Origin of the sequence: Sphingomonas sp. R647, assembly GCF_020177055.1 — a bacterium.
Lineage (GTDB): Bacteria > Pseudomonadota > Alphaproteobacteria > Sphingomonadales > Sphingomonadaceae > Sphingomonas.
Genome location: NZ_JAIQXT010000005.1, coordinates 439,715 through 497,108, shown reverse-complemented (window position 1 = coordinate 497,108; position 57,394 = coordinate 439,715). Strand labels below are relative to the sequence as shown.

At 65.8% G+C, this 57,394-nt stretch carries 48 protein-coding genes and 1 tRNA gene (2 of these 49 cut by a window edge); 28 read left to right on the top strand and 21 right to left on the bottom strand.

The features are described from left to right. The 6 genes from K9B35_RS15390 to K9B35_RS15365 form a co-directional block, all read left to right on the top strand. A protein-coding gene (locus K9B35_RS15390) for an MFS transporter (RefSeq protein WP_224922864.1) crosses the window boundary here: on the top strand, positions 1 to 623 show its 3' portion. The gene continues 901 nt to the left of window position 1, outside the view; only the last 623 of its 1,524 coding nucleotides appear in the window; its start codon lies beyond the left edge, outside the window; it ends in the stop codon at positions 621 to 623. Between the two features lie 216 nt (positions 624 to 839). Further along, a complete protein-coding gene (locus tag K9B35_RS15385) occupies positions 840 to 2,042 on the top strand; it encodes an acyl-CoA dehydrogenase family protein (RefSeq protein WP_224922863.1) in 1,203 nt (400 codons plus the stop codon). A 99-nt stretch (positions 2,043 to 2,141) separates the two neighbouring features. Next, positions 2,142 to 3,212, top strand: coding sequence for an acyl-CoA dehydrogenase family protein (locus K9B35_RS15380; RefSeq protein WP_224922862.1), 1,071 nt, complete (start codon positions 2,142 to 2,144; stop codon positions 3,210 to 3,212). A 419-nt stretch (positions 3,213 to 3,631) separates the two neighbouring features. Next, positions 3,632 to 6,613 (top strand): TonB-dependent receptor domain-containing protein, encoded by a 2,982-nt coding sequence (locus tag K9B35_RS15375; protein WP_224922861.1) that lies wholly within the window; start codon positions 3,632 to 3,634, stop codon positions 6,611 to 6,613. 111 nt (positions 6,614 to 6,724) lie between these two features. Next, positions 6,725 to 8,035 carry a spinster family MFS transporter gene (locus tag K9B35_RS15370; protein ID WP_224922860.1) on the top strand — a complete coding sequence of 437 codons (1,311 nt, stop codon included), beginning with the start codon at positions 6,725 to 6,727 and terminating at the stop codon, positions 8,033 to 8,035. 115 nt (positions 8,036 to 8,150) lie between these two features. Then, positions 8,151 to 9,269: a tetratricopeptide repeat protein gene (locus K9B35_RS15365; protein WP_224922859.1), complete on the top strand. Its 1,119-nt coding sequence runs from the start codon at positions 8,151 to 8,153 to the stop codon at positions 9,267 to 9,269. A gap of 13 nt (positions 9,270 to 9,282) precedes the next feature. On the opposite strand, the gene K9B35_RS15360 is transcribed toward K9B35_RS15365, so the two are convergent. Beyond that, positions 9,283 to 10,527, bottom strand: a complete 1,245-nt coding sequence (locus K9B35_RS15360; RefSeq protein WP_224922858.1) for a TetR/AcrR family transcriptional regulator — start codon at positions 10,525 to 10,527, stop codon at positions 9,283 to 9,285. Between the two features lie 256 nt (positions 10,528 to 10,783). Here K9B35_RS15360 and K9B35_RS15355 point away from each other — a divergent pair, with 256 nt between their 5' ends. The 5 genes from K9B35_RS15355 to K9B35_RS15335 all read left to right on the top strand — a co-directional run bounded on the left by K9B35_RS15355 (position 10,784) and on the right by K9B35_RS15335 (position 16,025). Next, the gene (locus K9B35_RS15355) at positions 10,784 to 12,067 is read left to right on the top strand and encodes an acyl-CoA dehydrogenase family protein (protein ID WP_224922857.1); all 1,284 of its coding nucleotides are present in this window, start codon (positions 10,784 to 10,786) and stop codon (positions 12,065 to 12,067) included. Positions 12,068 to 12,203: 136 nt separating this feature from the next. Further along, the gene (locus K9B35_RS15350; protein WP_224922856.1) at positions 12,204 to 13,289 is read left to right on the top strand and encodes a Zn-dependent alcohol dehydrogenase; all 1,086 of its coding nucleotides are present in this window, start codon (positions 12,204 to 12,206) and stop codon (positions 13,287 to 13,289) included. After that, positions 13,286 to 14,347, top strand: a complete 1,062-nt coding sequence (locus K9B35_RS15345) for a phosphotransferase family protein (protein ID WP_224922855.1) — start codon at positions 13,286 to 13,288, stop codon at positions 14,345 to 14,347. The genes K9B35_RS15350 and K9B35_RS15345 overlap by 4 nt, the downstream gene beginning before the upstream one ends. 113 nt (positions 14,348 to 14,460) lie before the next feature. Next, positions 14,461 to 15,225 (top strand): SDR family NAD(P)-dependent oxidoreductase, encoded by a 765-nt coding sequence (locus K9B35_RS15340; RefSeq protein ID WP_224922854.1) that lies wholly within the window; start codon positions 14,461 to 14,463, stop codon positions 15,223 to 15,225. Next, on the top strand, positions 15,225 to 16,025 hold the full coding sequence (locus K9B35_RS15335) for an SDR family NAD(P)-dependent oxidoreductase (protein ID WP_224922853.1): 801 nt from the start codon (positions 15,225 to 15,227) through the stop codon (positions 16,023 to 16,025). The genes K9B35_RS15340 and K9B35_RS15335 overlap by 1 nt, the downstream gene beginning before the upstream one ends. A 50-nt stretch (positions 16,026 to 16,075) precedes the next feature. On the opposite strand, the gene K9B35_RS15330 is transcribed toward K9B35_RS15335, so the two are convergent. After that, positions 16,076 to 16,534 (bottom strand): hypothetical protein, encoded by a 459-nt coding sequence (locus K9B35_RS15330; RefSeq protein ID WP_224922852.1) that lies wholly within the window; start codon positions 16,532 to 16,534, stop codon positions 16,076 to 16,078. 355 nt (positions 16,535 to 16,889) lie between these two features. Between K9B35_RS15330 and K9B35_RS15325 the strand changes: the two genes are divergently transcribed. Together K9B35_RS15325 and K9B35_RS15320 are read left to right on the top strand one after the other, a co-directional pair. After that, positions 16,890 to 17,822, top strand: coding sequence for a TonB family protein (locus tag K9B35_RS15325; RefSeq protein ID WP_224922851.1), 933 nt, complete (start codon positions 16,890 to 16,892; stop codon positions 17,820 to 17,822). Between the two features lie 75 nt (positions 17,823 to 17,897). After that, positions 17,898 to 18,605: a TonB-dependent receptor gene (locus K9B35_RS15320; protein ID WP_224922850.1), complete on the top strand. Its 708-nt coding sequence runs from the start codon at positions 17,898 to 17,900 to the stop codon at positions 18,603 to 18,605. A 54-nt stretch (positions 18,606 to 18,659) separates the two neighbouring features. On the opposite strand, the gene K9B35_RS15315 is transcribed toward K9B35_RS15320, so the two are convergent. From K9B35_RS15315 to K9B35_RS15285, 7 genes are all read right to left on the bottom strand, one after another. Next, the gene (locus K9B35_RS15315) at positions 18,660 to 19,544 is read right to left on the bottom strand and encodes an acyl-CoA thioesterase (protein WP_224922849.1); all 885 of its coding nucleotides are present in this window, start codon (positions 19,542 to 19,544) and stop codon (positions 18,660 to 18,662) included. A gap of 131 nt (positions 19,545 to 19,675) precedes the next feature. Continuing rightward, on the bottom strand, positions 19,676 to 20,803 hold the full coding sequence (locus tag K9B35_RS15310; protein ID WP_224922848.1) for an acyl-CoA dehydrogenase family protein: 1,128 nt from the start codon (positions 20,801 to 20,803) through the stop codon (positions 19,676 to 19,678). Between the two features lie 128 nt (positions 20,804 to 20,931). Further along, a complete protein-coding gene (locus K9B35_RS15305; protein WP_224922847.1) occupies positions 20,932 to 22,116 on the bottom strand; it encodes an acyl-CoA dehydrogenase family protein in 1,185 nt (394 codons plus the stop codon). Further along, positions 22,113 to 23,432 (bottom strand): amidase family protein, encoded by a 1,320-nt coding sequence (locus K9B35_RS15300; protein WP_224922846.1) that lies wholly within the window; start codon positions 23,430 to 23,432, stop codon positions 22,113 to 22,115. The genes K9B35_RS15305 and K9B35_RS15300 overlap by 4 nt, the downstream gene beginning before the upstream one ends. Continuing rightward, positions 23,429 to 23,860: a VOC family protein gene (locus K9B35_RS15295; RefSeq protein ID WP_224922845.1), complete on the bottom strand. Its 432-nt coding sequence runs from the start codon at positions 23,858 to 23,860 to the stop codon at positions 23,429 to 23,431. The genes K9B35_RS15300 and K9B35_RS15295 overlap by 4 nt, the downstream gene beginning before the upstream one ends. Then, a complete protein-coding gene (locus tag K9B35_RS15290) occupies positions 23,853 to 25,880 on the bottom strand; it encodes a 3-hydroxyacyl-CoA dehydrogenase NAD-binding domain-containing protein (RefSeq protein WP_224922844.1) in 2,028 nt (675 codons plus the stop codon). The genes K9B35_RS15295 and K9B35_RS15290 overlap by 8 nt, the downstream gene beginning before the upstream one ends. 28 nt (positions 25,881 to 25,908) lie before the next feature. After that, a complete protein-coding gene (locus K9B35_RS15285) occupies positions 25,909 to 27,138 on the bottom strand; it encodes a serine hydrolase domain-containing protein (protein WP_224922843.1) in 1,230 nt (409 codons plus the stop codon). A 197-nt stretch (positions 27,139 to 27,335) separates the two neighbouring features. Between K9B35_RS15285 and K9B35_RS15280 the strand changes: the two genes are divergently transcribed. Further along, positions 27,336 to 29,039, top strand: coding sequence for a class I adenylate-forming enzyme family protein (locus K9B35_RS15280; RefSeq protein ID WP_224922899.1), 1,704 nt, complete (start codon positions 27,336 to 27,338; stop codon positions 29,037 to 29,039). A gap of 164 nt (positions 29,040 to 29,203) precedes the next feature. After that, the gene (locus K9B35_RS15275) at positions 29,204 to 29,512 is read left to right on the top strand and encodes a GIY-YIG nuclease family protein (RefSeq protein ID WP_224922842.1); all 309 of its coding nucleotides are present in this window, start codon (positions 29,204 to 29,206) and stop codon (positions 29,510 to 29,512) included. A 197-nt stretch (positions 29,513 to 29,709) separates the two neighbouring features. On the opposite strand, the gene K9B35_RS15270 is transcribed toward K9B35_RS15275, so the two are convergent. Beyond that, positions 29,710 to 31,746 (bottom strand): M13 family metallopeptidase, encoded by a 2,037-nt coding sequence (locus K9B35_RS15270; protein WP_224922841.1) that lies wholly within the window; start codon positions 31,744 to 31,746, stop codon positions 29,710 to 29,712. A gap of 185 nt (positions 31,747 to 31,931) precedes the next feature. Next, the gene (gene glpK / locus K9B35_RS15265; protein WP_224922840.1) at positions 31,932 to 33,392 is read right to left on the bottom strand and encodes a glycerol kinase GlpK; all 1,461 of its coding nucleotides are present in this window, start codon (positions 33,390 to 33,392) and stop codon (positions 31,932 to 31,934) included. A 149-nt stretch (positions 33,393 to 33,541) separates the two neighbouring features. On the opposite strand from glpK, the gene K9B35_RS15260 reads away from it, so the two are divergent. Together K9B35_RS15260 and K9B35_RS15255 are read left to right on the top strand one after the other, a co-directional pair. Further along, on the top strand, positions 33,542 to 34,723 hold the full coding sequence (locus tag K9B35_RS15260) for an AI-2E family transporter (protein ID WP_224922898.1): 1,182 nt from the start codon (positions 33,542 to 33,544) through the stop codon (positions 34,721 to 34,723). Positions 34,724 to 34,767: 44 nt separating this feature from the next. Further along, positions 34,768 to 34,844 (top strand) — tRNA-Asp (locus K9B35_RS15255). A gap of 26 nt (positions 34,845 to 34,870) precedes the next feature. Here the strand turns inward: K9B35_RS15255 and K9B35_RS15250 are convergent. Further along, positions 34,871 to 35,353: an Lrp/AsnC family transcriptional regulator gene (locus K9B35_RS15250; protein WP_224922839.1), complete on the bottom strand. Its 483-nt coding sequence runs from the start codon at positions 35,351 to 35,353 to the stop codon at positions 34,871 to 34,873. A 117-nt stretch (positions 35,354 to 35,470) separates the two neighbouring features. Here K9B35_RS15250 and K9B35_RS15245 point away from each other — a divergent pair, with 117 nt between their 5' ends. The 4 genes from K9B35_RS15245 (at position 35,471) to K9B35_RS15230 (ending at position 38,389) form a co-directional block, all read left to right on the top strand. Beyond that, a complete protein-coding gene (locus K9B35_RS15245; protein ID WP_224922838.1) occupies positions 35,471 to 36,586 on the top strand; it encodes a S41 family peptidase in 1,116 nt (371 codons plus the stop codon). 102 nt (positions 36,587 to 36,688) lie between these two features. Further along, positions 36,689 to 36,928, top strand: a complete 240-nt coding sequence (locus K9B35_RS15240) for a DUF2312 domain-containing protein (RefSeq protein WP_224922837.1) — start codon at positions 36,689 to 36,691, stop codon at positions 36,926 to 36,928. A 178-nt stretch (positions 36,929 to 37,106) separates the two neighbouring features. Continuing rightward, positions 37,107 to 37,433 carry a heavy metal-binding domain-containing protein gene (locus K9B35_RS15235; protein ID WP_224922836.1) on the top strand — a complete coding sequence of 109 codons (327 nt, stop codon included), beginning with the start codon at positions 37,107 to 37,109 and terminating at the stop codon, positions 37,431 to 37,433. 212 nt (positions 37,434 to 37,645) lie between these two features. Next, positions 37,646 to 38,389: a YebC/PmpR family DNA-binding transcriptional regulator gene (locus K9B35_RS15230; RefSeq protein ID WP_224922835.1), complete on the top strand. Its 744-nt coding sequence runs from the start codon at positions 37,646 to 37,648 to the stop codon at positions 38,387 to 38,389. Positions 38,390 to 38,433: 44 nt separating this feature from the next. On the opposite strand, the gene K9B35_RS15225 is transcribed toward K9B35_RS15230, so the two are convergent. Then, on the bottom strand, positions 38,434 to 38,949 hold the full coding sequence (locus K9B35_RS15225; RefSeq protein WP_224922834.1) for a hemerythrin domain-containing protein: 516 nt from the start codon (positions 38,947 to 38,949) through the stop codon (positions 38,434 to 38,436). 159 nt (positions 38,950 to 39,108) lie between these two features. Here K9B35_RS15225 and ruvC point away from each other — a divergent pair, with 159 nt between their 5' ends. Continuing rightward, positions 39,109 to 39,606, top strand: a complete 498-nt coding sequence (gene ruvC / locus K9B35_RS15220; protein ID WP_224922833.1) for a crossover junction endodeoxyribonuclease RuvC — start codon at positions 39,109 to 39,111, stop codon at positions 39,604 to 39,606. Between the two features lie 31 nt (positions 39,607 to 39,637). On the opposite strand, the gene K9B35_RS15215 is transcribed toward ruvC, so the two are convergent. Continuing rightward, complete coding sequence (locus K9B35_RS15215; protein WP_224922832.1) at positions 39,638 to 40,045, bottom strand: hypothetical protein; 408 nt, start codon at positions 40,043 to 40,045, stop codon at positions 39,638 to 39,640. A 110-nt stretch (positions 40,046 to 40,155) separates the two neighbouring features. On the opposite strand from K9B35_RS15215, the gene ruvA reads away from it, so the two are divergent. From ruvA to ruvB, 4 genes are all read left to right on the top strand, one after another. Continuing rightward, positions 40,156 to 40,755: a Holliday junction branch migration protein RuvA gene (gene ruvA / locus K9B35_RS15210; protein WP_224922831.1), complete on the top strand. Its 600-nt coding sequence runs from the start codon at positions 40,156 to 40,158 to the stop codon at positions 40,753 to 40,755. Further along, positions 40,752 to 41,207: a hypothetical protein gene (locus K9B35_RS15205; protein WP_224922830.1), complete on the top strand. Its 456-nt coding sequence runs from the start codon at positions 40,752 to 40,754 to the stop codon at positions 41,205 to 41,207. Before ruvA ends, K9B35_RS15205 begins: the two co-directional genes overlap by 4 nt. Before the next feature lie 301 nt (positions 41,208 to 41,508). Next, entirely contained in the window at positions 41,509 to 42,750 is a 1,242-nt protein-coding gene (locus K9B35_RS15200; protein ID WP_224922829.1) for an endo-1,4-beta-xylanase, read from the top strand. Between the two features lie 523 nt (positions 42,751 to 43,273). Continuing rightward, positions 43,274 to 44,302, top strand: a complete 1,029-nt coding sequence (gene ruvB / locus K9B35_RS15195) for a Holliday junction branch migration DNA helicase RuvB (protein ID WP_224922828.1) — start codon at positions 43,274 to 43,276, stop codon at positions 44,300 to 44,302. A gap of 64 nt (positions 44,303 to 44,366) precedes the next feature. Here the strand turns inward: ruvB and K9B35_RS15190 are convergent, their stop codons facing one another. From K9B35_RS15190 to K9B35_RS15175, 4 genes are all read right to left on the bottom strand, one after another. Then, the gene (locus tag K9B35_RS15190) at positions 44,367 to 47,096 is read right to left on the bottom strand and encodes a TonB-dependent receptor (protein ID WP_224922827.1); all 2,730 of its coding nucleotides are present in this window, start codon (positions 47,094 to 47,096) and stop codon (positions 44,367 to 44,369) included. 215 nt (positions 47,097 to 47,311) lie between these two features. Continuing rightward, positions 47,312 to 47,740 carry a DUF805 domain-containing protein gene (locus K9B35_RS15185; RefSeq protein ID WP_224922826.1) on the bottom strand — a complete coding sequence of 143 codons (429 nt, stop codon included), beginning with the start codon at positions 47,738 to 47,740 and terminating at the stop codon, positions 47,312 to 47,314. 58 nt (positions 47,741 to 47,798) lie between these two features. Continuing rightward, positions 47,799 to 49,139: an ABC1 kinase family protein gene (locus K9B35_RS15180; RefSeq protein WP_224922825.1), complete on the bottom strand. Its 1,341-nt coding sequence runs from the start codon at positions 49,137 to 49,139 to the stop codon at positions 47,799 to 47,801. Between the two features lie 70 nt (positions 49,140 to 49,209). Next, positions 49,210 to 49,794, bottom strand: a complete 585-nt coding sequence (locus K9B35_RS15175) for a PAS domain-containing protein (protein WP_224922824.1) — start codon at positions 49,792 to 49,794, stop codon at positions 49,210 to 49,212. Between the two features lie 106 nt (positions 49,795 to 49,900). Here K9B35_RS15175 and folE point away from each other — a divergent pair, with 106 nt between their 5' ends. Further along, positions 49,901 to 50,512: a GTP cyclohydrolase I FolE gene (gene folE / locus K9B35_RS15170; RefSeq protein WP_224922823.1), complete on the top strand. Its 612-nt coding sequence runs from the start codon at positions 49,901 to 49,903 to the stop codon at positions 50,510 to 50,512. After that, positions 50,509 to 51,480, top strand: a complete 972-nt coding sequence (locus K9B35_RS15165; RefSeq protein ID WP_224922822.1) for an NAD(P)/FAD-dependent oxidoreductase — start codon at positions 50,509 to 50,511, stop codon at positions 51,478 to 51,480. The genes folE and K9B35_RS15165 overlap by 4 nt, the downstream gene beginning before the upstream one ends. A 23-nt stretch (positions 51,481 to 51,503) precedes the next feature. Here K9B35_RS15165 and K9B35_RS15160 read toward each other — a convergent pair whose 3' ends face one another. The 3 genes from K9B35_RS15160 to typA all read right to left on the bottom strand — a co-directional run. Further along, positions 51,504 to 52,382: an OmpA family protein gene (locus tag K9B35_RS15160; RefSeq protein ID WP_224922821.1), complete on the bottom strand. Its 879-nt coding sequence runs from the start codon at positions 52,380 to 52,382 to the stop codon at positions 51,504 to 51,506. 197 nt (positions 52,383 to 52,579) lie between these two features. Continuing rightward, positions 52,580 to 55,708 carry an autotransporter outer membrane beta-barrel domain-containing protein gene (locus K9B35_RS15155; RefSeq protein WP_224922820.1) on the bottom strand — a complete coding sequence of 1,043 codons (3,129 nt, stop codon included), beginning with the start codon at positions 55,706 to 55,708 and terminating at the stop codon, positions 52,580 to 52,582. A gap of 344 nt (positions 55,709 to 56,052) precedes the next feature. Then, positions 56,053 to 57,394, bottom strand: the 3' portion of a protein-coding gene (gene typA / locus K9B35_RS15150; RefSeq protein WP_224922819.1) for a translational GTPase TypA. The gene runs 494 nt beyond the window's last position; only the last 1,342 of its 1,836 coding nucleotides appear in the window; its start codon lies off the right edge, out of view; the stop codon is at positions 56,053 to 56,055.

Genomic DNA, 57,394 nt, shown 5'->3' with positions numbered 1-57,394 from the left:
CGATCGACAGCCTTGTCGCCGCCACCATCGCCGCGCCGCTCGCGCCGATCATGTCGGCATGGATCGGCAAGCGGGCGAGCTCGATGGTCTTCGCCGTGTTCGGCGTCGCGATCGGCCTGTCACCGCTGCTGCTGTCCTATCTTGGCTGGTTCTTCGTGCCGGGCGACGCGCTGCTGGTGCCGACCCTGTTCGCGATCGGCGCGCTGTATGGCGCGATGGTCGCGATCTCGCTGATCAACACCAGCTCGATGCTCGCCGATGTGGTCGAGGACAGCGCGGTGACGACCGGGCGGCATGAGGCGGGGATGTTCTTCGCCGCCTCCAGCTTCATGCAGCAATGCTCGACCGCGATCGGCATCTTCCTCGCCGGGCGCCTGCTGGTCTGGTCCGACTTCCCGGCCAAGCCCGTGCCGGGGCAAGTCACGGACGAGGCGATCCGCAGCCTCGTCATCCACTACATCCCCTGTTCGATCGGGCTATGGACGCTCGGCGCGCTGATCCTGTTCTTCTACCCGATCACCCGCGCCAAGCACGAAGCCAATGTCGCCGCCCTGCGCGCGCGGGAGGCGGAAGCACGGTCGCTGGAGATGGACAATTCGGCGCTGCTCGGCCCGGTCCGTTGATCCGGGGGATTGACGCGCGCAAAGCCATACCGCAAATTCAAATTGAACGTCGTGGGAGTCGCTTTGACGGTGCATGCAAACGGCCCAAAGCCGATAGGCTGAGAATGGTCGAAAGCGAACATGTCGAGGAAATTCGCGCAAAGTGACCAAAAGCGAACATGTCGTGGAAGAATGCGCTGTGGATCCACAGGCGGCCGTGAATTTTGAGGAGAGAACATGTCTGTAATGGAGGATGTAAGGGTCGATCTCGACACCTTCCGCGCCGAAGTCCGCGACTGGCTCGCGGCCAACTTCCCGGCCTCGCTCAAGGGCAAGGACAATAGCATGTCCGCGGTCGAGGGGCCGACCAACGAGACCGCCGAACAGGCCGCCTGGCGCAAGGCGATGGGCGAAAAGGGTTGGGGCGTCCCGACCTGGCCCGCCGAATATGGCGGCGGCGGCCTCAGCCGCGCACAGGCCAAGGTGCTGGCCGAGGAAATGGGCCGCGCCGGGGCGTGGAATCCGATTGGCGGCATGGGCGTGATGATGTTCGGCCCGACGCTGCTGGAATATGGCAATGAGGCGCAGAAGAAGGAGCATATCCCGGCGATCGCGCGCGGCGAAGTGCGCTGGTGCCAGGGCTATTCGGAACCGAACGCTGGCTCCGACCTCGCCAACCTCCAGACCTTTGCCGAGGACAAGGGCGACCATTACATCGTCAACGGCCAGAAGACCTGGACCAGCGGCGGGCAGTGGGCGCACAAATGCTTTGCCATCGTCCGCACCGACAAGACCCAGAAGCAGGGCGGCATCACCTTCCTGCTGATCGACATGGATTCGCCCGGCGTCGAGGTGAAGCCGATCCAGATGATCAGCGGCATGTCGCCCTTCTGCGAGACCTTCTTCACCAATGTGAAGGTGCCCAAGGAAAACCGCGTCGGTGAGGAGGGGCAGGGCTGGACGATCGGCAAGCGCCTGCTTCAGCATGAGCGCACCAATTTGTCGGGCGGCGGCTCTGCCTTCCGCATGTCCGGGCCTTCGCTCGCCGACATTGCCAAGAAATATGTCGGCATCGATGCCGAGGGGCGCATCGCCAACCCCGATCTGCGCGCCCGCATCGCCAAGTTCGAGATGGACTGGCGCGCCTTCCTGCTCACCGCGATGCGCGTGCAGGCGGAGAGCAAGGGCGGCGGCGTGTCCGAAGTGTCGTCGATCCTCAAGACCGTCGGCACCAAGCTCGGTCAGGAACGCGCCGAATTGATGATCGAGATTCAGGGGATGGAAGGGCTCGGCTGGGAAGGCGATGGCTTTACCGAGGCGCAGATCCATGGCGTGCGCGCGTGGCTCTTCGGCAAGGCGACGACCATCTATGGCGGCTCGACCGAAATCCAGAACAACGTGATCGCCAAGCGCATCCTGGGGATGCTGGATCATCAATAAGCCGCGTCGCCCCGGCGCAGGCCGGGGCCGCCCCGTGGCGGGGCGTGGCGCAACATTCTAGCGGCCCCGGCCTTCGCCGGGGCGACGAGGACGAAGACTATGGCCGTTCTGACCGAAGAACAGACGATGCTGCGCGACATGGCGCGCGACTGGGCGGGTAATGAGAGCCCGGTCACGGCGTGGCGCAAGATCCGCAATGCCAATGAGGCGACGGGATACGACCCCGCCGCCTATGCGACGATGGCCGAAATGGGCTGGACCGGGGTGATTATCCCGGAGGCGCAGGGCGGCAGCGATTTCGGCTGGCTGAGCCTTGGCCTCGTGATCGAGGAACTGGGCAAGACGCTTGCCGCCAGCCCGATTGCCGCATCTGCGGCGGCTGCATCCGCCATCCTGCTGGGCGGCAGCGATGCACAGAAGGACAAGTATCTCCCGCGCATCGCCAGCGGGGAACTGGTCGCGACGCTCGCAGTCGATGAAGGGCCGCGGCATGATCCATCGGCGATCGCGGCCTCGGTCGAGGGCGGCAAGCTCAGCGGTACCAAGGCGTTCGTCGCCGAGGGTGACAGCGCCGGGCTGTTTGTGGTCGCCGCCGCCGATGGCCTGTATCTGGTCGAGGCGGGGGAGGGCGTGACCGTCGATCGCCGCCACCTCGTCGATTTCCGCAGTCATGCGCAGGTAACGTTCGACGGCGCGGCTGCGGACAAGCTCGCATCGGGCGGTGCCGACCTGCTCGACGCGGTGCTCGATCGCGCCGCCGTGCTCGCCGCCGCCGAGATGCTCGGCATGGCGGGTCAGGCGTTCGACACCACGCTCGCCTACCTCAAACAGCGCGTGCAGTTCGGGCAGATCCTCGCGACCTTCCAGGCGCTGCAGCACCGCATGGCCAATCTGTTCAGCGAGATCGAGCAGATGCGCTCGGCGGTCGAGGCGGGGCTTGCCGCGATCGACCGGGGCGGCGATGTGCGTCAGGCGGCATCGCTGGCCAAGGGCAAGGCGAACGAGATCGGCCATCTGATGAGCCGCGAGCTGATCCAGCTGCATGGCGGCATCGGCATGACCGACGAATATGATGCGGGATTTTATCTCAAGCGCATGCGCGTGCTTGAGCAGATGTGGGGCAATACTGCCTATCACCGCGACCGGTTCGCGCGGCTGAGCGGGTTCTAAGGTCGCGGCGTAATCCTCTCCCGCCAGGGGAGGTGTCGCCGCAGGCGACGGAGGGGGAGGGCGGCTGCGTCTTTTCGCCTATCGCCGCGGTGCTTCCTCCCCCTCCGTCACGCTTCGCGTGCCACCTCCCCCTGGCGGGGGAGGATTAAAAGATGCCGATCAAGCTCGGGGGCGCTTCCGCAATTGACGGCAGCGCCCCTTTTCGCATCTGCGGTATAAAATCGATCGTTTAGAAGATCCGTTCAACATACCCGCGCGTATTTTGCTGGTACTGAATGCAGCGTGCTTTTCCTGATACACCACCGGATAAGTGGCGTTTCGCAACGCTTTTCTCGCCTTGACCCGAAGTCCGGAACTCGTTCTATTCGAGTTTACGGTATGGAACCGCACAGCGTTCCGGCCGAACGGGAGTGGGATCTATGAAGAAGCAGCTTTTGGCGGCGTGCGGACTTTCGGCGCTCGTCCTCGGCGGAACAGCGCCGGCCTTCGCGCAGGACAGCGGCGAGGAATCCGAAATCGTCATCACCGGATCGCTGATCGCCGGCACCCCTGAAGATGCGGCGCTGCCGGTCGATGTGATCGGCGCCGAGGAGCTTGCCAAGCAGGGCAATCCATCGGTGCTGGATCTGGTCAAGGCGCTGCCGAGTTCGAGCGCGTCGCTGGGCGATGCCAATCAGTTCGACAGCCGCTCGCAGGGGGCCGAGGGCATTGCGACGGTGAACCTGCGCGGGCTCAGCCCGCAGCGCACGCTGGTGCTGCTCAATTCGAAGCGGCTTGCGACCTCGGGCAATGGCGTCCCGTCGGTCGACATCAACCTGTTGCCCCAGGCCGCGATCAGCCGGGTCGAGGTGCTCAAGGACGGCGCGGCCGCGACCTATGGCTCCGAGGCGATTGCAGGCGTGGTCAATTTCATCACACGCACCAATCAGCGCGGCTTCCAGGGGTCGGGCAGCTGGCGCTTCATCGACGGGTCGGACGGCGATGTCGATGTGTCCCTCAGCTTTGGTCATGTTGGCGAGAATTTCCGCGTGCTGGTCGCGGGCGGCTATCAGCAGCGCGGCCAGCTCATGGCAAAGGAGCGCGACTGGGCCATCCGCCCCTATGCCGAAAACCCGCAGGGCGGCTGGACCGGCGGCGGCAACCCGGCGAACTTCCTGTTCCTTGGCGCGACCGGGGCGCCGGTCACCGGCATCGCGGCGGACAGCGCCTGCGCCCCGCTCGGCGGCTTCGTCGGGGCCGATGCGCGCTGCTACAACCAATATTCGACCTATGACAATCTGGTCGAAAAGGAGACGCGCGGGCAGGCGTTCATCGATTTCGAATGGGATGTGGGTGAGAAGACCACGTTCCAGGTGACGGCGCTGTTGGGGCGCACGACGGTCCCGAACTATTTGTCCTCACCTTCCTATCTGCTGACCCAGCCGCCTTCGGGCGTGGCGATTGCCGGGACGCCGTTCGCCCCCTTCGCCGCCTTGCTCAACAGCGGCTTTTTCGTGCCGAGCGCGAACCCGGGGCTCGTTGCCTATCGGGCGGCGAATACGACCCCGGCGGGGGCTGGTGTGCTGTTTCCGACCCTGTTGTTCCGCCCATTCCTGCTGGGCGGCAACCCGTCGACGCTGGACAATGACTTTGCTCCGGGATCGGCGACCGGTCTGCGCAAGAGCGAGTCGACCCGCTTCACCGCCGAACTACGCGGCGAGCTCACCGATGGGCTGAACTATAACCTCAATGCCACCTACCACAGCTATTACCGTTACATTGACGGCTATGATTCGTTCGGTGATCGGGTGCAGCGCGCGTTGCTGGGCTTTGGCGGGCCCAATTGCTCGGGCACGACGCCGGGTGCCAATGGCTGTCTGTGGCTCAACCCGTTCGGCAACGCCGTCAGCGTCAACCCGGCGACCGGCCAGACCAACCCGGTCGCCAATGGTCCGAGCAACTCGGCTGAGCTGACCGACTGGTTCTTTGTCCGGTCGAATACCAAGGTGAACACCGACCTGCTCGTGTTTGAAGGCTCTTTGAGCGGCGGGACCGGATTCAATCTGCCGGGCGGAGAGGTCCAGTTCGGCGTGGGCGCGCAATATCGCGATATGTCGATCACCGGTCGCTATGGTGCCAACAACAATCTGGCCGCCAATCCCTGTCGCGAATCCCCGCTCAACGGCAACACCAATGCTGCCGCCTGTTCGGGTGGGCGGGCGGCCGCGGGCGCCATCGGCTTCCTTGGGACCAATCTCGACTATGACCTTCAGGGCGATGTGTGGGCGGTGTATGGCGAGGTGCAGCTGCCGGTGCTCGACACGCTGAACCTTCAGGTTGCCGCGCGGTTCGAGGATTATGGCGGGGCCACCGGATCGACCTTTGACCCGCAGATCCGTGCGCGGTGGCAGGTGACCGACTGGCTGGCGGTGCGTGGCGGCTTTGGCACCACCTTCCGCGCGCCGACGCTGAACCAGCTGGCGCCGGGATCGATTACCGCGCTCCAGATCATCGACACGACCTTCCGCCCGATCGATGTGGCGGGCAATCCGAACCTGGTGCCCGAAAGCTCGAAGAACTACGGCGCGGGCATCCTGTTCAATGCCGGCGGCTTCAGCGCCAGCATCGATTATTACCGCTATGATATCGAAGAGGCGATCGTCGCCGATCCGCTGATCTCGATGGTCAACACCTTGTTCCCCAGCACCGGCGGCAACACCTGTGCCACCAATGCGGCGCTGGCGGCGCGCTTCACCTTCTCCACCGGGCCGTGCGTGGCGTCCACGCCGGGCGTGCCGGGATCGGGAACGCAGCGCACCGCCATCTCGCGCGTCAGGACGGTGACCCAGAATGGTGCGTCGATCACCAATGAGGGCATCGACGTGATGGCCAGCTATCGCGGAACCGATTTCCTGGGCAGCGGTACCCGCTTTGCGATCGGCGGCAACGTTACCTACACGCTTCAGAACCGGATCAGCGACATCTTCGTCGAAGGCGCGCTGGTGCAGGATGGCTATGACGGTGTCGGGCTGCTCAACTATCAGACGACGCTGTATCCGGTGCCGGAATGGAAGGGGCAGGGCTTCCTTGAATTCGGTGCAGGGCCGATCGATGCGCGGTTGACCGTCACCTACATCGACGGGCTGTACGATCAGCGCGCCAACACGACGACGACCGGCGTCTATGGCCCCAATGCCTCGCTCGGCGGGCTGCGGGTGACCGAGGGCGCGTTCATCGACAGCTTCACCACTGCAGACTTCACGGTCCAGTTCGCGATCAACGATGCGGTCACGCTGTCGGGCAGCATCTACAACATCTTTGACCAGGATCCGCCCTTCGCGCGCGAAGACTACAACTACGAGCCGTTCGTGGGGAATCCTCTGGGCCGCAACTTCAAGATTGGCGTTTCCGCCAAGTTCTGAAGCCGGTAGCTTTCGGGGCTCCGTCGCGCGGGGAACGCGGCGGAGCTCCGCTTTTGTTTGACCATGGCGAAGAAATGACGTCGCGTAGCGCGTAACAAGGAGCAGGTTCAGATGGCGACGATTCCCGCACCGGACGGTCCCGTTCCTGAAGGGGCCGATGACCGGGCGATCCGGCGCCGCGGCCTCACGCTCGCGCTGCTGACCATCACCTATTTCTTCAGCTATATGGATCGCCAGATCCTCGCGATCCTGCAGGAGCTGATCAAGAAGGACCTCGGGCTCAGCGATACCCAGCTGGGGATGCTGACGGGCCTTGCCTTTGCCATCTTCTATGCCGGGCTTGGCATCCCGGTCGCGCGGCTTGCCGACCGAATGAACCGGCGCAACATCATCACGATCAGCTTGACGGTGTGGAGCGCGATGACCGCCGCGTGCGGACTGGCGCAGAATTTCATCCAGCTGCTGATCTTCCGCATCGGCGTCGGAATTGGCGAGGCCGGATCGAGCCCGCCGAGCCACTCGATCATCGCCGACCTTTATCCGCCCGAAAAGCGCGCCGGGGCGATGGCGATCTATTCGCTGGGCGTGGTGCTGGGCACCGCGTTCGGGACGATGATCGGGGGCACGGTTGCGCATTATTATGGCTGGCGCATCGCCTTGCTCGCGGTCGGCCTGCCGGGCGTTATTCTTGCCTTTTTCGTGTGGAAGTTCGTGGTGGAGCCGCGCCGCGGCCTATCCGACGTGGTCAGGGTCGCGGAGAGCGATGCGATGCCCTCGCTACGGGAGGCATTTGCCGGGATGTGGGCCAACAAGGCGGCGGTGCATGTCGTGCTCGGGGTCACGCTGACCTCAATGATCGGTTATGGCCTGGCTGCGTTCGGGCCGAGTTACATGCAGCGCTCGCTGGACATGAGTTTGCTGGAGATCGCGTGGATCGTGGCCCCGATCCTGGGTGTGGTCGGCGCATTGTCGGCGGTGATCGGCGGGCGGCTTGCCGACTGGCTGGCGAAAACACGCGGCATGCATGCGCAAAGCTATATGGTCGCGCTGCTCAAGGTCATCGCGCTGCCATTTGCGCTGATGTTCTACTGGCTCGACAGCTGGCAGCTTGCGCTGTGCGCCTATGTCGTCGCGCTGCTGTTCCAGAACAGCTATCTTGGCCCCAGCTTCGCGATGATCCAGAGCCTCGCCCCGCAAAAGGTGCGCGCGCTGTGGGCGGCGATCACCTTGCTGGTCATCAACATGGTCGGTCTTGGCATCGGCCCGGTCGCGGTCGGGCGCCTCAGCGACGCACTCTACCCGACCTATGGTGAGGACTCGCTGCGCTATGCGATGCTCATCTTCGCCGCGATCACGCCCTGGGCGATCTTCCATTACTGGCGCGCGGGCGTGTGGCTGAAGCGGCGGGCGGCTGCGGGCTGACGAGAGGATTGCCCGTATTCCCATTTCGGGTTAGCTGTCAGGGACCGCCGTCTGGCCGATCAACGACGAGGTGCTTGCCATGTGGTCCATTGCCGTATTGCTCGCAGCCAGTCCGATGATCCCGACTCCCGATCAAGATGTCGAGCCGGCCAAAGAGATCGTCGTCGTTGGCACGCGTCTGCGCGATGCCTATGCCGCCTGCCTTGCCCGCCACTGTCCACCCAGGGAAGAGGTCGAAGCCGCGATGAAGGCGGCGGTCGAGAGTTTCCGCGTCGGCGACTATGATGAGGCCAAGGCGACGCTGCGCAAGAGCGCATCACGCAACCGCCGACATGCGGCGCAGATGCCGACCACCATGGCGGACCTCTACGCAACTCTCGGGGATGTTGCCGAGCATGAAGGCGATGACAGCCTGTTCCGCACCGCTACGTTGGAGAGCGTCGCCGTGCTGCGACGCCATCTCGGGCCGCAACATCCGACAACCGTTCACGCCAAGACGCGCATCGGCGATATGCTCACCCGGCTCGGGCACGCAGAGAGCGCGGAACATGCCTATCTCGAGGCCGCAGAACAGGCGACGCGCGCCGGTAATTTGCGATTGGCCGGCGAGTTGGGCATCCGCCGCGCCTGGGTGACGTTCAATACCGGCGATTTTCGCCATGCCCGCCGTCAACTGGACCAGATTGCCGAGCGCCACGCGGGCGACGCGCGCCTGATCGGGATGGTTGCAGTGATGCGCGCCCGCATCCTGCTCGCCGAGGGAAAGGACAAGGAAGCGGAGGCAGTGATCGCCGCGCTGCAATCCTCGGGCGGGGCACAGCCGCCGCTTCTTTTCTCCCCCGAATATGAGTCGTTCGACAACTCCCGGCTCGTACCGTTCGGGCTTTCCGGCGAATTTCGGGTCGATGCGACGGAAGGCATGATCGATGGCGGCAGCGAAATTCGCTGGGTCGATATCGGGTTCTGGATCCGTCCCGACGGCACGACCGAAGACGCCGCAGTCCTGCGCTCGTCAAAGGGCGCGGGATGGGCTGCGCCGCTGATCCGTCAAGTGGCCAAGCGCCGCTATGGCAAGAGCGACTCTGGGGACGCAGGGTTCTTCCGCGTCGAGCGCTTCACCTTGCGCCCGTCCTACGCCATGCCAACAGGGTCGCGGCTCGCGCGTCGGCTCGGGCCGCCGACACTACACTCGATCGATCTGACGCAGGCGTCGGAGGCGGCGAACACCCCCTGACGCCAAGGCGCGATCAGAACTCCAGCACGCGGTCGTCGAACAGGCCGAACACGATGGTCGAGGCGTAGAAGGCCACCGCGCGGTCGCGCGGCATGGTGCCGGCCCATTTGCGCATGTCGAACGCGGCGTTCTGGAGCGCCATCATCGTCTGGCTGGCGACCAGCGGGTCGATCGCGCGGATCGATCCTTCGGCGATGCCGTCGGACAGCATCCCGGCATAGCGGCGCGCGATGCGGTTCGACCGGTCGATCAGCGCGGTGCGCACGCGCGACGGCAGGCCGGACAGCGCGGTGGTGCGCAGCAATGGCCCGCGTTCGGAGAACTGGACGTCGAGCAGAGTCGCGATGATGCTGGTCAGCTTGCGCCAATGGTCGCCCGGCCCGTCTTCGGCCAGCCGTTGTGCATCGGCGATCAGATCGAAGCTGCGCTTGTAGCACTCGATCACCAGCTCGTCCTTGGCGTCGAGATGGTGATAGAAGCTGCCCTTGGTGACGTTGAGCTCGCTCGCGATCCTCTGCACCGATGCGCCGCGATAGCCCAGTTCGTTGATCAGCCGCGTTGCCGCCAGCAGAAACGCCTCGCGCCCTGGCTCAGCCTCGTCATGGATCAGGTCGAGCATCGCGGGCTTCCACACGTCGCCCGGTGTCGCGATGCCGTGGCGAAACACGTCCATCAGCCGGCTTTCGACGCGGGAATATTCGTCAACCTCGTAGCGGGTGATCCAGGCCGGAAGCCAGAAGGTGTTCTCGAGCAGCACATGCGCGCGCGCGCCGCGCAGATCGGTTTCGGCGCGCGTGCCGCCTTCGCCCCACAAGGCGCGGGTCTTGCGGAAAATCTGCTGCCAGCGCTGCATCAGGCGGGTGCGCAGTTCACCCTCCATCGCGCGCAGATCGGACAGGATCGCCAGCGCCTTCTCCTCGCCGCGATGGATGCGCGCCAGCCGCTCCATGTTGATCGACAGATAGCGGGCGACGCGGGCTTCCGCCGTCGCTTCGCGATGCGCCTCGTCCAGCATCGCGTCGAGCCGGTCGAGCGTCACGTCGAACGCAGCGGCGGCAAGGTCTTCCTTGCGTTTGAAATAATAGGTAACGCTGGTGGTGTTGAGGCCGACGCGCTGTGCGACGTCCGCGAAGGTCATGCCCTTCGCGCTCTGGTCGTTGATCACGTCCGCCGCCGCCGCGAGGATCGCGTCGCGCTTGGCGCGGAACCGTTTTGTTTCCCCCCGCGCCTCTTCGGGCGCTGCGTCGTCGGCGTTCATCCGTTTAGATTAGCAAATTTGATTCGAACGAACAGTCCTAAAGCGCAGCAATGCGATGCAGAGAGAAGCGCAGCGGAAAAATGCTGCGTCGCCCACTTTACCGAATATCGGGTATGGCCTAACGTCCTTGTCAGCTTCGCTGGATCGGCACCGGCCCGCTCCCCCACCCGGCCACCCGACGGCATTGTATGTTATGGGTGGCCGGGTGGGGGAGCGGGCCGGTGCCGCCTAACTGAGAATGAAAAGGAGAGGGCGCATGGATTTCACGCTGACGGAGCGCGAGACTTATTTCCGCGACCGCGTGCGCGGGTTCATCGACCAGCACATCACCCCGCGCCAGAACGAGTATCGCGATCAGGTGTATACCGGCGAGCGCTGGAAGGTGCTGCCGGTGATCGAGGAGCTGAAGCCGGTCGCGCGCGCGCAGGGGCTGTGGAATTTTTTCATGCCGCCGCATTCGGGCCAGACCCATGTCGATGACAGCTTCGAGTTTGAGGGGACGCGGCTCACCAACCTCGAATACGCGCTGTGCGCCGAGGAGATGGGGCGTGCCGGCTGGGCGAGCGAGGTGTTCAACTGCTCAGCGCCCGACACCGGTAATATGGAGGTGCTCCACCGCTATGGCACGCGCGAGCATAAGGAGCGCTGGCTCAAGCCACTGATGGATGGCGAGATTCGCTCGGCCTTCCTGATGACCGAGCCCGATGTCGCCTCGTCCGACGCGACCAATATTCAGACGTCGATGGTCCGCGACGGCGATCATTATGTGATCAATGGCCGCAAATGGTGGTCGTCGGGCGTCGGCGATCCGCGCTGTGCCGTGGCGATCGTGATGGGCAAGACCAACCCCGACGCGTCACGCCATTCGCAGCAAAGCCAGATTCTGGTGCCGATGGACGCGCCCGGCGTTCGCGTGGAGCGCATGCTTTCGGTGTTCGGGTATGATCACGCGCCGCACGGCCATGGCGAGGTGGTGCTGGAGAATGTGCGTGTGCCGGTCGAGAATATCCTGCTTGGCGAAGGGCGCGGGTTCGAGATCGCGCAGGGCCGGCTTGGGCCGGGGCGCATCCATCATTGCATGCGATCGATCGGCGTTGCCGAAATGGCGCTGGAGCTGATGTGCAAGCGGCTGTTGAGCCGTGTCGCGTTCGGCAAGCGCATCGCGGACCATTCGATCTGGGAACAGCGTGTCGCCGAAGCGCGCTCGAACCTCGAAATGATGCGCCTGCTGTGCCTGAAGGCGGCGGACATGATGGACAAGGCGGGCAACAAGTCGGCGCAGGGCGAGATCGCGATGATCAAGGCGATGGGGCCGCGCATGACGCTGCAGATCCTCGACGATGCGATTCAGGCGTTTGGCGGTGCGGGCGTGTCGGGTGATACGCCGCTGGCGAGTGCGTGGGCGAGCATGCGGACGCTGCGCTTTGCCGATGGGCCGGACGAGGTGCACAACCGTGCGATCGCGCGGTCGGAGTTCGGGAAGTACGGCGAGTTCAAGGCGGATCGGCCGAGCAGCGGCGATATGGCAGTGTCGCGGTAAGCCTTTGCCGTCACCCCCGCGAAAGCGGGGGCCCATCTCCCGGACGCGCGGCAATCGCGCCGGTGAGCTGAATGGATGGCGCAGGAGATGGGCCCCCGCTTTCGCGGGGGTGACGATAGAGGTTTGGGGAGCTCAGGTGAAAGCAGCAGTCCTGTTCGAGGCGGGCAAGCCGCTCGAAGTCCACGATATCCGCATCGACAAGCCCGGGCCGCGCGAGGTGCTGGTGCGCACCGCGGCGTGCGGCGTGTGCCGGTCGGACCTGCATTTCGTGGACGGCGCCTATCCGCACGCGATGCCGACCGTGCCAGGGCATGAGGCGGCGGGCGTGGTCGAGGCGGTGGGGAGCGAGGTCACGCGGCTGAAGCCCGGCGACCATGTCATCACCTTCTTCACCGTGTTCTGCGGGTCGTGCGAGTATTGCGTGTCGGGCCGGCCGTCGCTTTGTCTGGACAATTCGACGCGCCGCCCGGCCGATGCAGCGCCCAAGCTGACGCTCGCCGACGGCACGCCGGTCAACCATTTCCTCAACCTGTCGGCGTTCGCCGAGCAGATGTTGATCCATGAAAATGCCTGCGTCGCGATTTCGAAGGAGATGCCGCTCGACCGGGCCGCGTTGCTCGGCTGTGCGGTGCTGACCGGGGCGGGGTCGATCTTCCGCGACAGCAAGGTGACGCCGGGCGAGACGGTCGCGGTGATCGGCTGTGGCGGGATCGGCCTGTCGGCGATCAACGCGGCGAAGATTGCGGGCGCGGGCAAGATCATCGCGATCGATCCGGTGCCAGAGAAGCGCGCGCTGGCGCGGAAGATGGGCGCGACGCACGATCTCGACGCGATGGCTCCCGATCTGGTCAAGCAGGTGCTCAAGCTCACCGATGGTGGCGTGCATTATGCGATCGAGGCGGTCGGGCGGCCGCAGACTGCGGAGACTGCGTGGCACGTGCTGCGGCGCGGAGGGACCGCGACGATCCTGGGCATGATCGCGCCGGGCCAGTCGGTGAGCATTCCGGGGCCGACCTTCCTGTCGGGCAAGAAACTGCAAGGGTCGCTCGCGGGGTCGATGCAATTCCCGATCGACTTGCCGCGTTTGGTGCAGATGTATCTCGACGGCGTGCTCGACCTCGACTCGATGGTGGCCGAGCGGATCCGGCTGGAGGACATCAACCACGCCTTCGACAACCTCCGTAAAGGGGGCGCGGTGCGCTCCGTGATCGAGTTTTCATGACCAGCCCGGCGGGACATCGCGGCGGGCAGCCGATGGAGCAGGTCGACGACCTCGACGCCGCGCGGCTGACCGCGTGGATGGAGGCCAATGTAGCGGGTTTCACTGGCCCGCTGAGCTACGCCAAATTCCCCGGTGGGCAGAGCAACCCGACCTATCGGATCGACGCGGCGAGCGGGGCCTATGTCCTGCGCCGCAAGCCGTTCGGGCCGTTGCTGCCTTCGGCGCATGCGGTGGATCGCGAATATCGGCTGATCGCGGGGCTGCATCCCACGGGCTTCCCCGTCGCGCGGCCCTATGGGCTGTGCGAGGATGATGGGGTCGTCGGATCGGCCTTCTACATCATGGAGCTGGTCGAGGGCGCGACCTATTGGGACGGGGCGCTGCCCGACAAGACGCCGGCGCAGCGCACCGCGATCTATTACGAGATTTGCGACCGGTTGGCGCAGCTGCATGAGACTGATTATGCGGCGGCGGGGCTGGGCGATTATGGCAAGCCGGGCAGCTATTTCGAGCGGCAGGTCGGGCGTTGGACCAAGCAATATCGGCTGGCGCAGACCGACGATCTCGAGGATGTCGAGAGACTGATCGAGTGGCTGCCGCGCACATTGCCGCCGCAGACGCGCACCAGCATCGTCCATGGCGATTACCGCATCGACAACATGATCTTCGACGCCGATGCGCCGCGCGTGAAGGCGGTGCTCGACTGGGAGCTGTCGACGCTGGGCGATCCGATGGCGGACTTTTCGTACCTGCTGACCAATTGGATGATCCCCGCCAACGGCGCTTCGGCGATTGGCGGCATTACGGGCGCGGAGACCGGCATTCCGACCGTCGAAGCGATGGTCGAGCGTTACTGCGCCGCGACCGGGCGTGACGGGATTCCCGACCTCAACTGGTATTTCGCGTTCGGCCAGTTCCGGCTGATGAGCATCGTGCAAGGGATCAAGCGCCGCCTGCTCGACGGCAATGCCAGCAATGCCCATGCCGAGGAAACCGCGACGCGCGTGCCGGGGCTGGCGGCGAGTGCGTGGGAGTTTGCGCGGAAGGCGGGGGCTTAATTTGACGTCACCCCCGCGAAAGCGGGGGCCTATCTCCCGCACTGTCCACCCTGTGTCACGGTCAGGAGATGGGTCCCCGCTTTCGCGGGGATGACGATAATAGGGAGAAGAAGATGAGCCTGTTCGACCTGACCGGTAAGGTTGCCATCGTCACCGGATCCTCGCGCGGGATCGGCAAGGCCAGCGCCGAGGCGCTTGCCGATCAGGGGGCGAAGGTGGTCATCTCCAGCCGCAACCAGGATGCGTGCGAGGAGGTCGCCGCCGCGATCAACGCGAAGCATGGCGACGGCAGCGCGATCGCGATTGCCGCGAGCATCTCGCACAAGGATGCGCTCCAGCATCTGGTGGACGAGACCCGCCGGGTGTTCGGGCGGATCGACATCCTCGTCTGCAATGCCGCGTCCAACCCCTATTACGGCCCGCTGGCGGGCATTGCGGATGACCAGTTCCGCAAGATCCTCGACAACAACGTCCTGTCCAACCACTGGCTGATCCAGATGGTCGCGCCCGAAATGTGCGCGCGGAAAGACGGGGCGATCGTCATCATCTCCTCGATCGGGGGCCTGCGCGGGTCGCCGGTGATCGGGGCGTACAACGTGTCGAAGGCCGCGGACTTCCAGCTCGCGCGCAACTATGCGGTCGAGTACGGCCCCGACAATGTGCGGGTGAACTGCATCGCGCCGGGCCTGATCAAGACCGACTTCGCCCGTGCCTTGTGGGAGAATCCGGAGGCCGAGGCGCGGGTGAACAAGCAGACCCCGCTGCGCCGGCTGGGTGAGCCTGAGGATATTGCTGGAGGCGTCGTGTTCCTCGCCTCGGCGGCGGGGCGCTATACGACGGGGCAGGCGCTGGTGATCGATGGCGGGGTGACGATCTGATGGCCCGCTTCACCGACAAATCGATCATCGTCACCGGCGCGGGCAGCGGTATCGGCCGTGCCGCCGCGATCCTGTTCGCGGCCGAAGGGGGGCGGGTGATCGTCGCCGACAAGACCGAGGGGGCGGATGAAACGGTCGCGCTGATCGCCGCCGCCGGGGGCACGGCCAAGGCGATTCGCATGGATGCGGGCAGCGAGCCGGACGTGATCGCCACGGTCGATCTCGCCGTCGCCGAATTTGGCGGGCTCGACATCCTCTTCGCCAATGCCGGCATTTCGGGCGGCATGGCCAATCTGTTCGACACCACGCCGGAGCTGATGGCCGAAGTGCTGCGGGTGAACCTGATCGGGCCCCTGCTGGCGATCAAGCATGGCGCGCCCAAGATAGCGGAGCGGGGGAAGGGGGCGATTGTCCTCACCGCCAGCGTCGCGGGCATCCGGTCGGGCGCGGGCAGCCCGGCCTATTCGGCGTCCAAGGCCGGGGTCATCAACCTCGCCGCCGTCGCCGCACAGCAGCTGTCGGGGTCGAATGTCCGCGTCAACGCGCTGTGCCCGGGCCTCACCGAGACGGGGATGACCAAGCCGACCTTCGACTATGCGCGCGAGGCGGGGAAGATGGACCGGGTGGGTCGGTTGAACCCGCTGCGCCGGGGTGCGCAGCCCGAGGAACTGGCGCGCGCGGCGCTGTTCCTGGCGTCGGATGACGCGAGCTACGTCAACGGGCAGGCGCTGGCGGTCGATGGCGGCCTATCGTCGAGCCATCCGGTGACGCGGCAGGAGTTTGGGAAGACGGCGGTGTAGGGGGCGGATACGCTGCCTCTCGGCTGGCGACCCAATTGCGGACATTCGCGTCACTGGGGTTCTGGCTGCACGGAAATACTGACAGACTTCGCGTAGATGGCACCGGAACCGCCGAAAACATCATCAAAGCCTAGCTCATAGTCGCCAGCGGACGCCGAGGTGTTTAAGATTGGGAGGTGCTTAGATGTGAGCCGTCTAAGCCCGACGTCCAAAACGGTAGTGAGCGGATTACAATCGAGTACGACCCCACTAACCCCCTCGAAGCGTAGACATACTCTCGCGTGACGGTCGAGAACGAAGAAACCCCGTTCATCAAGCTCACTCGTGATCCGAAATGCCGAAAGAACAAGTGTTCCAGACGATTCCTCGAAGCTCATGCTCCGGATGGTCGCGTCGTGAAAATCAGGAAGGAAGCCGAACCATTCAGTCAGTTCAGCGGCGCCTTCAAGCTGTGCCAGCAGTGTCCAGTCCGAAGTCCAATTTGTTTGTTTAGCTATTGAGTAGGGCATCCCGGGACGGTGGCGGGGCGTCGCGGAAGACGCAACGCCAGATGTCGGCAATCCACCCACTTTCCTTTGTTCGGACTCGGAGCTGGAAGCGGCCCTCCAGCCTCACTGACCTAATGCCTTGATCCGGTAACAAAAAAAGCGGACGCTGAGGCCATGCTGACGCTCCTCGCCGCCGCCGCCCAGACTGCGACCATCGCCGTGCCTTCGCCGCCGCCGCCCCGCGCCCCCGATCATAACGCCGCTCCCCCCGCTCCTGCTTTTCGCCCGCACCTCGTCGATTACGAAGCGGGGGACGCGCTGCGGTGGGCGGGTCGTTCCTGCGCTGGTTCGGGTCGCACCCTTTACGAAAGCGGCGATGGTTGGCGCGACCGCACCGCGCGCGGTCGAAATGAGCTTCACCCTCGACGCCGAGGGGCGACCGCTCGGGATCAGCCAGAAGGAGATCACGATCTCTAGCGGGTACAGCTACAGCCCCGACACCGATCTCGCCCCCGCATTCAGCCTGTGGCGCTTTGCCAATGGCAGGTCGGGGGTCGCGTGCACCATGACCTTTACGCCGCGTGCCCGGCCCATCGCCGATGTATCGGACGCTGACATTCTGCGTGTCTCTGCGCTGCGCGATACCGCCGGCTCGGCGCAGCGCGCGGTGTTCGACCGCATCCGCGAGATCGATTGCGGTGGCGCGCGGCGGCCGCAGCCATTGCTGCGCGCCTATCCCGATCGCGCGCGCCTGCCGCGTGACCCGGGCAGCCCCGCTTACACCGTGGTCGGGTTCGACATCGACGCGGACGGCATTCCGGCACGGGTCGCGATCGTGACCAGCAGCGGTAATGCCGCGTTCGACCGCGCCGCGATCGATGCCGCCGAACGTGGGCGCTATCCCGGTGGCGGGCCGCGCCAGCGTTGTACGATCCCGATGCTGCTCGGCCCGACCCCGGTTGCCGCGCCGCCATCGCCCGATACGGCCAGCTTTCGGCCTGAAGGCGGGAATTGCCCCGACAAGATCGATTGGGTTCAGCCCTTTGCGAGAAACTATCCCGACGCCTTTCGCCGCCGCTCGATCGAGGGGTGGGCGGTGATCGGCTTCGACCTTGCCCCCTGGGGCACGCCGGGTGAGATCAAGGTTCTGGCGAGCGAACCTGCCCAGGCGTTCGGCCAGCAGGCGCGCAGCATCATTCAGTCGGCGCGGGCCAAGCCGTCGGCCAGCGGCGCCCGCGGCTGTGTCGCGAAGATCAATTTCCGCATGCCCGCGGTCGAGAGTGCCGACGACGACGCGCCCGCTTTCTGACGGCTCCTGACACGCGATTGACCGGGCGGGGCCAAAGGCCGACGCTGCACCCGACACGATGACGGGAGCAGGGCGATGCGGATCATTCGGGCACTGACGGCGGCTTCATTGATGGTGGCGAGCATCCTGCCCGCCCCGGCGCAGGAGGTGGTGGTCACCGCCACCCGATCGGCGAGCAATCGCGATGGCTTTCAGGGCACGTCGATCCCGATCATCACGCTGCGCCGCACCGCCGATTTCGCGGTCCAGCGCGTCGCGATTACCGGCGATACGCGCGACGAGGCGCTGCGCCGCAAGGAAATCTACGCGATGGTGCGCAGCGCGATCGAGCAGGCGGGCAAGCATGGCGTCGAGCTGGCGACGGGCGACTATGTGGTCGAGGCGTTGACCCTCGCCAATTACGGCAACCTCAACCTGGTGCGCGACGGTCGCCCGGATTCGGAGCGGACGAGCTTCATCATCAAGGTGAAGCTGGAACCCGGCATGGACGCCCGCGCCGCGCTCGACCGGATTGCGAAGTTCATCAAGGCGGTGCCGCCGACCGGCCGCGCGCAGATCGAAAAGAGCGGCGACATGACGCTGTCGGTGCTCAACCCGGATCAGTATCGCACCAGGATCATCGAGATGATCGCCGCCGATGCCGCCACGACTGCGGCGCGTTTCGGGTCGGACTATGGGGTGGAGGTGCGTGGGCTGGACCGCCCGGTCGAATGGTCGCGGGCGAGTTTGACTGAGGTGTTTCTGTATTTGCCGGCGGCGTATGTGGTTCGGCCGAAGGAGTAACTGCGAGCCCCATCTCCATCGTCTGCGACGAAGTTTGGTGCGGTTCTGAAACCCTCACCCCTCCCGCATCCGCATCAGCCCTTCCTGCGCGACGCTCGCCACCAGCCGGCCGTCGCGGCTGTAGATCCGCCCGCGGTTGAACCCGCGCGCATGGCCAGCCCAGGGGCTGTCGGTGGTGTAGAGCAGCCAGTCGTCGGCGCGCAGCGGTGCGTGCAGCCATACGGCGTGGTCGAGGCTCGCGCTCTGCAGTCCGCGCGTCATCCAGTTGACGCCGTGCGGCAGCGTCGCGGTGCCGAGCAGCATCATGTCGCTGGCATAGGACAGGATCGCGCGGTGGAGTGCGGGATCGTCGGGCAGGGCAGCGGCGGTGCGGAACCAGCTATGCTGCACCGGTTCGCGCTTTTCCGGCTTGAACCAGTTGCGTGGGGAGCAAGGCCGGATCTCGATCGGGCGCGGGCGCAGGAAGAAGGGGCGGAACTTCTCCGGCACGTGATCGCGGATTTCCTCGCGAAGGTCGAATTCGGAACGCAGGTCGTCGGGGCCCGGCACGTCGGGCATATCGGCCTGATGCGACAGGCCATCTTCGGGCCGCTGGAACGACGCGATCATGTTGAGGATCGGCACGCCCTGTTGCAGCGCGATCACGCGGCGGTTGGCGAAGCTGCCCCCATCATAATCGCGCACGACGCGATAGATGATCGGGAAATCCTCATTGCCCGGCCGCATGAAATAGGCGTGGAGCGAGTGCGCGTCCTTGCCCTCGACCGACCGCTGCGCCGCCTGCAGCGCCTGCCCGATCACCTGCCCGCCGAACACGCGCCCGACCCCGCCCGGCTGGCGCGCGCCGCGATACAGGTCGACATCGATGGTTTCGACGTCGAGCAGCTCGACGAGTTGGGTTACCTGTTCGGCGGCAGTTTCGGCGCGTTTTTCGGTCATTCTTGTTCCTTTAGCCCCTCCCCTTCAGGGGAGGGGTTGGGGTGGGGGAGTCCTGGCAATGCCGCTGTCTCGGTGAGACCCGCACTGCCCCTCCCCAAACCCCTCCCCTAAAGGAGAGGGGCTAGAGAAGGTCAATATCCGCTCGCCCGCGCCAGGGCGTCGGCGTGATAGTTGGTGTCGCCGAACAGCTCGGCCAGCACGCGTCCGCGCTTCATGTAGAAGCCGATATCATATTCGTCGGTCATGCCGATGCCGCCATGCATCTGCACGCCTTCCTGCACCGCCAGCGTCGATGCCATGCCGGCCATCGCCTTGGCGACCGACACCGCATCGTGCGCCTTGGCGTCGCCGGCATCGAGCAATTGCTGTGCCTTGAGCACCGCCGCGCGCGCGACTTCCAGTTCCGAATAAAGGTGCGCCGCGCGATGCTGGAGCGCCTGGAAGCTGCCGATCAGCGTGCCGAACTGCTTGCGCTCCTTGAGATACTGGACCGTCATGTCCATCGCGCCGCCGCCAACGCCGAGCATTTCCGCCGCTGCGCCGGTGCGGCCGGCGCCGAGCAGTGCGTTGAGCACCGCGCGGCCGCCATCGACCTCACCGATCACCGCATCGGCATCGACCGCGACGCCGTCGAACGTCATCCGCGCGGCGAGGCTCGCATCGGCCAGCCGCTGTGGATCGGCGGTGAGGTTCGCCGCATCCTTCGGCACCGCGAACAGCGTGACGCCGTCCGCATCCTCCGGCGATCCGGCGGTGCGCGCGGCGACGATCAGGAGGTCGGCGACATGGCCATGCGCGACGAATTGCTTGGCGCCGGTCAGCTTGAAGCCGTTGCCCGAGCGTTCGGCCTTCATGCCGATCGCGTCGCCATGTTTGGCACGTTCATCGATCGCCAGCGCCGCGACGGTCTCGCCGGAGAGGATGCCGGGGAACCAGCGCTCGCGCTGCGCGGTGCCATTGAGCGCCGCGACCGCCGCGACCGCCGTGGTTAGGAAGGGGGAGGGGGACAGGTTGCGCCCGATCTCCTCCAGCACCACCCCCGCCTCGACATGGCCAAGGCCGAGGCCGCCGTCGCTTTCGGGGATCAGGATGCCGGTGAAGCCCATTTCGGCGAACTGCTTCCACAGGTCGCGGGAAAAGCCGGTGGTGTCGTTTGTGTCACGTAGTGCGCGCATGTGGCTGACCGGGGCGGCTTCGCTCACGAATTGCTGCGCGCTCTCGCGGAGCATCGTCTGTTCGTCGTTGAGGTAGAGTGGCATCGAAATCTCCCTCTCCCCTTCAGGGGAGAGGGCCGGGGAGAGGGGCAGTCTCTCCAACTCCGGCCCGTTGATTTTATCCGACTGCCCCTCTCCCAACCCTCTCCCCTGAAGGGGAGAGGGCTAATGCATCACGCCGGCAGCGCCAGAATCCGCTTGGCGACGATGTTCAGCTGGACCTCGCTGGTCCCGCCTTCGATCGAATTCGCCTTGGTGCGCAGCCATGCGCGCGGCTTCGCGCCGCCGTTCGATCGCTCGCTTTCCCATTCCAGCGTGTCTGACCCGCCGCTCGCCATGACCAGCTCGTGGCGGTCCTTGTTCAGCTCGGTGCCGTAGTACTTCATCATCGACGGCTGGGCGGGATGCGCCTGTCCGGCCTTCAACTGGTCGATGAACCGCTCGGACATTGCCGAGAACGCCTTGGACCGTACCTCGAACATCGCCAGTTGCGCGCGCAGGATCGGGTCGGCGAGACGCCCCTGCGCGTCCAGCCCGATCGTCGCGATTGCGCCTTCGATGAGCGGGTTGCCGCCGGGCGAGGCGAGGCCCATGCCCGAAATCATCTCGCGCTCATGGCCGAGCAGATATTTGGCGACGTCCCAGCCCTTGTTCTCGTCGTGAATCCGGTTCTTCTTGGGCACGCGGACATTGTCGAAGAAGGTTTCGCAGAAGGGCGAATAGCCACTGATCAGCAGGATCGGCTTGGTCGACACGCCCGGCGAGTCCATGTCGAACAGCAGGAAGCTGATCCCGCCCTGCTTGCTGTCCTTGCTGGTGCGCACAAGGCAGAAGATCCAGTCGGCCTTGTCGGCATAGCTGGTCCACACCTTTTGCCCGTTGACGATGTAATCGTCGCCATCGGGGATCGCGCTGGTGGCGAGGCCGGCGAGGTCGCTGCCCGCATTCGGCTCCGAATAGCCCTGGCACCAGCGAATCTCGCCGCGCGCGATTCTGGGCAGATGCTCGAGCTTCTGCTCCTCGGTCCCGTATTTCAGCAGCGCCGGGCCGAGCATCGAGATGCCAAAGCTGTTGAGCGGGTTGCGGCAGTTAAGCGCCGCCATCTCCTCGCGCAGCACCTTGGCTTCCGCCGCCGACAGCCCGCCGCCGCCATATTGCGTGGGCCAGTCGGGCACGGTCCAGCCGCGCGCAGCCATCATGTCCATGTAGCGTTTCTGGTCGGGGTTCTTGCTGTAGTCGGCCTTGCGCCCGCCCCAATTGGCGTCGCCCTCGCCGCGCAGTGGCTCGCGCATCGATGCCGGGACATTGGCCTCCAGCCAGGCGCGGGTCTCTGTGCGGAATTGATCGAGATCGGTCATTGCTTTTCCTCGTCCAGCAAAGCGGCGATGCGGCGCGCGGTCGCGATCGCAAGATGGTCGTGATGCAGGTTGGTCAGCACCTGCACGCCGGTCGGCAGGGCGTTGGTGGTCCCGACCGGGAAGGTGGTGGCGGGCAGGCCCGGATAGGTGGCGAGCCCCGCCCAGGCGAGATGCGCGTCATAGCCGCTCTCCACCCCGTCGATGTCGAGCGTGCGTTCGGCCTGCGGGCGCGGGTCGTGCGGAAACGCCTGGGTCGCGGCGGGCGGTGCGATCACCGCGTCGACGTCCGCAAACAGTGCTGCCCATGCGCGCGTGTTGCGCGCCTGTGCGTCGAGCATCGAGAGGTACGGGAGCAGGCGCGGCAGCGTGTCGTGCAGTGTCGGGTCGGACCGGGCGAACACGGTGCCGAGCAGCGCGGTGTAGCCGTCATGCTGCGCCGACAGATCGGGCAGGGCGGGGTGGGTGCGGATCACTTCCACGCCATCGCGCGCCAGTGCGTCGGCGGCGCGCTCCACTCCGTCGATCACCGCCGAAGCGGTCGCGGTTGCAGGATGCGCAGTCAGCACCAGCACGCGCCGGGCGGGCGCGGCGTCGCGCGGCAACGGTAGGTCGGCGAGCAGGTCGAGCAGCAGTGGCAGATCGCTGCCATGCCGCGCCATCGGCCCGATCACGCTCAGCACCGTTTCTGCGCCATCCGTGCCGGGGAAACGGTGGCCATGGCCGTTCAGCGCGCCAAAGCTCGGCTTGTGCCCCCAGATGCCGCAGAAGTGCGACGGCACGCGGATCGACCCGCCAATATCGCTGCCAAGCTCGATCGGCACATAGCCCGCAGCCAGCGCCGCCGCTGCGCCGCCCGAGCTGCCGCCACAGGTGCGGGTCGGGTCGTGCGGGTTGCTGGTGCGGCCATAGACGGAATTGACGCTCTGCCAGTCGCCCAGCGCCTTGGGGACGTTGGTCTTGCCGAGAATGATCGCGCCCGCCGCTTTCAGGCGCTGCACCGCGACCGCGTCCGAGGTCGCGATGTTGCCAGCCGCGTGCGAGAAGCCCCAGCTGGTAGGCAGCCCCGCGACGTCGAACGCCTCTTTGACCGTCATCGGCACGCCGAGCAGCGGACGGCGCTCGCCGCGCGCCACCGCCGCATCGGCTTCGTCCGCAGCCTTCAGCGCCCGCTCGAAATCGCGCACGACCACCGCGTTGATCGCGCCGTCCCCGGCCTCGATCCGCGCGATGGCGGCTTCGCATTGTTCGCGCGCGCTCGTCTCGCCCGCCGCGATTGCGGTGGCGATGTCGATTGCGGACGCGCGTACCAGCGTCATCCCGGTGCGCCCGTCCGCTGGATCAGCTCGAGCTCATGCCCCTCGGGGTCGAGCAGGAAGGTCAGCCGCGCGCCCGGCAGCTCATGCGGGCCGTGCAGTGCGCGCGCGCCATGCGCGATTGCGCGCGCCGCCGCCGCGTCCAGATCGGCGGTGGTCAGGCCGACCGGGCCATGCCCGTTGCCGACCGTAATCTCCCGCCCGTCGGTGTAGTGGAACAGCACCAAGGTGAAGGGCTGACCGGGCAGGTTGAGCATCGACTCTTCCAGCCCGGGCAGCACCACGCGATTGGTCACCGCGAACCCGAAAGTGTCGCAGTAGAAGCGCTCCATCGCCGCCATGTCGCGCACGACCAGCTTGAAGAAGCCGAGGCGGAAGCGCAGCGCCTCCACCTCGCCCGCCTCCACGCCGGTCGGTGCGGCATCAGCCATTGAAGCGCTCGCCCTTCGCGACCTTGTCCTTCAGCAGCTGCGCGACTTCAAAGCCATGCTTCTCCAGCCCCGCGACGATGGTCTTGAGGCCGACCGTGTCCGCCCAGAACATCGGACCGCCGCGATAGACCGGCCAGCCATAGCCATAGATCCACACGACATCGATGTCCGACGCACGCTGCGCCATGCCTTCTTGCAGGATCAGCGCGCCTTCGTTGACCATCGTGTAGAGCGTGCGCTCGATGATCTCTTCATCGCTCACCTCATGCTGCACCGCGCCGGTCTTTTTGCGGAAATCCTCGATGATCTCGGCGACGCGGGGGCTGGGCGAGGGATTCCGCTTGTCGTCATAGTCGTAGAAGCCGGCCTGCTTCTTCTGGCCCCAGCGGCCCTCGGCGGCGAGCGCGTCGCGGATGCTTTCGATCCGGGTCGGGTCGCGGTGCCAGCCGATGTCGACGCCGGCGAGGTCGCTCATCTGGAACGGCCCCATCGGCATGCCGAATTCGACATGGACGCGGTCGACCTGCTCGGGCGTCGCGCCTTCCATCAGCAGCTTCATCGCCTCGACCTGACGCGGCATCAGCATGCGGTTGCCGATAAAGCCGTGGCACACGCCCGCGACCACTGCGACCTTCTTGATCTTCTTGGCAACGTCCATGACCGTCGCCAGCACATCCTTGTCGGTCTTCGCGCCGCGCACGATTTCCAGCAGCTTCATGACATTGGCGGGCGAGAAGAAGTGCATGCCGACGACATCGCCCGGACGGCTGGTCGATGCCGCGATCTCGTCGATGTTGAGGTAGCTGGTGTTGGAGGCGAGGATCGCGCCCGGCTTGCAGATATTGCTCAGCTTGCCGAAAATGTCCTTCTTGACGTCCATGCTCTCATAGACCGCCTCGATCACCAGGTCGCAATCGGCGAGGTCGTCCAGGCTGAGCGTCGGGGTCAGCAGGCCCATCGCCTGCTCGACCTGCTCGGGCTTGATCCGGCCGCGTGCGGCGCTGCCCTCGTAATTCTTGCGCATCACGCCGGTGCCGCGGTCGAGCGCCTCCTGCTGCATCTCGACGATCGTCACCGGGATACCGGCGGACAGGAAGTTCATCGAAATGCCGCCGCCCATCGTGCCGGCGCCGATCACGCCGACCTTCTTGATCGCGCGCAGCTGCGTATCTTCCGGCACATCGTCGATCTTCGCGGCCTTGCGCTCGGCGAAGAAGATGTGGCGCATTGCCGCGCTCTGCACGCCCATGATCAGCTTCATGAAGCCGTTGCGTTCGCGCTGAACGCCCTCGGCATAGGGCTTGTCGACCGTCTCCTCGATCACCGCGATGATCTCTTCGGGCGCGTCGAAGCCGCGGAAGCGCTTGGCGTTGGTCTTGCGGAAGGCGTCGAACACGCCCGCCTCGACGCTGACCGGCTTCTCGCTGGCGCGGGGCAGGGGGCGGGCGTCCGCCACTTCCTTGGCATAGGCAACCGCGTCGGCGGTCAGGCTGTCCTCACCGGCGAGGCGATCGACCAGGCCAGCGGCCTGCGCGACCTTGGCCGGGACCGGATCGCCCTTTGCGGCCAGCTCGAGCGCGAATTCGACGCCCGCGACGCGCGGCAGGCGCTGGGTGCCGCCCGCGCCGGGGAGGATGCCGAGCTTCACTTCGGGCAGGCCGAACTTCGCCGAGGGTACGGCGATGCGGTAATGGCAGGCCAGCGCGACTTCGCACCCGCCGCCAAGGGCGGTGCCATGGACGGCGGCGACGACCGGCTTCTCGCTTGCCTCGATCGTGTCGACGACGGTCGGCAGCCCCGGCTCCTGCATCGGCTTGCCGAATTCGGTGATATCGGCGCCGGCGAAGAAGGTGCGCCCGTCACAGCGGATCACCGCGGCCTTCAGGCTGTCGTCGCTGTTCAGTTCCTTGATCGCCGCGTCCAGCCCCTGCCGCACCGCCGCGCCCAGCGCGTTCACCGGCGGGTTGTTTGAGGTGATGACGAGGATATCGCCCTGTTTTTCGGTCGTAATCACGGACATGTCGCTCTCCAGTTGCGTATTGCGCCGGTCAGGCCAGCGCGGAATAGATCATCGTCTTCAGCTCGCGCCGGATCGGGTAGAGCCCCGATGGCGACAGCTGGGTCATGAACACCATCGTGATCCGTTCGACCGGATCGACGAAGAAGGCGGTCGAAAACATCCCGCCCCAATAAAACTCCCCGACGCTGCCCGGGATCATCGAGCGCGCGACGTCGATGTTCATCGCAAAGCCGAGGCCAAAGCCGGTGCCGGCATTCTGCGTCTCGCTGAACAGCGACCGTGACAGTGCCGACAGGTCCTTGCCGCCGGGCAAATGGTTCATGACCATCAGGTCGAGCGTCTTGCGCCCGATGATGCGCGCGCCGTCCAGCGTCCCGCCATTCACCAGCATCGTGCAGAAGCGGTGATAGTCGAGCGCGGTGGAGACGAGGCCGCCACCGCCCGACAGCAAGGTCGGCTTGCGGCTCCACGCCGATTTCTCGCCCTGATCATACATCACCCGGCCTTCGCCTGGCTTGAACGTGTAGCAGTCGGTCAGGCGATCGATCTTGTCCGCCGGGACCATGAACCCGGTGTCGTGCATGCCGAGCGGGGCGAAGATGTGCTCGGCGAAATAGGCGTCGAGCGTCTGGCCCGACACGCGCTCGACCACCGCGCCGAGCACATCGGTCGACACCGAATAATTCCACGCCTCACCCGGCGAGAATTCGAGCGGCAGCTTGCCCAGCGCCGCGACGAAGCCGTCAAGGTCGAGATGCCCGTGCCAGCTCTCGATCCGCCCCTCGCGATAGGCGGCATCGACATTGCCGCGATTCTGGAAGCCATAGGTGAGGCCGGAGGTGTGCCGCAGCAGATCGATCATCCGCATCGGCTCGGTCGTCGGGCGGGTGACGAACGGCACCCCGCCGCCACCGCCATTATAGACGCCCAGCCCCTTGAATTCGGGCAGCACGTGGTGGACCGGGGTGTCGAGCGCGACGCTCCCTTGCTCGACCAATTGCATGAACGCGATCGAGGTCACCGGCTTGGTCATCGACGCGATGCGGTAGATCGATCCTTCGTCCACCGCGCCGCCGCCTTCTCGCGCTGCGCCCTGATGGCTGAAATGCGCGATCTTGCCGTCACGCGCGATCAGCAACTGGGCATTGGGCAGCTTTCCGGTGTCGAGATACCGCGCCTTCACAAAGGCGTCGATCGCCGCGAGCCGATCCGGCGCGAAGCCGATGGATGCGGGGGGTGCGAAGTCGGCGGAGTCCATACCTGTAATTCGAATCCTCGTCCCGAAGTGTTCGCGCGATTGTCGCTTCCCTATTGCGTTACGCGGCCAATGAATCAAGAATGAAGTGCGTGGACGGGTGGTGGAATCGCCAAACCGGACATTCAACAACGATATGATTGGAGAGACCCGCCTTGGCCCCCGAACCGCTCATCCCGCTCGACCCGTCCTGGCCGAAGATGACGCTGGCGCAAGCCCAGGCGCTGATGACCGCGCCCGGGCAGAAGCTGGAAATGGACGAGGTCGAAATCCGCGGCATCAAGACGCGGGTGTGGAAGAACGCCCCGCCCAACCTCGCCGCATTGCTCCAGCTGTCGCGTACTCATGGCGAGCGTATCTTCACCATCCATGAGGATGAGCGGGTCAGCTATGAAGCGAATTTCCGCGCCACCGCGCACCTCGCGACCAAATTGCGCGAGATGGGGGTGGTCAAGGGTGACCGCGTCGCGCTGGCGATGCGCAACACTCCGGAATGGCCGGTGATCTTCTTTGCCGCGGTCAGCATCGGCGCGATCCTCGTTCCGCTCAACGCGTGGTGGACCGGCGGCGAGCTGGATTACGGCCTGCGCGATTCGGGTTCGAAGATACTGTTCCTCGACGGCGAGCGGTTCGCCCGGCTGCAGAAGCGGCTGCCCGAGCTGCCGGATCTTCAGCGCACCATCGTCAGCCGCTGGGATGGCGAATTGCCCGAGGGCGTCGACAAGCTCGAAGACCTGATCGGCGCGCCCAATGACTGGGCGACCCTTGCGGACGTTCCGCTCCCCGCCGAACCGACGCTGGAGCCGGAAGACGACGCGACGATCTTCTACACCAGCGGCACCACCGGTTCGCCCAAGGGCGCGCTCGGCACGCACCGCAATCTGTGCACCAACATCATGTCCGGCGGATATGCCGCCGCGCGCTCGTACCTGCGCCGCGGCGAAATGCCGCCCGAGCCGCAGCCCAAGGTCGGCCTGCTGGTCATTCCGCTGTTCCACGTCACGGCCTGTTCGGCGAGCCTGATGGGCACGCTCGCGTCGGGCAACACCGCCGTGTTCATGCGGAAATGGGATGTGATCGAGGCGATGGAGATCATCCAGCGCGAAAAGGTCAACCTGACCGGCGGCGTGCCGACGATCGCGTGGCAGATTCTGGAGCATCCCGACCGCGCCAAATACGACCTCTCCAGCCTTGAGGCGATCGCCTATGGCGGCGCGCCCTCGGCGCCCGAGCTGGTCAAGCGCATCTTCACCGAATTCGGCGCGCTGCCCGGCAATGGCTGGGGCATGACCGAGACGATGGCGACCGTCACCAGCCATTCGTCCGAGGATTATTTGAACCGCCCGACCAGCGCCGGCCCGCCGGTGCCGGTCGCCGACCTCAAGATCATGGACCCCGAAGGCGAGCACGAACTGCCCGTCGGCGAAGTCGGCGAATTGTGGGCCAAGGGGCCGATGATCGTGAAGGGATACTGGAACAAGCCTGAGGCGACCGCCGAGTGCTTCCGCGACGGCTGGGTCCGCACCGGCGATCTGGCGAAGCTGGACGAGGAAGGGTTCCTGTTCATTGTCGACCGCGCCAAGGACATGATCATCCGCGGCGGCGAGAATATCTACTCGTCCGAGGTCGAAGACGTGCTCTACGCCCACCCCGCCGTCACCGACTGCGCGCTGATCGGCATCCCGCACAAGACGCTGGGCGAGGAGCCGGCTGCGGTGGTGCATCTCGCGCCGGGCATGGAGGCGAGCGAGGCGGAGTTGCAGGCCTGGGTCCGCGAACGGCTGGCGATCTTCAAGACTCCGGTCGCGATCCGTTTCGTCGCGGAGACGCTCCCGCGGAATGCGAATGGGAAGATTTTGAAGAAGGATCTGAAGGCGTTGTTTGTGGAGGAGGGGGTGGCCTGAGTTTCAGGCTGACCTCCCCCTCTCGTCGTCCCGGGCTTGACCCGGGACGGAGCTTCTTCTTCTTCTTCCAACGTCGGCCAAGAAAAGCCCGGCCCCGGGTCAAGCCCGGGGCGACGTGGTGTGGGTGGCTTGACTGCCGACCCAACCTGGGGTGGGGTTGTGCCATGCCACGCGCACCCAAAGGCGGCTGGGTCTACATCATGGCCAACCGGTATCGCGGCAAGATGTATACCGGCGTCTCGGCAAACCTGCCCGCCCGGGTTCACCAGCACCGCACAGGAGCCGGATCGAGTTATTGCGCCGAGCATCACCTGACCCGCCTCGTCTGGGCGGAATTTGCCGAGGACATCAGCGACGCGATCGCGCATGAAAAGCGGGTTAAACGCTGGCACCGCGAATGGAAGTTCGCGCTGATCGAGAAGGCGAATCCGGATTGGGTCGACCTGTACAATCAAATCGCTGGCGGCGACTAAAACCCACTCGTCGCCCACCCCCCATCTTATCGTCGCCCCGGGCTTGACCCGGGGCTGGGCTGCCTTTTTCCCTCGGCCGTCGTCAAGAAAAAGCCCTGTCCCGGGTCAGGCCCGGGACGACGAAAGGGAGGGAGGTCCCAACAAAAAAGGACCGGTCCTTTCGAACCGGCCCCCTCCATCACATCAGGCGAGCCGCCTCACCAGATCTTCACCCGCTGTTCCGGCGGCAGGTACAGCGCGTCGCCGGGCTTCACGTTGAACGCGACGTACCAGGCGTCGACGTTGCGCACGATGCCGTTGACGCGATACTTGGCCGGGCTGTGCGGGTCGGTCAGCAGGCGCTGGCGCTCGGCGTCTTCGCGCACCTTGGACTGCCATGCCTGCGCATAGGACAGGAAGAAGCGCTGGTCGCCGGTCAGGCCGCCGATCACCGGGGCCTTGCCGTGCTTCGCCTGATAGCGCTGATACGCGCCATAGGCCATCTCGACGCCGCCCAGATCGCCGATATTCTCACCCAGCGTCAGCTTGCCGTTGATCTTGGTGCCCGGGATCGGCTCATAGCCGTTGAACTGTTCGACCAGCACTGCGGTGCGCTTGGCGAACGCCGCCTTGGCTTCGGGCGTCCACCAGTTGGCGAACTTGCCGTCGGCACCGAACTGGCTGCCCTGATCGTCAAAGCCGTGGCCGATCTCATGCCCGATGATCGCGCCGATCGCACCATAGTTGACCGCCGGGTCCGCCTTCGCGTCGAAATACGGCGCCTGCAGGATCGCGGCCGGGAAGGTGATCTGGTTGGCGAGCGGGTTGTAATAGGCGTTCACCGTCTGCGGCGTCATGTCCCACAGCGACCGGTCGACCGGCTTGCCGAGCTTCGAGAGCTGATAATTCTGTCCCCATTCGCGCGACGCCATCATGTTGCCGAGCAGGTCGCCGCGGCTGATCTTCATCGACGAATAATCGATCCACTTGGCCGGGTGGCCGACGCGCGGATCGAACGCGACCAGCTTGGCCAGCGCCTTCTCCTTCGTCGCCGGGTCCATCCACTGGTTGGCCTTCAACCGCTCGTCCAGGCTGGCGCGCAGGTCGACGATCAGCTCGTTCATCTTGGCCGAGCTTTCCGGCGGATAATGGCGCGCGACGTAAATCTCGCCGACCGCTTCGCCGAGCGCGCCGTTGACCAGCTGAATGCCGCGCTTCCACCGCTCGCGCTTCTGCGGGGTGCCCGACAGCGTCTTGGCGTAGAAGTTGAACGAGGCATCGTCGAACGCCTTGGGCAGATAGGCCGCGTTGGACGAGATGAAGTGGAACGTCATCCAGTCCTGCCAGGTCGACACCGGCACTTGCGCGAACATCTTGCCCAGCGCGGTCAGCGCGGTGTCGTTACCCATGATCATCTTGGGCAGCGATCCCAGACCCGCGGTCTCCATCATGCCGGTCCAGTTGAACTCGGGCGCGAGCTTGGCCATGCCGGCGCGGTCCATCGGCTTGTACAGCGCCATGATGTTGCGGTTCTGCTCGGGGCTCCAGTGCACCTTGGCCATCGCGGTTTCGAACGCGACGATCGCGTCGGCCTTCTTCGCGGCGTCACCGATGCCGGCGAGTGTCAGCACCTGCTCGACATAGGCGCGGTAGGCGGCGCGGAACTTGTCGTATTTCTCGCCTTCCAGCAGATAATAGTCGCGCGCCATGCCGAGCGTGCCCTGGCTGGCGAACGCGGTGTACTGCGTCGGGTCGGCGAGGTCGGGGATGATCCCGATATCGACCGGGCTGGCATAGCCGGTGCTGGCGAACAGCGTCTGGATCTTGGCGCGGTCATTCGCGGCCGCGATCTTGGCGAGATAGGGCTTCAATGGCGCGGTGCCGCGCGCCTCGATCCCGGCTTCGTCCATCCAGCTGGCGTAGAGGTCGCCGATCTGCTGACCCTTGGCGCCGAACTGGCTGGGGTTCTTGGCCATGTCGTCGAGGATCGCGCGCACCGAAATTTCGGCCTCGTCGGTCAGCTTGACGCCATAGCCCGCCGACGCGCGATCCGCCGCGATCTCGACCGACTTGTCCCAGCCGCCATTGACGTAAGACCAGAAGTCATCGCCCGGCTTGACGCTCTTGTCCTGTGTGGACAGCTCAAGGCCGACGGTGCCGTAACGCGGCCCGCTCGCGGTCTGCGACAGCGCAGGACCGGTCAGCGCGAGCGCGGCAACGCCCAGCGTCAGGCGCGTGAAAACACTGATCTTCATACGAAAATTCCCCCGAGGCACGATAGTGTATTGTGTAACCATAACGGTTGACGGGAGGGGGCGCAATCGCGGGCGAACAACATTCTTCGTCGTCCCGGGCTTGACCCGGGACCGGGCTTCTTCTTTCTCAGCGCTGGCCAAGAAAAGCCCAGCCCCGGGTCAAGCCCGGGGCGACGGGGGAGGGTTTAGGTTAGAACCCCCGCGACCGCCTTCTTCCAACCCGCAAGCCGCGCCTCCCGCGCATCGCCATCCATCGCCGGCTCGAACATCTCGACCCGCCCGCGCATCGCTGCAGCCTCCTCCAGCCCGGAAAACAGCCCGCAGCCTACGCCCGCCAGCATCGCGGCGCCCAGCGCGGTCGTCTCGGTGAACGCCGGCCGCTCGACCGTCACGCCGAGTACATCGGCGAGATCCTGCGCGATCCAGTCATTTGCGACCATCCCGCCATCGATCCGCAGCCGCGACCAGTCGCAGCCATCGGCGGCGAAGGCTGTCTTCAGGTCGTGGCTCTGGTGCGCCATTGCCTCGAGCGCGGCGCGTACGACATGCGCCTTGCCGCTGGCGAGGCTTAGCCCGCTGATCGCCCCGCGCGCTTCCGGCTCCCACCATGGTGCGCCGAGCCCCGACAGAGCGGGGACGAAATACACGCCGCCATTGTCGGCGACGCTGCGCGCGAGCGCCTCGGTCTCGCGCGCGTCCGTAATCAGGCCGAGCGAATCGCGCAGCCATTTGACCACGCTGCCCGCGACGAACACCGACCCTTCGATCGCATAGGTGCGCTTGCCGTCGAGCTGGCACAGCACGGTCGAGAGCAGCCGGTGGCGCGACGTCGGCTGGCGCTCGCCGGCATTGGTCAGCACGAACGCGCCGGTGCCATAGGTCGCCTTGGTCTCGCCCGGCGCCAGGCACGTCTGCCCGATCGTCGCCGCCTGCTGGTCACCGGCCAGCCCGCAGATCGGGATGCGGCCGCCGAACAGCGTCGTCTCGCCGAACATCCCCGCGCAGTCGACAATCTCGGGCAGCGCGCCGCGCGGGCAGTCGAACAGGTCGAGCAGCCCGTCGCTCCAGCCGCCGCTGCCAAGGCCCATCAGCAAGGTGCGCGACGCATTGGTCGCATCGCTGACGTGCAACCCGCCCGTCAATTTCCACACCAGCCAGCTTTCGACCGTCCCGATCGCCAGCCGGTCGCCGGCCTCGCGCAGCTGTGGCCAGTTGGCCATCGCCCAGGCGATCTTGGTCCCGCTGAAATAGGGGTCGAGCAACAGGCCGGTGCGCGCCTGCACCCCCGGCTCCTCGCCGCGTTCCTTGAGGCTGCGGCACAGCTCAGCGCTGCGGCGGTCCTGCCACACGATCGCCGGGGCGAGCGGTTGCCCGGTCTCCTTGTCCCAGAAGACGATCGTCTCGCGCTGGTTGGTGATGCCGATCGCGGCGATTGCGTCCGGCCCGCCTGCACGCTCGATCATCGTCGCGGCGCAATTGGCGGTTTCGGCCCAGATCTGCTCGGGGTCGTGCTCGACCCATCCTGCGCGCGGATAGGATTGCAGCAGCGGAACCGCGATGCTGTCGAGGCAGCGACCATCCGGGGCGAACAGCATCGCGCGGGTCGAGGTCGTCCCCTCGTCGATGACCAGCAAAATCTCTCCCATGGCGCGCAGGTTAGCGAGGATTACAAGCTGCGCAAATCGCGCTAGGATTCGGTTGAGAGGTGAAGCACGTGGACGAGGGTTTAGGGAACGATCGGCGCAGCGGAGGGGAGGGCGATACGCCCGACTCGACGCATCACTTCGTCCCTGTCGTGCCACCCGCCGATCACGAGACCGAGGCGGAGAATCGCCGCGACCGCCTGCTCGCCGGGCTGACGCTGATGGCTGGGATCGGCCTCGTCCTCGCGATTCCGTTCGCGCTGAAGACCGGGTCGCCCTTCTTCCTGCCGCTGACCGCCGCGATTGTCATCGCGATTGCGCTGGTCCCGATTCTTGAGTGGCTCGAGCGGCACCGCGTGCCCGCGCCGCTCGCTGCGCTGATCTGCCTGTTGCTGTTCCTGACGGCGGCCAATGCTGCGCTGGCGTCGATCGTCGTGCCCGCCTGGGGCTGGCTGTCGATCCTTCCCGAGCGAATCGACAACATTCAGTCGAACGTGAAGCCGCTGATCGACTTTTATTCGAACTTCGAAACCTTCGTGAACAAGACGATCCAGGATCTGGCGCAATCACGTCCGATCCAGCCGGCCGAGACCGCAGGGCAGGCGCCGCCGCGCTCGATTCTCGAGCTTGCCGCGACCAGCGCGCCGACCGCGTTCATCGAAATGTTTTTCGCGGTCCTCGTCATCTATTTCTTCCTGTCGGGCTGGACCCGGTTGCGGCGCAACGCGATTACCAGCCGCACCAGCTTTGGCGGCGCGATGGCGACCGCGCGGGTGATTCAGGACGTGGTCGACGACACCTCGGCCTATCTCGGCACGATCACGCTGATCAATGTGACGCTGGGGCTGCTGGTGGCGGGGGCGCTGTGGCTGATCGGGATGCCGACGCCGCTGATGTGGGGCGGCATCGTCGCGCTGCTCAACTACATCCCCTATCTCGGGCCGATCTTCGCCGCCGGATTCCTCGCGGTGGGCGGGCTGATGACGTTTCAGGACGTGTGGACCGCGCTGCTGCCGGCCGCGATCATGGTCGTGCTGCATATCATCGAGGCGAATGTGGTCACGCCATTGGTGGTCGGGCGGCGGCTGACGATCAACCCGATCATGATTCTGATCTCGCTGTCCTTCTGGGGCTGGGTGTGGGGGACGCCCGGCGCGCTGCTCGCGGTGCCGCTGCTGATCATCATCCAGACCGTGCTCAACGCTGCGGGCAAGCCCGATATCGCCGGATTCCTGTTCGAACACGGCACGTTGGTGGCGCGCGGCAACCCGTCTGCGCCGCGTGCGCAATTTATGCGCGAAACCGGTGTTGACAGCCCCGACCCGCCCGTTTAGGTGCCGCGCTCTCGCAAGGGACGGCGCTTCGGTGCCAGGGTCATGCGGGTGTAGCTCAGTTGGTTAGAGCGCCGGCCTGTCACGCCGGAGGTCGCGGGTTCGAGCCCCGTCACTCGCGCCACCCCTCACAGGGTGGCCATCCCCCTCTCACTCGACATCGCCGGGTTTCAGCATCACCGCCGCGCTTTGTTTGTGCACGCGCTTGATGAAGCTCGTTTCGTAGCGGCGGACCGCCGGATCGTCCTGAAACAGCCGCTCGGCCAGCGCGTTATAGTCCGCCATGTCGCGCACGCAGACCAGCACGGCGAGATCGTCCGCCCCCGCGACATCCAGAATCATCTGCACCGCATCCTCCGCTGCCAGCGACGCGCGCAGCGCCGCGATCCCGCGCTCCTCAGCATGCTCATGCACCTGCACCCGCACCAGCGCGCGTAGCCGTCGCGCGGTCAGCTTCGGCGCGAGCATGGCGACATCCGCCGCGATGAACCCTTCGCTCCGCAACCGCCGCACCCGCCGCGTTACTGCGGACGCCGACAGCGGCACCGACTGCGCCAGCGTCTCTGCGGTCGCGAGCGAATCGCTCTGGAGCAGGTTGAGCAGCTGAATATCAAAGGCGTCGAGCTTGCTCATGTCCGGCGCGAACTCCCTCCGAGATGACGATTTTCGGCACGTAGCGCGTCACCATCGGCTGCAAAAGGCGTGTTGGTCAAGTATAACACTCACCGTGATCCACGACGGAGAGACTTGATGCGTAAGGAAGTGATGGCGGCGGTGATTCTGGCGGCAATGGCACCGGTGGCGATGGCGCAAAGCGACGCGCCGGCCCCGGCTGCGGCGCCCGCTTATGACACCGCTGCGGCCAAGGCTGCGGTGGCGACTCTGGCGGACGAGCTGGAGAAGAACTTCGTGTTTCCCGACACCGCCAAACGCTACGCCGCAGCCCTGCGCGCGAAGCTTGCGGCGGGCGGCTATGACGGCGCGGCCGACGGCTATGCGCTGGCCATGGCGGTCACCGCTGACCTTCAGGCGATCGCCCCTGACGGTCATCTCGCCATGTTTGCGCCCGGTGGCCCGCAGTCGCAGCGCGTCGGCCAGCCCTCGACCCAGCAAAAGATCGGCAATGCCCCGCTTCCACCCGCGCCGATGGAACAGGCGGGTATGATCGCGCCCGGCATCGCCTATGTTCGCTTCAACGGCTTTTTCGGCCAGCCCGAGACGCTCAAGGCGTTCACCGCCTTTCTCGACCAGTATGCCGGAGCCAAAACGCTGATCATCGATGCACGCACGCATCGCGGCGGCGGGCTGGACGAAATGGACGTCATGTTCCCGCGCATCTTCGACAAGGCGCAGGCGGTGATGGTGATGGATACCCGCGTGTCGTTCGCCGAAGGGGCGGGGGCGCTGCCGTTCCGCTCGCTGGTCAAGGTGGACGCGCCGGCAGAACTGGCCCGGGTGGAGCATCGTGTGACCCCGTCCAGCCCGGCAAGCCCGTGGGCGAAAACGAAGATCTATTACCTCACCTCGCCGCGCACCGCGTCCGCCGCCGAACATCTCGCATCGGTGTTCAAGGGGACGAAGCGGGCAACGCTGATCGGCGCGACCACGGCGGGGGCGGGCCATTATGGCGGCACTGCGCCGCTGGGCGGGGGCTATTCAGCGTTCATCCCGGTCGGGCGCAGCTATTTCCCAGGCGGCGATGGCTGGGAGCAGGTCGGGATCAAGCCCGATGTCGCGGTCGCCCCCGAGCGTGCGCTGTATGAGGCGCTGGTGCGGGAGGGCGTCTCCACCGCGGAAGCCGAAAAACTCTCCGCATCGCACATGCCCACCGGGCCGATGGAGCGCCGCCAGCCCGGCAAGCGCTGAATGGCCGGGGCGGCGGCGCTATCCACAGCGCGTGTGCGCCGCCCCCTTGCACCCCCCGGCACAGCCGCTAAACGCGCCCGTTCACCATGTATGGAGCGGGATATGAGCGACTCGATTTCGGCCGAGCAGCTGCGCCTTCTGATCGAGCGGATCGAGCGGCTGGAAGAAGAAAAAAAGGGCATCAGCGACGACATCAAGGACGTCTATGGTGAGGCCAAGGCGACCGGGTTCGACGCCAAGATCATGCGCACGATCATCCGCCTGCGGAAGATGGAGAAGCACCAGCTCGACGAGCAGGACGCGCTGCTCGAAGTCTACCGTGCCGCGCTGGGGATGCAGTAAGCGCGCTACGCCATCTTCTCGTCGTCCCGGGCTTGACCCGGGACAGGGCTTCTTCTTCCTCCGCCGAAGAAAGGCAGCCCGGCCCCGGGTCAAGCCCGGGGCGACGGTGGTGGCGGGCGGGGCATTGCCGCCCCACACCCCGCCGCCCTAACATGCGGCCTCACTCCAGGAGGCCCGCATGATTCTCACGACCACCAGCACCGTCGATGGCCACAGCGCCACCCGTTATCACGGCATCGTCACCGCCGAGGTGATCATCGGCGCCAACATCTTCCGCGATCTGTTTGCCGGCATCCGCGACATCGTCGGCGGTCGATCGGGCAGCTATGAGCGCCCACTCAAGGACGCGCGCAAGACCGCGCTCGACGAACTGCGCGACGAGGCGCGGGCATTGGGAGCGAACGGCGTGATCGGCATCGACTTCGACTATGAGGTGATCGGCAAGAACGGATCGATGCTGATGGTCTCCGCCTCCGGCACTGCGGTGACGCTCAGCGGGGTGTAACTGGCGCGTCCCTTGTTATCGTCACCCCGGCCTTGTGCCGGGGTCCACCGGGAGGCAAGCGCGATGCGAAAGGCTCGAGCGCCGGACGCGAGGCATAGTGGACCCCGGCACAAGGCCGGGGTGACGAGGACTAGTCGTAGCGAAAACCGCCGTTGCGCCTCAGCCCGCCCTTGCCCTAGAGACGCCCGCACCAGATTCCAGAAGAGCGATCCATGGCAGGCCATTCCAAATTCAAGAACATCATGCACCGCAAGGGCGCGCAGGATAAGAAGCGCTCGGGCATGTTCAGCAAGCTCAGCCGCGAAATCACCGTCGCGGCCAAGATGGGCCTGCCCGATCCGGACATGAACCCGCGCCTGCGCGCTGCGGTCAACGCCGCCAAGGCGCAGTCTATGCCCAAGGACAATATCCAGCGCGCGATCGACAAGGCGAGCAAGGGCGACGGCGAGAATTACGAGGAAATCCGCTATGAGGGCTTCGGCCCCGGCGGCGTCAGCCTGATCATCGAGGCACTGTCCGACAACCGCAACCGCACCGCCACCAACGTACGCACCGCGGTGTCCAAGAATGGCGGCAATCTCGGCGCGTCCGGATCGGTCAGCCACGCGTTCGACCGCGTCGGCCTGATCACCTATCCCGCCAGCGTCGGGGATGCCGAGAAGGTGTTCGAGGCCGCACTTGAGGCGGGCGCGGAGGACGTGACGTCGAGCGAAGACGGCCACGAGATCTGGACCGCCAACGCCGACCTGCACGAAGTGGCCAAGGCGCTCGAACCCGTACTGGGCGAGGCCGAGGGCGCGAAGCTCGCGTGGAAGCCGCAGACGATGGTCGAGGTCGACGAAGCCGATGCGGCGACGTTGTTCAAGCTGATCGACGCACTCGACGACGATGACGACGTCCAGACCGTCTGGGGCAATTACGAAGTGTCCGACGCGGTGATGGCGAAGCTGGGCTGATCTTTCACTCCTCCTCTGAGCTTGTCTCAGGGGAGGAGCCGCAGTCACGCCGCCCGGTCGTCGGCGGCATCCATCCCCAGTAGCGCGCGGATGCGCCAGGCGTCGGCTGCCCAGTTGGTCCCTTGCGAAAACGGCATCGACGCCAGCCGCGGCGCGTCGTCCAGCAGGGGAAACAATTCGCGCTCCTCCCGGTCGAGCCGGTCCACCAGTTCCGCCGTGCGCAGCCGAACCGCGACCGCATAGGCGCGCCAGTCGCGCACCACCACATCGGGCGGAAAGCGTTTGGTGTGCGCCGCAAACCGCTCGTAATCGGCCGTCGTGGACTGGCAGAAGCGCTCGGCGACGGCGCGCGCGGCGGGGTCGGCATGCAGCCGCAGCCGCGGATAGACCATCCGGTCCTTCAGCGTCAGCGTGCGCAGCAGCGTCCGGCTGAACCGCCACCGCGCATCGTTCAATTCCTCCACGCCGGGCGGGTCGAGCCGGCGGGCAATCGCCGCCATTTCGGCGGTGCACTCCCGCAGGCGGCGATGCTCGGCAAAAAACTGGTCGAGATTGGACACGGTGGAACCCGCTTTCATGCTCCGGAACGACAGGGCGGCAACGCAACGATGCCGGGACAGGCTGGCGCACCGTCCACTTGTCTTTTAGGGCGCGGGAATGGTTAGAGGTCAGACAACCAGTAGAAATACGTTACGGCACCCGCCGCGCCGGGCGGTGCGATGACCGCGTCACGCCTGATCCTCGGTCTCGACCCCGGCCTCGGCACCACCGGCTGGGGGCTGATCCGCGCCGAGGGCAACCGCCTTAGCCATATCGCCAATGGCCAGCTCAAGACCGACGCAAAGGCGCCGCTCCCGCGCCGGCTGGCGCATCTCGACGCGATGCTCGCCGCTCTGGTCGCCGATCATGCCCCCGATGGGGCGGCGGTCGAGGAGGTGTTCGTCAACTCCAACCCGCAATCGACGCTGAAGCTCGCCCATGCCCGCGGCGTCGCGATCTGCGCGGTCGCGCGCGCGGGGCTTGAGGTCGGAGAATATGCGCCGCGACTGGTCAAGAAGGCGGTGGTTGGTACTGGCACTGCGGAAAAGGCGCAGGTTCATGCGATGGTCGCCCGCCTGCTGCCCGGCGCAAAGATCGCCGGGGCCGACGCCGCCGACGCCCTGGCGGTCGCGATCTGCCACGCGCACCATTTGGCAACGGCGCGCCGGATTCCCTGATCGCTCGCCGCCCGGCTATCGATCCGCAGCTTTACTCGAAGGTGGCACCGGCATCATCGCCAACGCCCCGGCGCAACGCCCATGCGCCGCGCACGCCGTTGATCAGGACGATCAGCAGAACGGTGTTGATGATGAGCCCCGGGATGCTCAAGGCGAGCAGCTTGCCCAGCACTTCCAGGCCCAGCCACGCCACCGTCACGCTGCCCCAGAACGCGCCCTTGCCGCTGCGCAGCCGCAATCCGGTGACGACGAACAGTCCGATCGCAACCAGCGCAATGACGCCCATCGCCCCGCGCGCGACCATGTCCGACGTCATCCCGCCAAGGAAAAACGCGCTGATCGCGGTCAATATGGCGGCGATGAAACAGGCATAGGCCCCGTTGCCCGTCGCCCCCAACGCTCCGTCCTCGGTCGTCAGATCGACATTCCAGAACGCCATGATGTGATTTCCCCCAGATAGTTCCCCGGGCCAGCCTAGCGATTGGCTTCGCGCGTGCAACGCCGCTTTTGCGCTTTGCTAGAGCCTCCCGTTCCGCTTATGTCCCAACCATGATCGCGCATCTCAACGGGCACCTCGCCGCCACCGGCATCGACCATGCGGTGATCGACGTGAACGGCGTCGGCTATCTGGTCGGGGCATCGGCCCGCACGCTTGCGGCTCTGGGCGCACTCGGTGAGTTCGTCACCGTGCATACCGAAATGCTGGTCAGCGAAGATTCGATCCGCCTGATGGGCTTTGCCAGCGCCGAGGAGCGCGACTGGTTCCGCCTGCTCACCGGCGTGCAGGGGGTGGGGGCCAAGGTCGCGCTGGCGATCCTCTCGATCCTTTCCCCCGCCGAAGTCCAGACGGCCATCGCCCGCGCCGACGCAGCGATGGTCGCCCGCGCCAATGGCGTCGGCCCGAAACTGGCCCAGCGCATCGTCAACGAGCTCAAGGACAAGGCCGGCGGCATCGCGATCGGCGCGGGCGGGGCGGGGCTGGCGGCTCCGGTTGGCAGCGCGGCCAATGACGCAGTGTCGGCGCTGCTCAACCTCGGCTTCAAACCCGCCGAAGCCAGCAACGCGGTGAACGCGGCGAGCGATGAACTGGGGGCCGGGGCGACACTCGACGCGCTGGTGCGGCTGGCGCTGCGGAAGGCGGCGAAGTGAAGTGGGTCATCTATCTGATTGCGCTGCTGATGAGCAGCAATGCGCTCGCGTGCACGGACGGCTCGTCGACTCGCTATTACTTTTTCGGCGTGCGACCCGAGGGGGTGGAGGTCGCGCGGTTGCTGCCGGTCGAGATCGTTCGCATCGACGGGCAAATCGTTCACGCGCGAGCGGATGAGCGCTTTGCCAAAGCACTTGGTGGGCGCGACATCCAGATTGAGCTACCATATGAAGCTGGTGGCGATAACTGCATCGACTACGGTATCCGCGATGGTAGGGCGTTCATTGTTTTTGTCCGCGTTTTCACCCGCTCCCCGGGTGAGATCGTTGTCGTCGCGCGCCCCGTCAGGGGTAGGGTTTATCCAAAAGGTCTAAGCGCCGCTGAACTCGATAAGTACATTGTCGATCCGGAAATGAAGGCGCTGGCGGAGCGGGGCCGGGAAAATCGCTGAGTAATCTCGCGACACCCTCCACTCCGTCATGCTGAACTTGTTTCAGCATCCACTGCTCCCCGCAGCGAGTGACCAGAGGCTCTATCTGCAACAGGCAATTCACGCCCCCTCGGCGGCGAAATCTCGAAACCGCCGCCTGCCGCATGGTGGATGCTGAAACAAGTTCAGCATGACGGGTGTGATGTAAAGATAGCGCTACCAGAATCCTGTTGCGCTCGGATTTGATAGCGCTACCATTACTCCTCCGGACATCAATCCGGACATGCAGGCCCGCAAACGGGCCGCGAGGAGGAGAGAGAGGATGCGGTCCCTTACACGTCGGGAAACCCTTGCCCTTGCCGGTGCGCTGGGCGTTTCAGCATGTAGCGGGGGAGGGCCGGGGAGCGGCACCATTTCCACCCCGTCACCGACTCCGACACCGGCGCCTCCGGTCACTCCGAGCCCGACGCCAACACCCACCCCCACGCCGACCCCGACCAGCACGCTCAAGGCGGCAGCTGCGGCGAAGCGGATGCGGTTCGGATCGACTTTTGCCTGGGCCTCACCCGGCGCGGATGCCGGGTCGTTCAACAACCCGGCTTACGCCGCTTTGCTCGAACGCGACTGCCAGTTGCTGGTCCCCGAAAACGAGATGAAGTGGGAATATCAGTCGAGCGCCGAGAATGTGTACAACTGGACGCGCGCCGATCAGATGCTGGCCTATGCCGAGTCAAAGGGCATGGAGATGCGCGGCCATTGCTTCCTATGGTACATTCAGGAGCGGTTTCCCGCATGGCTGCGCAGCTATGATATGGGGGTAAATCCCCGTGCCACGGCGGAGCGGCTGGTGCGCACGCATGTCGAGAGCACCGCGCGCCATTTCGGCAACCGCATCAAGAGCTGGGACGTGATCAACGAGGCGATCGATCCCGCCACCGGCAACGTCCGCACCAACATTCTCCACACCGCAGTTGGTGGCGACAACTCGATCCTCGACCTCGCCTTCCGCACAGCGCGGGCCGAGCTGCCGACGGCGGAGCTGGTCTATAACGACTATATGGACTGGGGCTCGACCACGCACCGCAACGGCGTGCTCAACCTGCTGCGCGGCTTTCGCGACCGCAACGTGCCGATCGATGCGCTGGGCATCCAGTCGCATATCGGCTTTTACTCCAGCGGCACCGCGCAGGACATCGCCAACGCCCAGATCCCGGCGATGCGCTCCTTCCTCGATGCGGTCGTGGCATTGGGGTACAAGCTGATCATCACCGAATTCGACGTCAGCGACCGCAACCGCACCGGCACGGTGGCCCAGCGCGACGAGGATGTCGCGGTATACGGCCGCGCCTGGCTCGACCTGTTGTTCAGCTATCCGCAGCTCAAGGACGTGCTCGTCTGGGGCATGAACGACAAATATAGCTGGCTGCAGAATTTCGGCACCCCGCGCCCCGACGGCCAGCCGCTGCGCCCGCTCCCCTACGACGCCAACGCCCAGCCCAAGCGGTTCTACACCGCGATCGGCGACGCGTTTGCGGCGACGACCGCGCGTCCTGCACCGACCTGACGGGGAGGGGGATTGGCTTGCCGCAAGCGAACGGATAAGGAACGTTCGTGGCGAGCCAATTCCTCCGATCCGACCGGTCTGGTGATGTTGCGTCTGCGCACGTCGCGGTTGGAGGATGGCGCTCTGCGGTAATCCTGTCGGTTCGAATGGTCGGCATGCTCATTGCCGTGGGGTTCGCATCCCCCGTCCTGGCCTGCCCTGCGCCGGACTTTGAGGATTTCGTCTTTCTGAAAGATCCTCCTCGCGCTGTTCCCCCAGGAATGCGGCTGATCCGGGTACGCGTGATCGACCCTTCGCAACTGGATGTCCGCGGATTGAAGCCGGCGTGGGTGGTGGCACGGGCCAAGTCGACCAAACGCACAATCCGACTGAGAGTTATTCCCCAAGGGGGCTTCAACACTTGTGGGCGGTGGGGCTATGTTGACGGACCCGCCTACGTCGTTGGAAAAGTCGATCGTCGCCCTAACGGTAGGCACGTGATTGTGGCGATGCTGCAGCGTCCCGTTCATTGGACACAATCCCGATGACTGACCCCGACCGCATCCTCACCGCCTCCCGCCGCCCCGAGGACGTCGACGCGGCGCTGCGCCCCAAGTCGCTCGACGAGTTCGTCGGCCAGCGCGCCGCGCGCGATAACCTGCGCGTGTTCATCGACGCCGCCCGCCAGCGTGGCGATGCGCTCGATCATGTGCTGTTCTTTGGCCCGCCGGGCCTTGGCAAGACCACGCTGGCGCAGATTATCGCCAAGGAAATGGGCGTCGGCTTCCGCGCCACCTCCGGCCCGGTGATCGCCAAGTCGGGCGATCTTGCCGCGCTGCTCACCAATCTCGAGGATGGCGATGTTCTGTTCATCGACGAGATTCACCGCCTCGCCCCCGCGGTCGAGGAGGTGCTGTATCCCGCGATGGAGGACCGCGCGCTCGATCTGATGATCGGGGAGGGGCCGTCGGCGCGCAGCGTGCGGATCGATCTGCCGCGCTTCACTCTGGTCGGCGCGACCACGCGGCAGGGGCTGCTGACGACGCCGCTGCGCGACCGTTTCGGCATCCCTGTGCGGCTGCAATTCTACACGGTCGATGAGCTGACCCGCGTCGTCACCCGCGCCGCCGGCCTGCTCGACCTCGGCATCGCCGAGGATGGCGCGGCGGAGATTGCGCGCCGTTCGCGCGGCACCCCGCGTATCGCCGGTCGCCTGCTGCGCCGGGTGCGCGACTTCGCCAATGTCGCGGGGGAGACGGTGGTCCACGCGCGCGCCGCCGATGCCGCGCTCAGCCGGCTTGAGGTCGATGCGCTCGGCCTCGACGCGATGGACCGGCGGTACCTCACCATGATCGCCGACATCTATCGCGGTGGTCCGGTCGGCGTGGAGACGCTCGCCGCGGGCCTGTCCGAACCGCGCGACACGGTCGAGGAGGTGATCGAGCCTTACCTCATCCAGATCGGCCTGATCGCCCGCACCGCGCGCGGCCGCTGCCTCAACGCGGCGGGATGGAAGCATCTTGGCCTTAATCCACCCGCCGGATCGCAGGACGGGCTGTTCGACGGAAAGTAGCGCGATGCAAAAACGCTCCCCGGACCGGGTCCGGAGAGCGTGGTTGCGTTCGACGAGGCTCCGATCAGAACTTGGTGCGCAGCGTCAGACCATAGGTGCGCGGCTCGGCAAGGAAGGACGAGAATAGCGAGTTGGCGGTCGCATAGGCCGGCGCGCCAAAGCTCTGCACCTGCGACAGGCTGCCCGCCCCCTGGAACGGGGTCGAGAACGCGACCTGCTGATAATCGGTATCGAGCAGGTTCTGCGCCCATAATTCGACCGCCCAGCGCTGATCCGGGCCGCGAATGCCGATGCGCCCGTTGACCAGCACATGGCCGTCCTGCGCCTTTTCCGCGAACAGGTCGGACCCGGTGTTATAGTCGCTGGTCATGCGGCTATCGACATAGAAGATCGCGGACAGGCCGGTGCTGTTGATCTCCGGCGTCCAGCTTAGCGAGCTGGTGATCGTATGGCGCGGCGCGTTCGAAATGGCGCTGCCGGGCAGCAGGAACAGCGCATTGTTGAGCGGCTCACCCGTGGCGCTGCCGACCAGGTCGTTGGCATATTTCGCATCGGTCAGCGTGTAGCCAAGGTTCAGCGTCAGGTCGGCGGTTGGGTACACGCCCGCCTCGATCTCGAACCCTTGCGTGATCACGCCGGCCTGAACGTCGCCGGTGCACGCCCCGGTCGCCGCGCTCAGGTCGCGGTCGGCGCCGTTCAGTCCGACGCTGCACGACCCGATATTCTGGACGATGTAGCTGCTGCCGTTGAACGTGTTGAGCTGGAAATTCTTGAACTCCGACCGGTAGACGGCGACGTTCGCGGTCAGCTTGCGCGAGGTGTATTTGATGCCGAATTCATACGCCTGCACCGTTTCGGGATCGAAGCGCAGATTGCGCGCCATCGCCGATGTCGGAGTGCTGAACACGGTCGTGCTCAGGTCCGAGCGGTCGAGGTTGAACCCGCCCGCCTTATAGCCGCGCGAATAGCTGCCATAGACCAGCAGGTCGCGGGTCGGCTTCCACGACAGGACGGTGGTGCCGGTAAACTGCCCCTCGCTGATCCGGTCGCTGATCGGCAGGCCGGTGATCGCGGAGGACGAGTTGCCGGTGCAGCTCAACGTGATGATCCCGCCGACCAGCGACTGCAGCGCCGGATTGGCCAATAACGGGCCGAGCGCCGCCTGCTGCGCCGGGCAGACGGTGTTGTTGTTGGTGAATTGCGCCTCCAGCGTCTTGACCTCATGCGTATAGCGCAGGCCGCCGGTGATGCTGAGCGTGTCGGTGATCTTGAAGATATTGTGGGTGAACAGCGCCCAGTTGCTGCTGGTCTGGTCATAGATGTCGCGCACGCTGCCGACATTGTTGATCGTGCTGAGCCGATCGATGCCGGCAATCACCTGTGGGCCGACCGCGGGGGTCAGCGCCGCGCGGCCGGTCGGGCTGAGGCAGCCGGTCGCGGATGCGCTCTGCAGCACCGGGTTGGGGTTGATCGTCGCGACCATGCGGCACGCGGCAAAGGCGCCGTACTGGCTGCCGAATTTGAGGTTGTCGGAGACCCTGAGCTTTTCGTCAGCGAGATAGCCGCCGATCAGCCAGTCGAAACGGTTGCCGAAGGCCGATCCGCTCAGCCGCGTTTCCTGCGTGAACGTACGGAACTTGCGGAACGCGTTGCCGTCATCTGGGCGGTACCCGATGTCGACATTGCCATAATCGATGTCGGCCGCGCCGCCGGCTTCATATTTGCGATAGGCGGTCAGCGAGATCAGCTGCGCCGCGCCGACATTCCATCCGATGCGCGCCGACACGCCATAATCGGTGGTCAGGTTCGAATAGGCACGCCCGCGCGTGTTGGCGATGCGCCGGTTATACGGGTCGCCCAGATGCGGGAACACCGCGCCGAGGTTGGTGAGGATCGGCATAATGCGGTTCTGTGCCGCGACCGCGTAATCGCCCGCTACGCCCGGCGTCGGGTCGGTCTTTTCACGCGTATCGATCAGCACCGCGCCACAGCATTTCTCGTCGCGGCGCGTGTAATCGCCGATCAGGCGGATCGAGAAATCGGCGTTGGGCTTCCAGAACAGCTGGCTGCGAACGAACACGCGGTTGCGGTCGTTATAGTCGGTGTCGTTGACGACATCGTGATAAAAGCCGGTGCGCTTGGCGAACACGCCATCGACGCGGAACGCCAGCGTGTCGGCAATGATCGGGCCGGTAACGGCGCCGGCAACGCGCACGGCGTCATAATTGCCATAGCTGGCCTCGGCATAGCCGCCGAACGTGAACTCGGGATATTTGGTGTAGATGCTGATCGCGCCGGCCGACGAATTGCGGCCCGACAGCGTGCCCTGAGGCCCGCGCAGCACCTCGATCCGCTCGACCTGGCCCAGATCGTTCAGGCCCGATCCGGTGCGGTTGCGGTACACGCCGTCGATGAACACGACGACCGAGCTTTCCAGGCCGGGATTGTCGCCGACCGTGCCGATGCCGCGCAGACGCGCGGTGGCATTGGCCTCCGACCCGGTCGATGCGACCAGCAGCGACGGGGCGATCTGCGCCATCTGGCGGATGTCGGTCGCGCCCGAATTTTCGAGTGCGGCGGTGCTGTAGGCGCTGACCGCGATCGGCACGCTCGACAGGCGCTGCGAACGGCGCGTCGCGGTGATCACGATGTCGGCGGTATTCTCCGCCGGCGCCTGCTCGGCGGACGGTGCCTCGGCCGGAGCGGGCTCGACGCCCCGCAGGGCCTGTGCCCCGGCCGGACTGACCGACCCGACACACGCAGCGGCAGTCAACAGATAGGCCCGCACGCGCATTCAGCTTCTCCCGAATAGTACTGAAGCCATTATAGCGGGGGAGATGCGGGGGCCGGTCGCGGCTACCCAAATCCTATGTGCGCGGATTAAAGCATTGTGAAATGGCGGTTGTGCAGTGCAGCGCGAAATTCCGCCGCGCGACTGGCGGTCGGAAGGTTCGATCGCGTTGGGTGGGAAGCGGCTAAGTAAAGATACTTAGCCGCTGAGTCCTCAGATCAGCTGAATATTTCGGGTGCGTCATAATCCGGCGTACCTTCGCCCAATCGCGGGTCAAAGCCGTAGCTGTTCTCACCATGCGTGCCGGGCCAGAAACCGAAGATCAGAGTCATGATGAAGCCGAGATATGGGATGATCGTCAGCAGAAACAGCCACCCGCTCTTGTCGCTGTCATGCAGCCGCCGCACCGTCACCGCGATGCTTGGGAGGAGGCATGCGAGGATCCAGAGCGCCATCGGGATGATCGTCAGAGAAATGGACGTGTCGGCAGGGTCATCGAGCTCGGCGGCCGCGCTGAATACGCCGCCGGCAAAGGCCAGCACCATTAGCACGGCGTAGAAAATGATGATGAACAGCCAGAATTCGGTCCGCGTCGATCGCCCGCTGAAGTCGACATAGTGCCGCCACGGCCGCAAAATCTTGTCCATACCAATCGTCCCCCCTGGTTTCAGGGGCCAATCCTATCCGATTGAACGCGGCTGGCAATCAGGCGGCGACCGTCCCGATCGCGCGCCCGACGCGCGCGCGCATCTCGATCACGGCGCTCAGCCGCGCGGCGAGCAACGCGGTGCCGCTGACCTTGCGCTGGACGAACAGCAGTTCGGATCGCGGCAGGTGCCAGCTCGATCGGTCGGCGGCGATGTCGCCGACGTCGCGGCGGATCGATTGCAAGAAGGCGCGGTCGGCAAAGTCGAACACCGGCCCGCGTTCCAGTTCGGTCAGGATCGCATCGATCATCGACGCGATCAGCGCTGGATGCCGCTCGCGCGCGCGCTGTCCCATGAAGCCGGAGTCCACCGCCGCCTGTTCGGTCCGCGCGCGGTCGCCCGACAATGCCGCGCCGAGCAGCAGGCCATAGCCCTCCACCAGCTCGGGCGAGACACGACGCGCCGCGCCGAAATCGAGCAGGACGATGCGGCCGGTTTCGGGCTGGTAACGGTAATTGGCAAAATTGGGATCGGTCTGCATCACGCCAAAGCGGAACAGCTCGTCCAGCACGAGATCGATCAGCAGCGCGGCGACGCGGTTGCGCTCGTCGGGCGGGGCGGTCTCGACCGTTTCGATCGGGCGACCGGCGACGAAGTCCATCGCCAGGATATGGTCGGTGGTCAGCGCCGGATCGCCGCGCGGGACGATGAATTCGGGGCGGTCGGCGAGCATGTCGCCATACAGCGCCATCATCCCGGCCTCGCGCTGGTAATCGGCTTCCTCGTGCAACTGCGCCTTGGCATCCTCCAGCAGCGGGGCGATGTCGATGCTGTCGGGCAGCAGGCGCGACAGGCGCAGCAGGGTCGCGACATTGTCGACATCGGCATCGATGCTGTCGGCGACGCCGGGATACTGGACCTTGATCGCCAGCATCCGCCCGTCATGCGTTTCGGCGCGATGCACCTGACCGATCGACGCGGCGGCGATCGGCGTCGCCTCGAACCGTCGGAACCGGCGGCGCCAGTCGGGTCCCCATTCGGCCTTCAGTCGCTGGTCAAGCTGGGCAGGGGGCATATGCTGCGCACGATCGCGCAACCGGGCGAGGATCGTGCCCAGTTCGGGCGGCAACAGGTCGCCGCTGTCGAGCGACAGCATCTGCCCCAGCTTCATCGCCGCGCCGCGCAGATTGGCGAGCTGCGCGGTCAGTTTCTCGGCATTGGCGGGGGTGAGCATCAGGTCGGACAAAGCTGGGCGCTCGCCCGCCGCGATCTTTTTGACCCCGTCGCGCGCGACATTGGCGGCGACGCCAGCGGTCAGCCGCGCAAAGCCGCCCAGCCGGGCCAATCGCCCGCGCGGTACGCGTCGGCCGGGGCCGGACTTCAACCCATCATCGCTCATGTTTGGTAGATCGGGACTCGGACGGGCCGGAGCGACCTGTACCTTGGACCATGCGCGCCGGACGCGAGGGTCAGTATCCCGCCTCGATCGCCATGCGGATCGCGTCGGCGCCAGTGCGGCACCCCAGCACGTCGAACATCGCCGCGCGGTGCATCTTCACCGTGCGTTCGGTGATGCCCAGCTCATGCGCGATCTGCTTGTTCAGCCGTCCCGCCGCCATGCCGAGCAGCACCGCCTTTTGCCGCGCCGACAGCATGTCGACGCGCGTGCGCGCTGAAGTCTGCGGCGCTGCGACCGGGGCGGGGGTGCGCACTTCGACCTGCGAACCGAGGAAATAGCGCAGCTCGCCGCGATCGTCGAAGATCGGCGCGACCATCACCGCGTTGCGGAACGGGGTACCGTCCTTCTTGTAGTTGAGGATCTCGACCAGCACCGTCCGCCGCGCCGCCACCGCCTTGCGGATTTCGTCGGTCAGCTCGGGTTCGGTCCCCGGCCCGGCGAGGAAACGGCAGTTGTTGCCGATGATCTCCTCGCGCGAATAGCCGGTCAGCGCGACGAACGCGTCGTTGCATTCGATGATCGGCGTATCGGGCCGGTGCGGATCGCTGATGACAGCGGCAACCGCGCTTCCGGCGATCATCTCGGACGGTGACATGCTGGCGTCATGCCAGCTTGGTGGGCGCAGCGCAAACCTGCACCTCCGGCCATGTTGTGCGCGCGGTTAACCGGGAGGATTGTGGAACCTGACCAAGGAGGCGTCGATGAACTATTATGCACCGCGTGAGGACAATTCCGGCGCGTCGCCTCATGTCAGCGAGGAAGAGGCGCGTGAAGCCGTCCGCACGCTGCTGCGCTGGGCCGGCGACGATCCCGATCGCGAAGGGCTGCGCGACACCCCCGATCGCGTCGCGCGCGCCTATCGCGAATATTTCGAGGGGTATGAGCAGGATCCCGCCGCGATGCTCGCCCGCACCTTCGGCGACAGCGGCGGCTATGACGAGATGGTGGTGCTGAAGGATATTCCCTTCAACTCGCACTGCGAACACCATATGGCCCCGATCATCGGCAAGGCGGCGGTTGCCTATCTCCCGCGTGAGCGCATCGTCGGCATCTCGAAGCTCGCCCGCGTCGTCCACGCCTTCGCCCATCGCCTGCAGGTGCAGGAGCGGCTGACCGTCCAGATCGCGCAGTGCATCATGGACACGCTCAACCCCCATGGCGTCGCCGTGGTGATCGAGGCGCAGCATGGCTGCATGACGTGCCGTGGCGTCCGCACGCCGGGCGTCGGAATGGTCACCAGCAAGCTGCTCGGTTGCTTCCTTGAGGACCGCTCGAGCCGGGCGGAGCTGCTGGCGCTGCTCGGCTATCGATGAGCAGTTCGGTTGCGATTGTCGGGGCTGGCGTCAGCGGGCTGTCCTGCGCGCGCGCGCTGCGCGATCAGGGGCATCATGTCACCCTGTTCGACAAGGCGCGCCGCCCCGGTGGCCGCGCCTCGACCCGTGAGCAGGCTGTCGGCGATCGCCTGTACGCGTTCGACTTCGGCGCGCAGTATTTCACCGCGCGGCATCCTGACTTCGTTGATCAGGCCAATGGCTGGGCGGAGCGGGGCATTGCCGCGCGCTGGCAGGCGGCGGGCGACGATGCCTGGGTCGGCGTGCCCGCGATGGCGACGATCGTGCGCGACCTCGCCGATGGAATGGGGGTGCGCTGGTCGAGCCACGTCCAGTCGATCGTCCGCCGCGCAGGCAGCTGGTCGCTGACCCTGACCGAAGGGGCGGCGGGGCCGTTCGATGCGCTGGTGCTCGCGATGCCGGCCGAACAGGTCGCCGCGCTCGCCGGTGCGCAGGACTTCACGCTCGCCCGCCGCGCGGTCATGTCGCCCTCGCGGCCATGCTGGGCGGTGATGCTGGCGTTCGACGCGCCGCTGCCGGTTGATGCAGATGTATTGCGCGATATCGGCCCGATTGCCTGGGCCGCGCGCGATTCCGCCAAACCCGGCCGCCACGGCGGAGAATCATGGGTGCTGCACGCCGCCAGCGACTGGTCGATCGCGCACCTCGATCTCCCCAATGAGGAGGTGGCCGACCAGCTGACCGCCGCCTTCCTCGCCGCGATCGGCTTGGTGGCACAGCCTGCCGCGACCCGCGCGCACCGTTGGCGCTATGCCCTGTCGAGTCCGGGCAGCGACGGCGCCTATTGGAACCCCGGGCTTCAACTCGGCGCGTGCGGTGACTGGCTGCTTGCCCCCCGCCTCGAATGCGCGTGGCTGTCCGGCCGGATGCTCGCCGAGCGGATCGCGGACAGCGTAGAGGACAGCCCGCGCGCGGCCAGCACCGGCTGACCACGCGCGGGCCGTCATCGATCTTACAACCCGTCGACTGCCTTGCTGACGAGGATGTTCACCGCCACGCGACGGTTCTGCGCCTTGCCTTCCTCGGTCATGTTATCCGCCAGCGGATCCGCCTCGGCCATGCCGGTCGGGGTCAGCATGCGATACGGCTTCCATCCGCACGCCTGCTGCAGATGGTTGACCACCCGGCTCGCACGCTTCTCGCTGAGTTCCTGATTGAGCTCCTCGCTGCCGGTCGCATCGGTATAGCCGACGACCAGCAACAGCGCGTTCTCCATCGACCCGGCCTGGCTCGCCGCATTGCACAGCTCGGCCTTCGCCTGCGCGCTCAGCACCGCCTTGCCGGTGTCGAAGTTCACATTGGTCGTGCCCTTGACGTTATACTGGTCGATATCGCCGACCCGGCCCTTCAGCGCCTCGGTCGCCGCCGCCTGCTCGCCAAAGCGCTGGTCGGTGCCATTGCGGATCATCGACGCGGTCTTGAGGTCCTTGTTCTGCAGCTTGATCTGGCTCGCGACCAAGGTCCCGTTCCAGTCGCGCGTGCGGATCGTTACCGGCAGCCCGTTAAGCAGCGCATCGGCGCCCAGCTTCTCGCGGCTCAGCCCCAGGAACCCGCCGCTCGCCCGGATGTCGGTCGCGCCCGTCACCGCGATCAGCGTCGGCGTGCCATCGGCGGTGGTTACCTGGATCTGGTCGCCCTTGCGCGCCGAGATCATCCCCGAAACCTCCGGTCCCGCGGCCAGCTGCTCCAGCGGCGGCAGCGCGGTGCTCTGGATCGTCACATCGCTTTCGGGCTGCATCGCTGCCTCCTGCGCGGCAAGGCTCGCGGGTGCGGCGCTTGCAAACAGGGCGGTCAGGACAAGGATCTTGGGGGTGATGGAACGCATGAACATACTCCTGAAACTGGTCAGCCCATTGCGGGGCTGGGGGAGCAAAGCATGCGTAACGACCTTGGTTCCAGCGGGGTGCCCCCGAGTCCGGGCGATCGGTGCCGTTCGCGCGGCGGGCCGTGCAACCGGCGCCGGTCCCACAAACAAAACGGGGTGCATGTTGCCATGCACCCCGTGTCGTCTTGCTACGTCCGAACCGTTCAGAACTGGAGGCGGATCCCGGCGCGGCCGCCAGCACCGTCGATGCTGCGGATGCCGTTGCTGTCGCTGAACGAGCGGATGTAGTTGCCCTCGATGAAGCCGCTGATCCCCTGGCTCTGGGCGATCGTCACACCCAGCGTCGCTTCGCCATAATCGCGCAGGCGATCATTGGTGTAGCCAAGGCTGGTGGTGCCGCTGGTGAAGGTGACGCTGTCGCGGCCCTTGAACTCATGGACGTAATTGCCGCCCACATAGACCGCGGCTTCTGCACCGCCGCCGATGCCGAAGGCCCCGCCGATGCGGCCGCCGGCGCGTCCGCGCAGGCCGTCTTCATCATCGAAGCTGACGGTCGTGCCATTGAGCGACAGATCGTCGAAGTCGTTCTTCACATACGAGATGCTGGCCGCCGGCTCGACGAAGAAGCTGTCGCTGCCGAAACGGATGCCCGCCTCTGCCCGCGCGCCATAGACGCCGCCGTTGGTGTCAGCGCGGAACCCTGCGCCCGCCATGTTCGCCTTCGACCAGAAATAGTCGTACTTGCCGATCGCGTTGACGAAGATGTTGCCCGACGTGAAGCTGCCATAAACGCCACCGTTGATGACGTCGAAGCTCAGCCGGTCGGCCGACCCCGCGAAGTTCATCGACGAATTCGTGTAGCCGCCCGTGACGCCGAAGGCGAAGCCGCCACGCTCACCACTCGCACCGCTGACATCGAAGCCGATCTGACCGCCGAAATAATCCTGCTCATAGCCGGTGTCGGTCAGGCGCGACTGGCCAAAGGTGTTGAAGTTGCGGCTGCCGCCACGGGTTTCGACCGACCCATGCATCTGGGTCCAGAAGCGACCGGCGACATCGCCGCCGCCTTGCGTCCACAGTGCATCGCGGCGGGCGCGAAGCTGCCCCGACACGGTGTCGGCCGACTTCAGCCACAGGCTACGAACACCCTCGTTGAAGCTGAGCGTGCGGAAGGCGCTGTCGCTCGGTGCGCCGGTCAGCGAGTAGGTGCCGGTGGCGGCGTCGAAGACGACTTCGAGCCGGACGAAGCCCGCATCGAGCGAGCCGCCCGCCAGATCGAACGCATTGGCAGCCGATCCGGTCGCCGCGCGGACCAGCACGGTGCCCGAGTTCAGGACCGGCTGGCTTCCGGCCAGCTGGTTGAGCTGGATGGTCGTGGTGCCGCTGGCAACGCCGCCGATGATCAGCTGATCGGTCACCGGGGTCGCGCCGAGCGTGACGTCGAGGCCGAGCGTGCCGTTCGCGCCGGCATAGGTGCCGGGCAGGGTCAGCGTGTCGCCTGCGCGGCCATTGCGCAGATCGATGGTGCCGCTGTTGGTCATGCTTTCGAGACCGGTGAACGTCGGCGCGACGGTCGCGGTCGCTCCGGATCCGACCAGGATCAGCCCGCTGTTGACGAAGCTGTCGCTGCCCGCCCCGAAGTCTGGGTTGGCGCCGACGGTGAAGGTTCCGCTGTTGTTGATGCGGTCCGCACCTGCGGTCAGGACGATGTCGGACGACAGGTTGCCGCTGTTGTTGATCGTGATCGGCCCGCCGTTGGCGACGAGCGCGAAGCCATTGGCGTTATTGGCGATCGTTCCGGCGTTGTTGAGCGTGCTGGTGCCCACCGAATTCAGGACGATCGAGTTGCCCTGACTGGTGGCGAACGAGCCGCCGGCGCCGACATTGACGACGCTGTTGCCGCCGCTGGTGACGGTCAGCGCATCTGCGGTGGTGCCGAGCGCGCGCACTGCGCCATTGACCGTTGCGGTGGCGTTGCCGGTCGTCGCATTGACGACGACGGCGCGCGAGCCGTTGCCGGTGGTGGTCACGTTATTGACCGTGACGGCGACCGGGCCAGCCGTGCTCGACGCGTCGACACCGTTGGAGGTGACGCCAGCTGTGGTGATCGTTCCGCCGTTGGTGACGGTCACGCCGGTCGGGCCGGTGGCGAAGATGCCGCGGCTGTTCGCGCCCTGGGTCGAGATGTTCCCGGTGACATTGACCGTCGCGGAGCCGGTGCCGGCGATCGCGCGCACGCCATCCGATGTTGCGCCGACCGTGCTGACGCTGCCGCCATTGACCGTGGTGGTTGCGGTTGCGCGCGGGCCGAAGAACGCAACACCTGCCGGGACGAGCACACCATTTGCGTTGGCGCCGGTGGTGCTGATCGCGGTGAAGTTGATGTTGGCACCGGTGACGCCGCTGGCGACGATGCCATCAGCATTCGCACCCGTGGTAGTGATCGCGCCGCCATTGATCGTCGCGGTGCCTGCCGTGGTGACGGTGATGCCGTCAGCGTTGAGGCCGGTGGTGCCGATCGTTCCCGAGGTCACCGATACCGCGCCGGTGTTCGACACGGCACGGATCCCGAAGGCGTCGGTTCCGGCGGTGTTGATCGTGGTCGAGTTGACGGTGACCGTGCCGGTGCCGCCGGTCTGGGCAAGAATGCCGACCGCGCCGCCGCTAAAGCCGCCGCCGCCTACGCCGCTGGTGGTGATCGTACCCGAGGTGATGTTGAGATTGCCGAAATCGCTGTTGGCGTCGATGCCGATCGCGTTCTGGCCGCTGGTCGTGACGCTGCCCGAACGGATGGTGATCGCGCTGGTGTCGGTGCTGGCGCTGATCCCGTCGGCATTGGCGCCATTGGTGGTAATCGCGTTGGTGCTCGTCGTGATCGAGCCCTCCGACGAGCTGACGATCAGGCCGAAATTATTCGCGCCGTTGGTGACGATCCGGTCGAGCGTCACGGAAATCGGATCGGTGTTGTTTGACACGAGGGCACCGAAGCTGTCGCTGGTGATCAGCGTGTTCGTTCCACCTTCGATCGTAAAGGCATTGTCGCCGACCGCGAGCAGACCGAGATTGAGGCCGCCGGTGGTGTCGATGCGCACACCGTCCTGCAGCACGATGGTGAGGTCGGCGGGCGGGGCGATGTAGGTGACCCCGTTCGTATAGGGGTTGCCCGCTCGGGTGCAGACCACGGTTCCAGCGGTCGCCGGTGCGGCACCGCATTCTTCCTGAGCCAGCGCTGCGGACGGCAATGCCAGAAGCAAGGCAGATGCAGTTCCGGCGAGCGCCGAGGCCAGGGTGAAGCGTGCGCGCGTGCGTGGCGACTGGGAAATGTGGAGCATGGGCATATGGGGGAGAGCTTTCGATGACGCGTCGTCCGGACTGAACGATCGGCATAGCAACGCTGGCGACCCCGACACGGACCCACGGGCAGACGCAAGTTTATGTCTTGCGCCTGACATTTTCGATCGGTGTTGCCCAGTGGCCACAGTCCGGCTGCGAAACGATTTCCGCTTTGGATTGAACCATTTGCCTAGAAATCGAGGTTCGGTGATCTGCGTGCCATGGTGCCGACCCGCATCGCTCCAGCGGCATGACCGCCGATACCTGGAGGCGACGCGATCAACAAAAAAGCGCCGGAGTTTCCCCCGGCGCCTTCTTGTTCAACCTAAGCTGAGGGTCCCCCTCAAGCTGCCTTGGCGCGGCTCGCGCGCTTGCGCTCGTGCGGGTCGAGGAAGCGCTTGCGCAGGCGGATCGTCTTCGGCGTCACCTCGACCATCTCGTCATCGTCGATGTACGCGATGGCCTGCTCCAGCGTCATCTTCTTGGGCGGGGTCAGGCGGATTGCGTCGTCCTTGCCCGACGAACGGACGTTGGACAGCTGCTTGGCGCGCATCGGATTGACCTCAAGGTCGTCCGGCTTGGCGTTCTCGCCGATGATCATGCCTTCGTACAGCGCTTCGCCGTGACCGACGAACAGGATGCCGCGCTCTTCCAGCGTGTTGAGCGAATAGGCATTGGCCTCGCCCGAACCGTTGGAGATCAGCACGCCGTTCTTGCGGCCCTCGATCGTGCCCTTGTACGGGCCGTACTTCTCGAACAGTCGGTTCATGATGCCGGTGCCGCGCGTGTCCGACAGGAACTCGCCATGGTAACCGATCATGCCGCGGCTGGGTGCGCTGAAGGTGATGCGCGTCTTGCCACCGCCCGACGGACGCATGTCGGTCATCTCGGCCTTGCGGATGTTCATCTTGTCGACGACCGTGCCCGAATATTCCTCGTCCACGTCGATGATGACCGTTTCATACGGCTCCATCTTCTGGCCGTCTTCTTCCTGAAGCAGCACGCGCGGGCGGCTGATGCCGAGTTCGAAGCCTTCGCGGCGCATCGTTTCGATCAGGACGCCCAGCTGAAGCTCGCCACGGCCGGCGACTTCGAAGCTGTCCTTGTCGGCTGCTTCGGTCACCTTGATCGCGACGTTCGATTCGGCTTCGCGGAACAGGCGGTCGCGGATCATGCGGCTGGTCACCTTGGTGCCCTCACGCCCCGCCATCGGCGAATCGTTGACCGCAAAGCGCATCGACAGCGTCGGCGGATCGATCGGCTGTGCCTGGATCGGCACGCTGACCGAAATGTCGGCGATGGTGTTCGACACGGTCGCGACGGCAAGGCCGGCGAGCGAGATGATGTCGCCCGCCTGCGCTTCGTCGGTCGGCACGCGGTCGAGGCCGCGGAAGGTCATGATCTTCGACGCGCGGCCGGTCTCGATGATGTTGCCGTCCATGTCGAGCGCATGGATCGCCTGGTTCGCGCGCACCTTGCCGCTGGTCACGCGACCGGTCAGCACGCGGCCGAGGAAGTTGTCGCGGTCGAGCAGGGTGACGAGGAAGGTGAACGGCGCGTCGATGTCCAGCGCGGGTGGCGGGACATGGTCGACGATCTTCTGGAACAGCGGGGCGAGCGTGCCCTCACGCCGGTCGGGATCATCGCTGGCATAGCCGTTGCGGCCCGATGCGTAGAGGACCGGG

Coding starts and splice junctions, on each gene's coding strand:
- K9B35_RS15355 (WP_224922857.1), top strand. CDS start 10,784: ATGGATTTCACGCTGACGGAGCGCGAGACTTATTTCCGCGACCGCGTG.
- K9B35_RS15345 (WP_224922855.1), top strand. CDS start 13,286: ATGACCAGCCCGGCGGGACATCGCGGCGGGCAGCCGATGGAGCAGGTC.
- K9B35_RS15245 (WP_224922838.1), top strand. CDS start 35,471: ATGCGTAAGGAAGTGATGGCGGCGGTGATTCTGGCGGCAATGGCACCG.
- K9B35_RS15215 (WP_224922832.1), bottom strand. CDS start 40,045: ATGGCGTTCTGGAATGTCGATCTGACGACCGAGGACGGAGCGTTGGGG.
- K9B35_RS15340 (WP_224922854.1), top strand. CDS start 14,461: ATGAGCCTGTTCGACCTGACCGGTAAGGTTGCCATCGTCACCGGATCC.
- K9B35_RS15175 (WP_224922824.1), bottom strand. CDS start 49,794: ATGTCACCGTCCGAGATGATCGCCGGAAGCGCGGTTGCCGCTGTCATC.
- K9B35_RS15185 (WP_224922826.1), bottom strand. CDS start 47,740: ATGGACAAGATTTTGCGGCCGTGGCGGCACTATGTCGACTTCAGCGGG.
- ruvC (WP_224922833.1), top strand. CDS start 39,109: ATGACCGCGTCACGCCTGATCCTCGGTCTCGACCCCGGCCTCGGCACC.
- K9B35_RS15180 (WP_224922825.1), bottom strand. CDS start 49,139: ATGAGCGATGATGGGTTGAAGTCCGGCCCCGGCCGACGCGTACCGCGC.
- K9B35_RS15290 (WP_224922844.1), bottom strand. CDS start 25,880: ATGTCCGTGATTACGACCGAAAAACAGGGCGATATCCTCGTCATCACC.
- ruvB (WP_224922828.1), top strand. CDS start 43,274: ATGACTGACCCCGACCGCATCCTCACCGCCTCCCGCCGCCCCGAGGAC.
- K9B35_RS15385 (WP_224922863.1), top strand. CDS start 840: ATGTCTGTAATGGAGGATGTAAGGGTCGATCTCGACACCTTCCGCGCC.
- K9B35_RS15235 (WP_224922836.1), top strand. CDS start 37,107: ATGATTCTCACGACCACCAGCACCGTCGATGGCCACAGCGCCACCCGT.
- K9B35_RS15300 (WP_224922846.1), bottom strand. CDS start 23,432: ATGACGCTGGTACGCGCGTCCGCAATCGACATCGCCACCGCAATCGCG.
- K9B35_RS15320 (WP_224922850.1), top strand. CDS start 17,898: ATGCGGATCATTCGGGCACTGACGGCGGCTTCATTGATGGTGGCGAGC.
- K9B35_RS15275 (WP_224922842.1), top strand. CDS start 29,204: ATGCCACGCGCACCCAAAGGCGGCTGGGTCTACATCATGGCCAACCGG.
- K9B35_RS15155 (WP_224922820.1), bottom strand. CDS start 55,708: ATGCTCCACATTTCCCAGTCGCCACGCACGCGCGCACGCTTCACCCTG.
- ruvA (WP_224922831.1), top strand. CDS start 40,156: ATGATCGCGCATCTCAACGGGCACCTCGCCGCCACCGGCATCGACCAT.
- K9B35_RS15310 (WP_224922848.1), bottom strand. CDS start 20,803: ATGCCACTCTACCTCAACGACGAACAGACGATGCTCCGCGAGAGCGCG.
- K9B35_RS15375 (WP_224922861.1), top strand. CDS start 3,632: ATGAAGAAGCAGCTTTTGGCGGCGTGCGGACTTTCGGCGCTCGTCCTC.
- K9B35_RS15380 (WP_224922862.1), top strand. CDS start 2,142: ATGGCCGTTCTGACCGAAGAACAGACGATGCTGCGCGACATGGCGCGC.
- K9B35_RS15250 (WP_224922839.1), bottom strand. CDS start 35,353: ATGAGCAAGCTCGACGCCTTTGATATTCAGCTGCTCAACCTGCTCCAG.
- K9B35_RS15325 (WP_224922851.1), top strand. CDS start 16,890: ATGGTTGGCGCGACCGCACCGCGCGCGGTCGAAATGAGCTTCACCCTC.
- K9B35_RS15160 (WP_224922821.1), bottom strand. CDS start 52,382: ATGTTCATGCGTTCCATCACCCCCAAGATCCTTGTCCTGACCGCCCTG.
- K9B35_RS15295 (WP_224922845.1), bottom strand. CDS start 23,860: ATGGCTGATGCCGCACCGACCGGCGTGGAGGCGGGCGAGGTGGAGGCG.
- K9B35_RS15270 (WP_224922841.1), bottom strand. CDS start 31,746: ATGAAGATCAGTGTTTTCACGCGCCTGACGCTGGGCGTTGCCGCGCTC.
- K9B35_RS15230 (WP_224922835.1), top strand. CDS start 37,646: ATGGCAGGCCATTCCAAATTCAAGAACATCATGCACCGCAAGGGCGCG.
- K9B35_RS15200 (WP_224922829.1), top strand. CDS start 41,509: ATGCGGTCCCTTACACGTCGGGAAACCCTTGCCCTTGCCGGTGCGCTG.
- K9B35_RS15240 (WP_224922837.1), top strand. CDS start 36,689: ATGAGCGACTCGATTTCGGCCGAGCAGCTGCGCCTTCTGATCGAGCGG.
- K9B35_RS15190 (WP_224922827.1), bottom strand. CDS start 47,096: ATGCGCGTGCGGGCCTATCTGTTGACTGCCGCTGCGTGTGTCGGGTCG.
- K9B35_RS15330 (WP_224922852.1), bottom strand. CDS start 16,534: ATGCCCTACTCAATAGCTAAACAAACAAATTGGACTTCGGACTGGACA.
- K9B35_RS15360 (WP_224922858.1), bottom strand. CDS start 10,527: ATGAACGCCGACGACGCAGCGCCCGAAGAGGCGCGGGGGGAAACAAAA.
- K9B35_RS15280 (WP_224922899.1), top strand. CDS start 27,336: ATGACGCTGGCGCAAGCCCAGGCGCTGATGACCGCGCCCGGGCAGAAG.
- K9B35_RS15370 (WP_224922860.1), top strand. CDS start 6,725: ATGGCGACGATTCCCGCACCGGACGGTCCCGTTCCTGAAGGGGCCGAT.
- K9B35_RS15365 (WP_224922859.1), top strand. CDS start 8,151: ATGATCCCGACTCCCGATCAAGATGTCGAGCCGGCCAAAGAGATCGTC.
- K9B35_RS15315 (WP_224922849.1), bottom strand. CDS start 19,544: ATGACCGAAAAACGCGCCGAAACTGCCGCCGAACAGGTAACCCAACTC.
- K9B35_RS15335 (WP_224922853.1), top strand. CDS start 15,225: ATGGCCCGCTTCACCGACAAATCGATCATCGTCACCGGCGCGGGCAGC.
- K9B35_RS15305 (WP_224922847.1), bottom strand. CDS start 22,116: ATGACCGATCTCGATCAATTCCGCACAGAGACCCGCGCCTGGCTGGAG.
- K9B35_RS15285 (WP_224922843.1), bottom strand. CDS start 27,138: ATGGACTCCGCCGACTTCGCACCCCCCGCATCCATCGGCTTCGCGCCG.
- folE (WP_224922823.1), top strand. CDS start 49,901: ATGAACTATTATGCACCGCGTGAGGACAATTCCGGCGCGTCGCCTCAT.
- K9B35_RS15165 (WP_224922822.1), top strand. CDS start 50,509: ATGAGCAGTTCGGTTGCGATTGTCGGGGCTGGCGTCAGCGGGCTGTCC.
- glpK (WP_224922840.1), bottom strand. CDS start 33,392: ATGGGAGAGATTTTGCTGGTCATCGACGAGGGGACGACCTCGACCCGC.